Annotated in this window: 49 protein-coding genes (2 of these 49 only partly in view); 26 read left to right on the top strand and 23 right to left on the bottom strand. The window is 73.0% G+C overall.

The features are described 5' to 3' along the window. A protein-coding gene (locus tag ACFZB3_RS17895) for an IS701 family transposase (RefSeq protein ID WP_391376556.1) crosses the window boundary here: on the top strand, positions 1-635 show its 3' portion. The gene continues 586 nt to the left of window position 1, outside the view; the window shows 635 of its 1221 coding nt (coding positions 587-1221); the start codon falls outside the window, past its left edge; the stop codon is at positions 633-635. A gap of 82 nt (positions 636-717) precedes the next feature. Here the strand turns inward: ACFZB3_RS17895 and ACFZB3_RS17900 are convergent, their stop codons facing one another. Continuing rightward, positions 718-2412: an ABC transporter substrate-binding protein gene (locus tag ACFZB3_RS17900; RefSeq protein WP_391376558.1), complete on the bottom strand. Its 1695-nt coding sequence runs from the start codon at positions 2410-2412 to the stop codon at positions 718-720. A 134-nt stretch (positions 2413-2546) separates the two neighbouring features. Here ACFZB3_RS17900 and ACFZB3_RS17905 point away from each other — a divergent pair, with 134 nt between their 5' ends. The 4 genes from ACFZB3_RS17905 (at position 2547) to ACFZB3_RS17920 (ending at position 8387) form a co-directional block, all read left to right on the top strand. Next, a complete protein-coding gene (locus ACFZB3_RS17905) occupies positions 2547-3530 on the top strand; it encodes an ABC transporter permease subunit (protein ID WP_391376560.1) in 984 nt (327 codons plus the stop codon). Continuing rightward, positions 3527-4417, top strand: a complete 891-nt coding sequence (locus ACFZB3_RS17910; protein WP_391376562.1) for an ABC transporter permease subunit — start codon at positions 3527-3529, stop codon at positions 4415-4417. Before ACFZB3_RS17905 ends, ACFZB3_RS17910 begins: the two co-directional genes overlap by 4 nt. Continuing rightward, positions 4417-6552, top strand: a complete 2136-nt coding sequence (locus ACFZB3_RS17915) for a dipeptide ABC transporter ATP-binding protein (RefSeq protein WP_391376564.1) — start codon at positions 4417-4419, stop codon at positions 6550-6552. Before ACFZB3_RS17910 ends, ACFZB3_RS17915 begins: the two co-directional genes overlap by 1 nt. Before the next feature lie 476 nt (positions 6553-7028). Next, positions 7029-8387, top strand: a complete 1359-nt coding sequence (locus ACFZB3_RS17920; protein WP_391376566.1) for a helix-turn-helix domain-containing protein — start codon at positions 7029-7031, stop codon at positions 8385-8387. Between the two features lie 266 nt (positions 8388-8653). On the opposite strand, the gene ACFZB3_RS17925 is transcribed toward ACFZB3_RS17920, so the two are convergent. The 5 genes from ACFZB3_RS17925 to ACFZB3_RS17945 are packed head-to-tail and all read right to left on the bottom strand — an operon-like array spanning position 8654 to position 15406. Beyond that, a complete protein-coding gene (locus ACFZB3_RS17925) occupies positions 8654-10162 on the bottom strand; it encodes a hypothetical protein (protein ID WP_391376568.1) in 1509 nt (502 codons plus the stop codon). Then, complete coding sequence (locus tag ACFZB3_RS17930; protein ID WP_391376570.1) at positions 10159-12156, bottom strand: maltotransferase domain-containing protein; 1998 nt, start codon at positions 12154-12156, stop codon at positions 10159-10161. Before ACFZB3_RS17930 ends, ACFZB3_RS17925 begins: the two co-directional genes overlap by 4 nt. Positions 12157-12187: 31 nt before the next feature. Next, positions 12188-12844 carry a DJ-1/PfpI family protein gene (locus ACFZB3_RS17935; protein ID WP_391376572.1) on the bottom strand — a complete coding sequence of 219 codons (657 nt, stop codon included), beginning with the start codon at positions 12842-12844 and terminating at the stop codon, positions 12188-12190. A 5-nt stretch (positions 12845-12849) separates the two neighbouring features. Beyond that, positions 12850-14526, bottom strand: a complete 1677-nt coding sequence (locus ACFZB3_RS17940; protein WP_391376574.1) for a thiamine pyrophosphate-dependent enzyme — start codon at positions 14524-14526, stop codon at positions 12850-12852. A gap of 43 nt (positions 14527-14569) precedes the next feature. Continuing rightward, entirely contained in the window at positions 14570-15406 is an 837-nt protein-coding gene (locus ACFZB3_RS17945) for a type 1 glutamine amidotransferase domain-containing protein (protein WP_391376576.1), read from the bottom strand. 331 nt (positions 15407-15737) lie between these two features. Between ACFZB3_RS17945 and ACFZB3_RS17950 the strand changes: the two genes are divergently transcribed. From ACFZB3_RS17950 to ACFZB3_RS17975, 6 genes are read left to right on the top strand one after another with little or no spacing between them, the layout of a single operon-like run. Beyond that, positions 15738-16151 (top strand): hypothetical protein, encoded by a 414-nt coding sequence (locus tag ACFZB3_RS17950; protein ID WP_391376578.1) that lies wholly within the window; start codon positions 15738-15740, stop codon positions 16149-16151. A gap of 24 nt (positions 16152-16175) precedes the next feature. After that, on the top strand, positions 16176-17813 hold the full coding sequence (locus ACFZB3_RS17955) for a GMC family oxidoreductase N-terminal domain-containing protein (RefSeq protein ID WP_391376580.1): 1638 nt from the start codon (positions 16176-16178) through the stop codon (positions 17811-17813). Then, positions 17800-18612 carry an ester cyclase gene (locus ACFZB3_RS17960; protein WP_391376582.1) on the top strand — a complete coding sequence of 271 codons (813 nt, stop codon included), beginning with the start codon at positions 17800-17802 and terminating at the stop codon, positions 18610-18612. Before ACFZB3_RS17955 ends, ACFZB3_RS17960 begins: the two co-directional genes overlap by 14 nt. Positions 18613-18653: 41 nt before the next feature. Next, a complete protein-coding gene (locus tag ACFZB3_RS17965; protein ID WP_351484728.1) occupies positions 18654-19025 on the top strand; it encodes a nuclear transport factor 2 family protein in 372 nt (123 codons plus the stop codon). 5 nt (positions 19026-19030) lie between these two features. Then, positions 19031-19492 carry a VOC family protein gene (locus tag ACFZB3_RS17970; protein WP_391376584.1) on the top strand — a complete coding sequence of 154 codons (462 nt, stop codon included), beginning with the start codon at positions 19031-19033 and terminating at the stop codon, positions 19490-19492. 16 nt (positions 19493-19508) lie between these two features. Next, positions 19509-20342, top strand: a complete 834-nt coding sequence (locus ACFZB3_RS17975) for an SDR family NAD(P)-dependent oxidoreductase (protein WP_391376586.1) — start codon at positions 19509-19511, stop codon at positions 20340-20342. Between the two features lie 106 nt (positions 20343-20448). Here the strand turns inward: ACFZB3_RS17975 and ACFZB3_RS17980 are convergent, their stop codons facing one another. Further along, positions 20449-21216, bottom strand: a complete 768-nt coding sequence (locus ACFZB3_RS17980) for a helix-turn-helix domain-containing protein (protein ID WP_391376588.1) — start codon at positions 21214-21216, stop codon at positions 20449-20451. Between the two features lie 270 nt (positions 21217-21486). Between ACFZB3_RS17980 and ACFZB3_RS17985 the strand changes: the two genes are divergently transcribed. The 3 genes from ACFZB3_RS17985 (at position 21487) to ACFZB3_RS17995 (ending at position 23034) form a co-directional block, all read left to right on the top strand. Then, a complete protein-coding gene (locus ACFZB3_RS17985) occupies positions 21487-21726 on the top strand; it encodes a hypothetical protein (protein ID WP_391376590.1) in 240 nt (79 codons plus the stop codon). Between the two features lie 87 nt (positions 21727-21813). Beyond that, positions 21814-22287 (top strand): glycine-rich domain-containing protein, encoded by a 474-nt coding sequence (locus ACFZB3_RS17990; RefSeq protein WP_391376592.1) that lies wholly within the window; start codon positions 21814-21816, stop codon positions 22285-22287. Between the two features lie 78 nt (positions 22288-22365). Beyond that, positions 22366-23034, top strand: coding sequence for a methyltransferase domain-containing protein (locus ACFZB3_RS17995; RefSeq protein ID WP_391376594.1), 669 nt, complete (start codon positions 22366-22368; stop codon positions 23032-23034). Positions 23035-23062: 28 nt separating this feature from the next. Here the strand turns inward: ACFZB3_RS17995 and ACFZB3_RS18000 are convergent, their stop codons facing one another. The 5 genes from ACFZB3_RS18000 to ACFZB3_RS18020 form a co-directional block, all read right to left on the bottom strand. Next, positions 23063-24688, bottom strand: a complete 1626-nt coding sequence (locus ACFZB3_RS18000; RefSeq protein WP_391376596.1) for an FAD-binding protein — start codon at positions 24686-24688, stop codon at positions 23063-23065. A 100-nt stretch (positions 24689-24788) separates the two neighbouring features. Continuing rightward, positions 24789-25163, bottom strand: a complete 375-nt coding sequence (locus ACFZB3_RS18005) for a nuclear transport factor 2 family protein (RefSeq protein WP_383713110.1) — start codon at positions 25161-25163, stop codon at positions 24789-24791. Between the two features lie 131 nt (positions 25164-25294). After that, on the bottom strand, positions 25295-26500 hold the full coding sequence (locus ACFZB3_RS18010; protein WP_391376598.1) for an MFS transporter: 1206 nt from the start codon (positions 26498-26500) through the stop codon (positions 25295-25297). A gap of 214 nt (positions 26501-26714) precedes the next feature. After that, a complete protein-coding gene (locus tag ACFZB3_RS18015) occupies positions 26715-27887 on the bottom strand; it encodes a low temperature requirement protein A (protein ID WP_391376600.1) in 1173 nt (390 codons plus the stop codon). 126 nt (positions 27888-28013) lie between these two features. After that, positions 28014-28853, bottom strand: a complete 840-nt coding sequence (locus ACFZB3_RS18020; protein WP_391376602.1) for a hypothetical protein — start codon at positions 28851-28853, stop codon at positions 28014-28016. A 74-nt stretch (positions 28854-28927) separates the two neighbouring features. Here ACFZB3_RS18020 and ACFZB3_RS18025 point away from each other — a divergent pair, with 74 nt between their 5' ends. Together ACFZB3_RS18025 and ACFZB3_RS18030 are read left to right on the top strand one after the other, a co-directional pair. Then, entirely contained in the window at positions 28928-29716 is a 789-nt protein-coding gene (locus tag ACFZB3_RS18025; protein ID WP_391376604.1) for an SDR family oxidoreductase, read from the top strand. 217 nt (positions 29717-29933) lie between these two features. Then, positions 29934-31508, top strand: a complete 1575-nt coding sequence (locus tag ACFZB3_RS18030) for a sodium:solute symporter family protein (RefSeq protein WP_391376605.1) — start codon at positions 29934-29936, stop codon at positions 31506-31508. Between the two features lie 127 nt (positions 31509-31635). Here ACFZB3_RS18030 and ACFZB3_RS18035 read toward each other — a convergent pair whose 3' ends face one another. Continuing rightward, the gene (locus ACFZB3_RS18035) at positions 31636-33942 is read right to left on the bottom strand and encodes an FtsX-like permease family protein (RefSeq protein ID WP_391376606.1); all 2307 of its coding nucleotides are present in this window, start codon (positions 33940-33942) and stop codon (positions 31636-31638) included. Continuing rightward, positions 33939-34646, bottom strand: a complete 708-nt coding sequence (locus ACFZB3_RS18040) for an ATP-binding cassette domain-containing protein (RefSeq protein ID WP_391376607.1) — start codon at positions 34644-34646, stop codon at positions 33939-33941. The genes ACFZB3_RS18035 and ACFZB3_RS18040 overlap by 4 nt, the downstream gene beginning before the upstream one ends. A gap of 139 nt (positions 34647-34785) precedes the next feature. Here ACFZB3_RS18040 and ACFZB3_RS18045 point away from each other — a divergent pair, with 139 nt between their 5' ends. Both ACFZB3_RS18045 and ACFZB3_RS18050 read left to right on the top strand, forming a co-directional pair. Beyond that, a complete protein-coding gene (locus ACFZB3_RS18045; RefSeq protein ID WP_391376608.1) occupies positions 34786-35688 on the top strand; it encodes a histidine kinase in 903 nt (300 codons plus the stop codon). Continuing rightward, positions 35685-36407 carry a response regulator gene (locus ACFZB3_RS18050; RefSeq protein WP_391376609.1) on the top strand — a complete coding sequence of 241 codons (723 nt, stop codon included), beginning with the start codon at positions 35685-35687 and terminating at the stop codon, positions 36405-36407. Before ACFZB3_RS18045 ends, ACFZB3_RS18050 begins: the two co-directional genes overlap by 4 nt. Here ACFZB3_RS18050 and ACFZB3_RS18055 read toward each other — a convergent pair. Together ACFZB3_RS18055 and ACFZB3_RS18060 are read right to left on the bottom strand one after the other, a co-directional pair. Next, positions 36404-37516, bottom strand: a complete 1113-nt coding sequence (locus tag ACFZB3_RS18055) for an ADP-ribosylglycohydrolase family protein (protein WP_391376610.1) — start codon at positions 37514-37516, stop codon at positions 36404-36406. The genes ACFZB3_RS18050 and ACFZB3_RS18055 overlap by 4 nt on opposite strands. A gap of 144 nt (positions 37517-37660) precedes the next feature. Continuing rightward, positions 37661-38014, bottom strand: coding sequence for a winged helix-turn-helix transcriptional regulator (locus ACFZB3_RS18060; protein ID WP_391376611.1), 354 nt, complete (start codon positions 38012-38014; stop codon positions 37661-37663). 162 nt (positions 38015-38176) lie between these two features. Here ACFZB3_RS18060 and ACFZB3_RS18065 point away from each other — a divergent pair, with 162 nt between their 5' ends. Then, a complete protein-coding gene (locus ACFZB3_RS18065) occupies positions 38177-39028 on the top strand; it encodes an alpha/beta fold hydrolase (RefSeq protein WP_391376612.1) in 852 nt (283 codons plus the stop codon). Here the strand turns inward: ACFZB3_RS18065 and ACFZB3_RS18070 are convergent. Then, positions 38979-39467, bottom strand: a complete 489-nt coding sequence (locus ACFZB3_RS18070; RefSeq protein WP_391376613.1) for an ATP-binding protein — start codon at positions 39465-39467, stop codon at positions 38979-38981. The genes ACFZB3_RS18065 and ACFZB3_RS18070 overlap by 50 nt on opposite strands. A gap of 113 nt (positions 39468-39580) precedes the next feature. Here ACFZB3_RS18070 and ACFZB3_RS18075 point away from each other — a divergent pair, with 113 nt between their 5' ends. From ACFZB3_RS18075 to ACFZB3_RS18085, 3 genes are read left to right on the top strand one after another with little or no spacing between them, the layout of a single operon-like run. Beyond that, on the top strand, positions 39581-40393 hold the full coding sequence (locus ACFZB3_RS18075; RefSeq protein ID WP_391376614.1) for a Scr1 family TA system antitoxin-like transcriptional regulator: 813 nt from the start codon (positions 39581-39583) through the stop codon (positions 40391-40393). Continuing rightward, positions 40390-40569, top strand: coding sequence for a DUF397 domain-containing protein (locus ACFZB3_RS18080; protein ID WP_391376615.1), 180 nt, complete (start codon positions 40390-40392; stop codon positions 40567-40569). Before ACFZB3_RS18075 ends, ACFZB3_RS18080 begins: the two co-directional genes overlap by 4 nt. A 39-nt stretch (positions 40570-40608) precedes the next feature. Next, complete coding sequence (locus tag ACFZB3_RS18085; protein ID WP_391376616.1) at positions 40609-40983, top strand: nuclear transport factor 2 family protein; 375 nt, start codon at positions 40609-40611, stop codon at positions 40981-40983. Positions 40984-41035: 52 nt separating this feature from the next. Here ACFZB3_RS18085 and ACFZB3_RS18090 read toward each other — a convergent pair whose 3' ends face one another. The 3 genes from ACFZB3_RS18090 to ACFZB3_RS18100 all read right to left on the bottom strand — a co-directional run bounded on the left by ACFZB3_RS18090 (position 41036) and on the right by ACFZB3_RS18100 (position 46107). Further along, positions 41036-42004: a GDSL-type esterase/lipase family protein gene (locus ACFZB3_RS18090; protein ID WP_391376617.1), complete on the bottom strand. Its 969-nt coding sequence runs from the start codon at positions 42002-42004 to the stop codon at positions 41036-41038. A gap of 295 nt (positions 42005-42299) precedes the next feature. Further along, a complete protein-coding gene (locus ACFZB3_RS18095) occupies positions 42300-44687 on the bottom strand; it encodes a tetratricopeptide repeat protein (protein ID WP_391376618.1) in 2388 nt (795 codons plus the stop codon). 109 nt (positions 44688-44796) lie between these two features. Continuing rightward, positions 44797-46107: a helix-turn-helix domain-containing protein gene (locus ACFZB3_RS18100; protein ID WP_391376619.1), complete on the bottom strand. Its 1311-nt coding sequence runs from the start codon at positions 46105-46107 to the stop codon at positions 44797-44799. A gap of 167 nt (positions 46108-46274) precedes the next feature. On the opposite strand from ACFZB3_RS18100, the gene ACFZB3_RS18105 reads away from it, so the two are divergent. The 3 genes from ACFZB3_RS18105 to ACFZB3_RS18115 all read left to right on the top strand — a co-directional run bounded on the left by ACFZB3_RS18105 (position 46275) and on the right by ACFZB3_RS18115 (position 52788). Further along, entirely contained in the window at positions 46275-48716 is a 2442-nt protein-coding gene (locus ACFZB3_RS18105) for a SpoIIE family protein phosphatase (protein WP_391376940.1), read from the top strand. A 118-nt stretch (positions 48717-48834) separates the two neighbouring features. Further along, complete coding sequence (locus ACFZB3_RS18110; protein WP_391376620.1) at positions 48835-50802, top strand: SpoIIE family protein phosphatase; 1968 nt, start codon at positions 48835-48837, stop codon at positions 50800-50802. A 276-nt stretch (positions 50803-51078) separates the two neighbouring features. Beyond that, positions 51079-52788, top strand: coding sequence for an ATP-binding cassette domain-containing protein (locus tag ACFZB3_RS18115; protein ID WP_391376621.1), 1710 nt, complete (start codon positions 51079-51081; stop codon positions 52786-52788). Between the two features lie 22 nt (positions 52789-52810). On the opposite strand, the gene ACFZB3_RS18120 is transcribed toward ACFZB3_RS18115, so the two are convergent. Beyond that, entirely contained in the window at positions 52811-54217 is a 1407-nt protein-coding gene (locus ACFZB3_RS18120; RefSeq protein ID WP_391376622.1) for an aminotransferase class V-fold PLP-dependent enzyme, read from the bottom strand. 140 nt (positions 54218-54357) lie between these two features. On the opposite strand from ACFZB3_RS18120, the gene ACFZB3_RS18125 reads away from it, so the two are divergent. Beyond that, entirely contained in the window at positions 54358-54858 is a 501-nt protein-coding gene (locus ACFZB3_RS18125; protein ID WP_391376623.1) for a DUF2165 family protein, read from the top strand. 17 nt (positions 54859-54875) lie between these two features. Here the strand turns inward: ACFZB3_RS18125 and ACFZB3_RS18130 are convergent, their stop codons facing one another. Then, the gene (locus ACFZB3_RS18130) at positions 54876-55448 is read right to left on the bottom strand and encodes a hypothetical protein (RefSeq protein ID WP_391376624.1); all 573 of its coding nucleotides are present in this window, start codon (positions 55446-55448) and stop codon (positions 54876-54878) included. Positions 55449-55537: 89 nt separating this feature from the next. Then, on the bottom strand, positions 55538-57040 hold the 3' portion of the coding sequence (locus ACFZB3_RS18135; protein WP_391376625.1) for a bifunctional FO biosynthesis protein CofGH. The gene runs 1083 nt beyond the window's last position; only the last 1503 of its 2586 coding nucleotides appear in the window; its start codon lies beyond the right edge, outside the window; the stop codon is at positions 55538-55540.

A 57040-nucleotide genomic window follows, 5' to 3' on the forward strand; every position in this document is an offset into this window, starting at 1 on the left:
TCGACGAGATGCTCGACGAGTGGTCCCTGGAGCCGCTGCCGGTGCTGGCCGACTGGCGCGGCGACGGCGACCCCGACCCCCTGCTGCGGGGCCTTGAGGCCCGTGGTCTCGGCTATGTGGTCCAGGCATCGCCGCACACCCCGGTACTGCTGCCCCGCGGCCGGGCCGGCGGCACCGGCGGCGCCCTGGCCGACCTCGCCGCGCACGCCGTCCGGCACACCGAGCGGACGTCGGTGACCTGGCACGACCCGGTGACCGAGCGCATGTGGCACTCGGAGTTCCTGACCGTGCCGGTGCTGCTGCGGGCCGAGCGCTCCCCCGAGGGCTGCCCGGCCACGGCGCCGCGGGCCCGGATGCTCCTCGCGGACTGGCCCTACGGCCGGCCGCGGCCGCGGGCGTACTGGCTGACCAACCTGCCGGTCCGGCGGCTCGCGGAGATCGTGCTGCTGGCGCGGCTGCGCAGGTTCGCCGGGGAGGCGCTGGGCCGGATGCACGACGAGTTCGGCCTCGGCGACTTCGAGGGCCGCTCCTTCCGCGGCTGGCACCACCACGTGACGCTGGCCTCGGCCGCGCTCGGCTTCGACATGGTGCGCCAGCAGGCCGACGAGAGAGCCCTGAGCACGCCGCATGCCTGAACAGCGCCACCACAACGACCGGAACGACCGGAACGACCGGAACGGCCCCGTGCGGACACGTCCGCACGGGGCCGCGCCGCGTTCACTTCTCCCAGCCGACCTTCGCGAAGTCGATGTCGCCGAGGCCCGGGACCCCGTAGTTGGCGAGGCCCTTGCGGACGGCGAGGATCTGGGGGCGCTGGTAGAGCTCGATGTCGTGGCCGAGCCGCCAGATCTCGGTGTCCGCCTCGTTGTAGAGGCGCTGTGCGGCCCGGTCGTCGAGGGTGCCGGCGGCCTTGTCGAGGAGCTGGTCCACCTTTGCCGAGCCGACCCGGCCGTAGTTCTCGAAGACCTGGCCGCCGGCCGGGCGCCGGTAGACGGCGTAGGCGGAGCTGGGGTACGTCAGCCCGGTGAACCGGAAGATGGCGAGGTCGAAGTTGCCCTTGTCCAGGTACTGCGGGCCGTAGGCGGTGGCGGGGACCTTCTCGATGTCGACGCGGACCCCGGCCCGGGCCAGCATCTGCTGGACGAGCTGGGCCAGGTCCTCGCCGAGCCGGTTGGTGCCCTCGCTCAGCACCAGGCGCAGGGTGAGGCTGCGGCCGTCCCTGACCCTCGGCTGCCCGTCGCCCCGGCTGCGCCAGCCCGCGCGGTCGAGGGCGCGCTCGGCGGCCCGGAGGTCGAAGCGGCCGTAGGGGCCGGAGTCGTCGGCGTAGCCGGGCTGGTTGGTCATGAAGAAGTGGTTGCCGAGCAGCGGCACCTTCACCGGCAGGCCGGAGGCCGCGACCTCGGCCAGCGCCGGGCGGTCGACGGCCTGCTGGAGGGCGTTGCGCACCGCCCGGTCGGCCAGCGGACCGCTCGCGCCGTTCAGCGTGATGTGCACCTCGTCCCAGGCGGAGCCGACCCGGATGGCGGTGTCCTTGGCCTCGGCCAGCTGGGCGTAGGCGTCGCTGGTGGCGGCGTTGACGACGTCGACCTCGCCGTTGAGGAAGGCCTGCAGGGCGGCGTCGGGGTCGAGGACGCGGAAGACGATCCGGTCGAGCCGGGGCCGGGTGCCCCACCACGCGGGGTCCGGGACGAGGGTGAGGGTCTGTGCCGTGCGGTCGACGGAGGCGAGCCGGAAGGGGCCCGCGGTGACCGGGAGGCGCCCCTGCCAGTCGGAGTCGAAGCGCTGCGGGCTGTCGTAGGCGGCGGCCGGGAAGAGCGGCGTGAAGAGCCGGCGCCAGTCGGCGTACGGCTTCCTGAAGGTGACCCGGACCTCGTGCGCGCCGGCGCCCTGGCGGACGTCGGCGATCCGGTCGTAGCCGCTCGGGTCGGCGACCGGGTAGCGGTCGTCGCCGCCGCCGACCGCGTGCCACTGGGCGGCGAAGTCCCGCCAGCTCAGGGCCCTGCCGTCGGACCAGCGGGCCTTCGGGTTGAGGCGGTAGGTGACGGTCTGGTGCCCGCCGGCGGTGGAGACGGCGGCGGAGGCCAGGTAGTCCGGAACGATCCGGGGGACGCCCTGGGCGTCGCGGGTGAAGAGCCGCGGCTCCGTCATCGTGTCGACGGTCCACACGTCGTCCAGGGCGCCGTCGACGTGGTTGAAGTTGAACTGCGTGATCATCTGGGTGATCGGCACGGTCAGGGTCCCGCCGGAGCGCAGGTCCCCGGACGGCAGGGCGTTGATGTCGTAGGTGCCGTAGGTCGGCAGCGCCCGGTGCCGGGAGTCGTCGTGCCCGCCGGACGCGGTGCATCCGGTCGCCGCGAGGACGATGAGCGCCCAGGCGGCCACCCACGCGGGCCATCCCCGTAATCGCTCCACCTGTCAGCCTCCCCGGCGCCACAGGTCCGTCAACTGCCCCCATTGCTCTGGGAATTGCGGCGTCGGAGCTTAACATCACGATGTTTCCCTCAAATGAAGAGAAGGCAGACTCACTCCCCTCCGTCAGGAGTGCCATGTTCTTCCTGATCGCCAGGCGTCTGGTCCGCTGCGTCGCCCTGTTCCTCGTCTCCCTGGTCCTCTCCTACGCCCTCGCCTCGACCGCCCTCGATCCCCGCGCGTACTTCGAGGACCGCACGCCCGCGCCGCCGGCCCGGGTCGTCGACCGCGAGCTGTCCCGGCTCGGCATGGACGACCGCGCCCCGCTGCCGCAGCGCTTCGCGCACTGGGCGGACCGCGCCGCCCACGGCGACCTGGGCCGCACCATCGACGACCAGTCCGTGAGCGCCGAGTTCGGCCGCCGGATCGGCGTGTCGGTACGGCTGCTGCTGGTGGGCACGGTGGCCGGTACGGCCGTCGGCACCCTGGCCGGGATGTGGGCGGCGGTCCGGCGCGGCGGGCTCGGCGACCGGGCGCTGGCCGGGTTCTCCTTCGCGGTGCTGTGCGTGCCCACCTTCGTGCTGGCGCTGCTGCTGAAGACCGGGGCCCTCGCGGTCAACCGGGCCGCGGGCGGCAACGTCGTCAAGTACACCGGCGAGCACACCCCCGGGCTCCGGGGCGACTGGACCGTCCACCTGCGGGACACCGCGGCCCACCTGGTCCTCCCCGCGCTCTGCGTGGCGCTCGCCGCGATCGCCCTGTACAGCCGCTACCAGCGCGCCGCCACCCTGGACGTGCTCGGCTCGGACCACCTGCGCACCGCCCGCGCCAAGGGACTCACCCCGGGCCGCGCGCTGCTGCGGCACGGGCTGCGGATCTCGCTGGTGCCGATGACGGTCTTCTTCTCCTTCGGCGTCCTCACCCTGGTCACCGGGGCCGTGTTCACCGAGCGGGTCTTCGGCTGGCCCGGCATGGGCAGCTGGCTGATCGACTCGGTGGAGAAGGGCGACGTGAACTCGGTGGTGGCGGTCGACGGCTTCGCCGCGGCCGTCGTGCTGCTGGCGGGGCTGGTCGCGGACGTCCTGCACGCGCTGCTCGACCCCCGGGTGCGGCAGCCGTGAGCGGGGGGCGGCGCGGGCGCGCGGTGCTCGGCCGGCTGGCCCGGCACCCGGGGGCGCTGTGCGGGCTCGCGCTGCTGCTGGCCCTGGTGGTGTTCGCCGTCGCGGGTCCGTACGTGTGCCGGTGGTCCTACTCGGACGTCGACTACACGGCGCTGCGGCAGCCGCCGGACGCGCGGCACTGGATGGGCACGAACCGGATCGGGCAGGACGTGTTCGCCCAGGCCGCGCACGGGCTGCGCAAGTCGCTGCTGATCGGGGCGCTGGTGGCCACCGTCGCCACCGGTCTCGCGGCGGTGGTGGGCGCCTCGGCGGGCTACTTCGGCGGCTGGACGGACCGGTTGCTGATGTTCGCAGCGGACCTGCTGCTCGTGCTCCCCGGCTTCCTCGTCCTCGTGGTGCTCGGGCCGCGGCTGCGTCGGTGGGGCTGGCTCGCGCTGGCCGGGCTGCTCGCCCTGCTGGGCTGGATGGTCACCGCGCGGGCGGTGCGCGGCATGACGCGTTCCCTGAAGGAGCGGCAGTTCGTGGTGGTGGCGGGGCTGATGGGGGTCGGGCCGGTGCGGGTCGTCTGGCGGCACGTGCTGCCGCACCTGGCCTCGTTCCTGATCACCGACGCGACGGTCACGGTGGCCGGGGCGGTGGTCAGCGAGGCCGGGCTGTCCTACTTCGGCTTCGGCGTCCAGCCGCCCGACGTCTCCCTGGGCACGCTGATCGCGGACGCGTCCGACGTGGCCCTGGTGTATCCGTGGATGTTCTTCTTCCCGGCGGGCCTGCTCGTCGCGTTCGTGCTGGCCGTCAGCCTCCTCGGCAACGCCCTGCGCGACGCCCTGGACCCGACGACGGTGCGGTCCGCCGGGCCGCCCCGCGGTGCCGTGTCGGGGCTGGCCTGATGGGGGCGGGCCCGGCGGCGCGCGGGACGGCGGGCGCGGTCCTGGAGGTGCGCGGCCTGACGGTCGCCCTCGGCGGCGGGCGGCGCCGCCCTCCCGTGCCCGTGGTGCGCGGTGTGGACCTCGCGCTGGGTCCCGGCGAGGTGCTGGGCCTGGTCGGCGAGTCCGGGGCGGGCAAGTCGCTCACCGCGCTGTCCCTGCTCGGCCTGGCACCGCCCGGCGCCCAGGTGGGCGGTTCGGTACGGCTGCTGGGCGAGGAGCTGCTGGGGCGGCCGGAGCGGGAGCTGGCCGGCCTGCGCGGGCGCCGGATCGCCATGGTCTTCCAGGACCCGCTGCACGCCTTCACCCCGGTGCTGCGGGTCGGCGACCAGATCGCGGAGGCCCTGCGCATCCACGAACGCCCGCGCCCGCGCCGCGCGTCGGCCCTGCGGCGGGCCGTGGAACTCCTGGAGTTCACCGGGGTGCCGCAGCCGTCCCGCGCGGCCCGCGCCCTGCCCCACCAGCTCTCCGGCGGGATGCTCCAGCGGGCCATGATCGCGATGGCGGTGGCGAACCGGCCCGCGGTCCTCGTCGCGGACGAGCCGACCAGCGCGCTGGACGTGACCGTGCAGGCCCAGGTCCTCGATGCGCTCGCGGCCGCCCGGCGGGAGACGGGGGCGGCGCTGCTCCTCGTCACCCACGACCTCGGCGTGGTCGCGGGCGCCGCGGACCGGGTCGCGGTCCTGTACGCGGGGCGGGTGGTGGAGACGGGCCCGGTGCAGGCGGTGCTCTGCCGCCCCCGGATGCCGTACACCGTCGGCCTCGTCGGCTCCGTGCCCCGCCTGGACGCCCGGGTCCCGCCCACCCCGGTGCCGGGCACCGCGCCTGCCCCGGGCACCGTCGGCCCGGGCTGCCCCTTCGCCCCGCGCTGCCCCCTGGCGGAACCGGAGTGCCACGCGGCCGAGCCCCCGCTCACGGGGGTCGACAGCCCGTCCCGCGCCGACGGCACCGCGCCCGGCGCCCACACGGCGGCCTGCCGGCGGATCCCGGAGGTACGGCACCGGAGCGCGGCGGAGCTGTTCGGACGGCCGCCTGCGCAGGCGTGGGAACGGGCCGGCCCAGCGGACGGCCCCACCGCGGACGTCGTGCTGGCGGTCTCCGGGCTCGGCCGGTCGTACCCGGCGCCGGGGTTCCGGCACCGCCGGGCCCCGGCCGTGCGGGCCGTGGAGTGGGTCGATCTGGAGGTGCGGCGCGGGCAGACGCTGGCGCTGGTCGGGGAGTCGGGGGCCGGGAAGAGCACGACGCTGCGGGAGATCGCCGCGCTGGCGGCTCCGCAGGCCGGGCGGGTGGAGGTGCTCGGGCAGGACACCGCGCTGCTCTCCCGGCGGGCGGCGCGCGAGCTGCGGACGGCGGTGCAACTGGTGCCGCAGGACCCGATGTCGAGCCTCGATCCGCGGATGCCGCTGGGTGACATCGTCGCCGAACCGCTGCACGCCGCACGGGTGCCGCCGGCCGTGGTCGCGGCGCGGGTGCCGCGGCTGCTGGCCCAGGTGGGGCTGCGCCCGGCGGACGCGGACGGCTACCCGCACCAGTTCTCCGGCGGGCAGCGGCAGCGCGTCGCCATCGCGCGGGCGCTGGCGGTCGGCCCCGCGCTGCTGCTGCTCGACGAACCGGTGTCCGCGCTGGACGTGTCGGTGCAGGCCGCGATCCTGGACCTGCTGCTGCGGCTGAAGCGGGAGCTGGGCCCGGCGTACCTGCTGGTCTCGCACGACCTCGCGGTGGTCCGGCAGCTCGCCGACCGGGTGTCGGTCATGTACGCGGGCCGCACGGTGGAGACCGGCGGCGTGGCCGAGGTGTTCGGCCGGCCGCGCCATCCCTACACCCGGGCGCTGCTCTCGGCCGTCCCGCTGCCGGACCCGGTCGCCGAGCGCTCCCGGCGCCGGATCGTGCTGCCCGCCGACCCCGGGCCGGGTCCGCGCGCCGCCTCCGGGTGCGGTTTCCGGGCCCGCTGTCCCGTCCAGAGCGTGCTCTCCGCCGCCGAGCGGCGGCGCTGCGCGGAGGAGACACCGCGCGGCCGGCCGGCCGGGCCGGCCGCCGGCCACACCGTCTCCTGCCATTTCCCGCACGACGAAGGACCGGGTCCGGTACGGCGGCCGTAGTGCGACCGCCGGACCGGACCCGGTCCGGTGCGAAGCGCGTGTGCGATCAGCAGCAGCCACCACTCCCACCGCTGGACTCGGCCATGCCTTCGTGTGCCGGACGGTAGCCCGGCCCGGAATCGTTCAGCCACAGGCCGCCTGCCACGAGACCACTGACCAGGACGACGATTGCGAAGAGCGCGATTATTTTATTGCTCACGAAAATCCCCTCCCCTGAACAATAGAAGGTTGCGCCTTGACAATTACAGTCAACATTGAATGACTTCTACAGTCAAGCAGTTTCCTGCAAAATTAATAATAACCAAACGGAATATCCCGCACCGCATAAGGGACTCCCTAATTCGATCAGAGAACCGTGCTGCAAAATGCGGTCGAGAGCCGCTAAAAGATCACCGGAAGCCCATTGGGTAGATATCAACTTACTGGTAACATCGATCTGTCATCCCGACAGTCAAGTACTGCACCGAGGAGTTGGCATGGATCCACTCGGCAACGCGACGGCCGCAGGACTGGGCGAGCGCATCAGGGTGTTGCGCGGCAAACGTGGACTCAAGCAGCAGGACCTCGCGTCCGGTGAGATTTCGGCGAGCTACATCTCCCTGATCGAGTCGGGGAAGCGCGGCGCGCCGTCGGACTCGGTGCTCGCCGCGCTCGCCGAGCGCCTGGGGTGCTCCGTGGAGTACCTGCGCAGCGGACGCGACGACCACGAGCTGGAGGAGACCCGGCTGCGGCTGGCCTTCGGCGAGATGGCCCTGCGCAACGGCAGCAACGGCGAGGCCCTCCAGACCCTGAGCGACCTGCTGGCCAAGCCGTCCCTGCTGGACCCGTCGATGACCCGGCGCGCCCGCATCGCGCAGGCCTCCGCCCTGGAGAAGCTCGACCGGATCGAGGCCGCCATCACGATCCTCGAAGACCTCCAGCGCGACCCCGAGCTGCCGCCCGGCTCCGCCGACTGGTGCACGGTGTCGGTCGCCCTGTGCCGCTGCTACCGCAACGCCGGCGACATCACGACGAGCATCGAGATCGGCGAGCGGGCCATGTCCCGGCTCGACGCCCTCGGCCTGGACGTCACGGTCGACCACGTCCAGCTCGGCGCCACGCTGATGGCGTCGTTCCACATGCGGGGCGACCTCACCCGGGCCCAGCTGCTCGGCGTCCGGCTCCTGGACGCCGCCGAGAAGCAGGGGGCACGGGCCGCGCGGGGTGCCGTCTTCTGGAACGCGGGGCTCGTGGCCCGCTCCCGCGGCCAGCTGAACGAGGCGCTGGCCCTGGTGGAGCGGGCGCTGGCGCTGATGTCCGAGGACGACAACATCCGCCATGTCGCCATGCTCAAGATGAACTGTGGCTCGCTGCTCCTCCAGGTCGACCAGCCCGAACCGGCACGCGCCAAGCAACTCCTTGAGGAGGCCCAGCAGTTGCTGGCGGAGGTCGGCAACGCGCCCGAACTGGCCCAGTGCGAGATCGGCCTGGCCGACGCGGACGCGATGCTCGGCAACTGGGACGAGGCCGCGGCCCACGCGGAGCGGGCCCTCGGCCTCACCGGCCCGGAGTCCCGCATCCAGGCGGTCGGTGCGCGGGCCACGCTCGCCGAGATCCATCTGCTGCGCGGCGACCACGAGCAGGCGGCCCAGTGCCTCCAGGCCGCGACCCGGCAGCTGCGCCAGTTCCCGCCGTCCCACCAGACCGCGCTCAACTGGCGCTACGTGGGCGACCTGTGGCGCCGCCAGGGCAACAGCACGGCGGCCCTGCAGGCGTACGACCAGGCGCTGTCGTCGGCCGGCCTGGCCCCGAACCGCGACCCGAGCACGTCCTTCACCGAGCAGGGCCGTTCCTGACCCGCGCACCACCTGAATTCCCCTTCCGGAACCGCCGTGAAATACCCGCACGACAAAGAGAATTGAAAGCCCGCCGGGCACCCATTTCCTTGTGCCGGCTCCGGTCCTTTCACCGCCGGATTCGATGCCGGTGCGACGCCGGTGCGACGCCGATGCGACGCGACTGCGACGCCGGTGCGACGCGAGCCGGGCGCCGGGTTCCGCACCGGTCCGGGCACCGGGCCCGGTGCCGGTGCCGGTGCGGGGGCTCCCGGCGCGGGCCGACGTCAGTGCGGGGCCGCGGCCAGCCGGTGTACCGCGGCGAGCGGGACCGGCAGCCGGTCGGGGCGCAGCCGGGACTCGTACACGGCCTCGTAGACGGCCTTGTCCGCCTCGAACGCCCGGAGCAGCACGGGGTGGCAGTCCGGGTCCTCGTGCCCGGCGGCCGCGTACCCGGCGACGAACGCCCGCCGGTTGCGCACCGCCCAGGCGGAGGCGCGCCGGCGCCGCCGCAGCCGGGCCGCCGGCGAGGACTCCGCCGGGTCACCGTCCTCGACGGCGGCGAGCCCGGTGCGGGCCGCGTAGTCGAAGGAGCGCAGCATGCCGGCGACGTCCTTCAGCACCGGCTGCGGGCGGGCGCGTTCGGCGGCGGGCTGGGCCGGCTCGCCCTCGAAGTCCACGATCCGCCAGCCGTCGTGGGCCCGCAGCGCCTGCCCCAGGTGCAGGTCGCCGTGGGTGCGCTGGACGTAGAGCGGGCAGCCGCGCCCGGCCACCCGGGCGCAGTCGTCGAAGAGGGCGGCGAGCCGGGCGGTGTACCGGGCGAGGGCCGGGACCTCCTCGGCGGCCTCCTTGAGGCGCATGGTCATCCGTGCCGTCTCCTCGGCCACGTCCGCCACGGTCAGCCGGGTCCGCCCGAACGCCTCGCCGAGCGCGCCGTGCACGTCGGCGACGGCCCGGCCCAGGCTGAACGCGTCCCCGGTGAAGCCCCGGGCCGAGCCGCGGCCGGTGCCGGCCACCGAGTCGGTCGCCTGCCGCAGCGCCTCCGCCCAGCCGTCCCGGGCGTCCGGCAGGAACTCCTCGACGAGGCCGAGCACCAGGCCCTCCGCGCCGGGGGCGTCGCTGTGCACCGCCCCGTAGAGGTGGGGGGTGCGGGTGCAGTCCTGGCCGGTGAGCGCCCGCAGCGCCTCGACCTCGGTGTGCGGTCCCGGCTCCGGGCGGCGGAAGATCTTCAGCAGGACCCGGTCGCCGTAGGCCACGGAGGTGTTGCTCTGCTCCACCTGGAGCGGCCGGGGCACCAGGCCGACGGGCAGCGGATAGCGCGAGCTGCGCTCCAGGCGCGGCCCGTGCTCCGCGCCGCCGCCCGCCAGGGTGCGCAGCAGCAGGGCGAGCAGGGTGCCGTCGGCCAGCGCGTCGTAGACCCGCCAGCCCTGCCAGCGGCCGGCCGGCACGGTGGCGATGGCGGCGGGGGCCAGCCGGTCCGGCAGCTCCGGGCGCAGGCCCAGCAGGAGTTGCACGCGCAGCGGTCCGGCGGCGCCGTCGGCGGAGACCACGGCGTGCAGCAGCAGCGGGGCTTCGTCGCCGACCACCGAGGCCGCCTCGGCGGTCAGCGGGGCTCCGGCGTAGCGCGTGTCGAACCAGCGGCGGCCCGCCATCCAGGGCCCGAGCGCGGGCAGCAGCGGCCGCAGGATCTCCGCCCTCGCCGCCGTACCCGCCGCCGTACCCGCCGCCGTACTCGTGTCCGTCCTCGTGTCCGTCCTCGTGTCCGTCCTGGTTTCCGTGCTCGTGTCCGTCCTCATGACGCCTCCTCGGTCGTCAGTACGTGCGCGACCTGGTGGGCCGGTTCGAGGCGCACGTAGGTGGACTCGCCCCAGGCGTAGGCGGCTCCGGTGAGTTCGTCGCGGAGCTTGAGCGTGCCGTCGACGGGCAGGCCGAGGGCCGCCAGGTCGCAGGTCACGGTGGCCTCCTGGGCCCGGTGCGGATCCAGGTTGACGACGACCAGCACCACGTCGGTGCCGCCCTCGGGCAGGTCCACGTGTTTGGAGTAGGCGAGGATCCGGTCGTTGTCGGTGTGCTGGAGCCGCAGGTTGCGCAGTTCCTGGAGGGCCGGACGGGTCCGGCGGAGCCGGTTGAGCAGGGTGATCAGCGGGGCGATGGTCCGCCCCTCGGCCTCGGCGCGGGCCCAGTCGCGGGGCCGCAGCTGGTACTTCTCCGAGGCGAGGTAGTCCTCGGTGCCCTCGGCGAGCGGGGTGTTCTCGCACAGTTCGAACCCGGCGTACACGCCCCAGCTGGGCGCGGCGGTCGCCGCCAGCACGGCCCGTACCTCGAAGGCGGCCCGGCCGCCGTGCTGGAGGTAGGCGTGCAGGATGTCGGGGGTGTTCACGAACAGGTTGGGCCGCAGGAAGTCGGCGCTGTCCCGGGTGAGTTCGGGCAGGTACTCGGTCAGTTCCCGCTTGGTGTTCTTCCAGGTGAAGTAGGTGTACGACTGCTGGAAGCCGGCCTGGGCCAGGGCGTGCACCATGGCCCGCCGGGTGAACGCCTCGGCCAGGAACAGCACGTCCGGGTCGGTGCCGTTGACCTCGGCGATCAGCCGCTCCCAGAAGTGGACCGGCTTGGTGTGCGGGTTGTCGACGCGGAAGATCCGTACGCCCTGGTCCATCCAGTGCCGCAGGACGCGCAGCGCCTCCGCGTACAGGCCCTCGAAGTCGGTGTCGAAGTCGAGGGGGTGGATGTCCTCGTAGGTCTTGGGCGGGTTCTCGGCGTAGGCGACCGAGCCGTCCACCCGGTGGTGGAACCACTCGGGGTGGCCGGTCACCCAGGGGTGGTCCGGGGAGCACTGGAGGGCGAAGTCGATGGCCACCTCCAGGCCCAGGTCCCGGGCGGTGGCGACGAAGTACCGGAAGTCGTCCGGGGTGCCGAGGTCGGGGTGGACGGCGTCGTGGCCGCCCTGCCAGGAGCCGATGGCCCAGGGCGAGCCGACGTCGTCCGGGCCGGCGACGAGCGTGTTGTCCGGGCCCTTGCGGTGGGTGGCGCCGATGGGGTGGACGGGCGGCAGGTACACCACGTCGAAGCCCATCGCCGCGACGGCGGGCAGCCGTCCGGCGGCGGTCCGCAGCGTGCCGCTCACCATCCGCCCGTCCGCCGTCGCGACCGCGCCCTCCGAACGCGGGAACAGCTCGTACCAGGACCCCACCAGGGCCCGCCGCCGCTCCACGCGCAGCGGCAACGGGCGGGAGGCGGTGACCAGTTCGCGCACCGCGTAGCGGCCCAGGGCGGCCGTCACCCGGGGGTCGGTGACGGCCGCCAGCCGGGCCGAGGCCGGGCCGAGGGTGTCCCGGAGCGCGGCGACCGCGGCCCGGACCTCCTCGCGCCTGCCCCAGTCGGTGATGTCGTTGTCGCCGTGCGCGGCCCGTTCGTGCAGCAGGACGCCCTCGCGCAGGGTGAGTTCGGTGTCGACGCCGGCCGCGACCTTCAGCGCGGCGTCCCGGCGCCAGGTGGCCAGCGGGTCGGCCCAGGCCTCGACCCGGAAGATCCACAGGCCCTCGGCGTCGGGGACCACGGTGGCGCTCCAGCGGTCGGCGTCCGGGTCGACGAGGGTCATCGGCACCCGCCGGGCGGGGGCTCCCCCGGGACCGCGCAGGACCACGTCCGCGGCGATCACGCCGTGGCCCTCGCGGAAGACGGTGGCCGTGATGTCGAGGTGCTCGCCGGTCACGGCCTTGGCGGGCAGTTCCCCGTCCCGCACCCGGGGGCGGACGTCGAGGACGGGGATGCGCCCGGTCACCGGTGTCATGAGATCGCTCCTCTCCCCGCTCGCCGTCCCGTCAGCCCTGCCCGGCCGCGGCGGGCTGGGCGGACTGGGTGGCCTCGGCGGACTGACCGGACTGGGCGGACTGACCCGACTGGGCGGCCTCGCGGTCGGCGAGCAGGTCGATGATGGTGCGGGCGAAGACGTGGCAGTGGTTGCCGGTGCGGCCGGTGACCAGGTCGTCGTGGATCACGACGTCCTGGTCGACGTACTCGCCGCCCATGTTCCGCAGGTCGCCCAGCAGGTTGTTGTGGACGACCGCGCGCCGGCCGCGCATCAGGTTCGGGATCGGCGCGGCGAGCCACATGCCGTGGCAGATGATGCCCTTGACGATCGCCGGGTCGGCGAACGCGCGGCGCAGGAACTGCGAGGCGGGCGGCAGCTGTTGGGGGTCCTCGGTGTAGCGGAGGCGGTCGGAGACCATCCCGGAGGGGACGATCACCGCCGAGTACTCCTTGAGCGCGAACTCGTCGAGGTCCTCGAAGGACTCGGTGACCTCGAAGGGCATGCGGTGCTCGTGCCCCTGGAAGGTCATGCCCTCGTTGCCCCAGAGCCGGGTCAGGAAGTGGACCTCGGCGCCCTCCTCGGGGAAGCGGTAGCGGTAGTAGAGGATCTCGGGCTCGTAGAAGTCGCTCTCCATCAGGACGGCGATCTTGTGTCCGTTCAGTCGCACGGCGGTCACCCCTTTCCCTTGGCCGTCACCAGGTCGACGAGGAACGGCCCGTGGTGGGCGAGGGCCTGGGCCACCGCGCCCTCGGCCTGCCCGGGCTTCTCCACCCGCACGGCGGCCACCCCGAGGGAGCGGGCGAGGCCGGTGAAGTCGATGGGCGGGTGGGAGAGGTCGAACATGCCGGGCTGTGCGTGGGCCGGTATGCCGGTCTCCCGCCAGTACTCCTCGATGTTGTCCTCCAGCAGCCGGTAGCTGCCGTTGTTGCAGATCACGAACTTGGTGGGCAGGCCGTGGCGGGCGGCCGTCCACAGGGCCTGGAAGGTGTACATGGAGCCGCCGTCCCCGGTGAAGCCGACCACGGTGCGGTCGGGGTGGGCGAGCTGGGCGCCGAGCGCGCCGGGCAGGCCGACGCCGAGGGAGCCGCCGCGGGTCTGCATCCACTGGCCGGGCACGGTGGGCGGCAGGTGCCGGAAGAGTGTCGGGGACGCGGTCAGCGCCTCGTCGAACAGCAGGGCGTCCGGCGGCAGTTGGCGGGCGAGCTCGCGGGCGAACGCGGCGGTGGGCACGGACTGCGCCTCGCCGTCGGCCAGGTCCCGTTCCCGCGCCCCGGCCAGGGCGTCGGCCCGCTCGGCGGCCCGTACCCGCAGCCGTTCGGCCGCCTCCGTCCGCCGCGTCTCCCCCATCTCCCCGTGCAGCGCGTCGGCGAGCAGCCCGAGGGTGGCCTTCGGGTCGGCGACGATGCCGAGGTCGACCGGGAAGTTCTTGGCGATGGCGTCGGTGTCGAGGTCCACGTGGACCACCGGGGTGCCCTCGGCGAAGACGTCGTACAGGGCCGGGAACACCTCGGGCAGCGCGTAGGTGCCGACGATCAGGACGCCGTCGGCGGCGCCGGTGACCCGCCGGCTCTGCTCGCCGAACATGTGGCCCAACTGACCGGCGTACGCGGGGTGTTGCGCGGAGAGGTTGACCTCGGCCCAGTCGGCGCCGTACACGTCGGCGCCCCACACCTCGGCGAGGCGTGCCAGTTCGGGCTGGGCGCCCGCGAAGTGCACGCCGTCGCCGGCCACGATCAGCGGGCGGCGGGCCCCGGCGAGCAGTGCGGCGGCTTGGGCGACGGTGTCCGGGGCGGGCCGGCTGCGGGTGTCCGGGTAGCTGACCGGAACGACCGCCTCCCGGGTGCCGGCGTCCATCACGTCGGCCGGCAGCACCACCAGGACCGGCCCGTAGGGCGGGGTTCCGGCCACCTTGAAGGCGCGGCGCAGCACCCGCAGCGTGGAGTCGGGGTCGAGCACCCGGGTCGCCCACTTGGTGACGGGTTCCGCCATGCCGACCAGGTCGGCGGCCATCTGGGCGTCCAGTCCCGCGTACCGCAGCCCGGCCTCGCCGACCAGGGTGACGATCGGGGCGTGGCCGCGCATGGCCTGGTAGAGCATGCCGATGCCGTTGCCGAGGCCGACCCCGGAGTGCAGTTGCAGGACCGCCGGGGTGCGGGTGGCGCGGGCGTGGCCGTCCGCCATGCCGACGGCCGTGGCCTCCTGTAGGGCCAGGATGTACTGGATCGAGGGGAAGGAGCGCAGTTCGTCGAGGAACCCCTGCTCGACCGTGCCGGGGTTGCCGAACATGTACCGGACGCCTTCGGCCTCCAGTTGCTCCAGGAGCGCGACGCGCGCGGGCCTGCTGTCCATGCTGGTCACCTCTCGGACCTCTCGCGGGACGGGTGTCAGGACGTCAGGAGGTCCTGAACCCCCACTGGCGCAGGCCCTGTTCGAGGACCTCGACGGTCTTCTGGCCGGTCAGGTAGGAGTCGGGGGTCGAACGGCCCGTGATGAACGGGTAGTCGACGACGACCGAGGTCTCCTTGCCGAAGTTGCCGTGGTAGGCGCCGCCGGGGGCGGTGGCGTCGCGCAGGATGTACTCCAGCGGGTACGGCGGCGGGCCCATCACGAAGTCGGTGCCGAGGAAGCCGGTGCCGTCCTTGTAGTCGTACTCGATGCAGTGCCCGGTGACGTGCTTGCCGCGGATGATGGAGGTCCGGGTCTCCTGGTCGCGGGCGAAGGCCAGGCAGGCGACGCCGTAGCACTCGGCGGCGATCGGCCGGTCCAGCTCGCGGAAGGCGAGGATCAGGTCGTGCACCCGCCAGTTGTTGGCGAGGTCGACGATGGGTCCGCTGCCGCCGACGATCAGCAGCGCGTCGTAGCGGTCGGCGATCTGGCGGCGGATCTGCTCCAGGCGGCTGTGGTAGGCCTCCCAGTCACGCAGGAAGTACGGCCGGGAGCGGTAGGGCCGGTCGGGCAGCCAGGACGCGAGGTCGAGGGGGTTGTCGAGCCGGTCCGACTCCTCGACGGCCCGTACCTTCGCCGCCATCTCGGGCGTGGTGACGGACCGGCCGAGCGGCGGGTCGACGTACTCGGGGTCCATGCTCGGCGGCAGCGCGTTGGGCCGCTTGCCGGTGGGGGTGGCGAAGGTGACGTGGTAGCCGGCCTGGTCGAAGGTCTCCAGGGGGCCGATCAACTCCTCGCCCCAGTAGCCGTGTTCGGACAGGACGACGAGGATGCGCCTGCTCATGGGATTCCTCCCGGATCGGCGGGACGGTGCCAAGTGGCGGATTCCTGTCTACGGCGGGGCACTTCGTCCGGACCATCGCCGTCGCCCGTGCTCACGGCACATGCCCAAGTGGCCGAATGCACTACGGCATGTTGTGGCCAACGCCTGCCGGGGCGTCGCTACCGGGGGGTACGGCCGCCTGGCCGGGCGAGTTGCCCGAGCCGGAGCTGCGACTTCGCACAGTGCGGGCGGAGTTCCGGCGCGCGGCCCGCGGGGCGTCCCGGCTGTGGGGTCATCGGACGCGTACCGCTCCCGGTTCCCGGGGGCGGGACCCCGATGAGCGGAGACATCCATGTCCACCGAACAGACCGGCTCCGACCGGGAGATCGAGGAGTTCGTGCAGCGCTGGTTCGGCCTGCTCAACGTGCACGCCCCGGTCGCGGAGCTGCTGCCGTTCGTCGCCGACGAGGGCCTGGAGATGGCCTTCCCGGAGCGGACCCTGCACAGCCACGCGGACTTCGTCGACTGGTACGCGGCCGTCGGTGAGGCCTACAGCGAGCAGGACCACACCGTGGAGAAGCTCGTCCACCAGGAGACCGGAGCCCGGATCGGCATCGACCTGACCGTCGTGTGGACGGCCAAGTCGACCACCGACGCCTCCGTGTCCTCGTTCCGGATCAACCAGCAGTGGCAGCTCGAACGCCCCGCGCCCGGCGCCGCCCCGGTGATCGTCGACTACCAGGTCGGCGAACCGGCCGCCCTCTGACCCCGTCACCGTTTGGAGGCTGACATGCCGTCGAATCCGACGTCCCCGGTGCCCCAGGGCGCCGACTACGTGGTGGTCGGCGCGGGTTCCGCCGGCTGCGCCGTCGCCGCCCGGCTCAGCGCCGACCCGTCCGTGACCGTGATCCTGCTGGAGGCCGGCGGCCCGGACGTACGCCCCGAGATCCACCACGCCGACGCCGCCTCGGTCCTCTCCCTGCTGACCGCCGACTGGCGGGGCGAGATCGACTGGGGCTACGAGACCGAGCCCGAGGCCGGCATGGACGGCCGCCGCATCCCGGTGGCCCGCGGCAAGGTCCTCGGCGGATGCAGTTCCGTCAACGCCCTGATGTGGGTGCGCGGCAGCCGCCACGACTACGACCGCTGGGTCGCCGAGGGCGCGAGCGGCTGGTCGTACGACGAGGTCCTGCCCTACTTCCGGGCCGCCGAGAGCTACTCCGGCGGCGGCTCCGCGCTGCGCGGCGCCGACGGCCCGGTCCGGGTACGGCAGCTGGACCACCCGTCCCCGCTGGCGTCCGCCTTCGTGGCGGCGGCCGGTGAACTCGGCCACGACGCCGCGAGCGACGGCGACTACAACGGCGCCCGGCAGGACGGCTTCGGCTTCCTGTACCAGACCAACCGCGACGACGCGGGCGGCCGGTGCAGCGCCGCCGACGCCTACCTCCGCCCGGCCCTCGCCCGCCCCAACCTGACCGTGCTGACCGGCGCCCGCACCACCCGCCTGCTGCTCGACGGCAACCGCGTCACCGGCGTCGAGTACGTCCGCGACGGCGCCCCGGCCCGCATCCGCGCCGACCGCGAAGTCATCGTCTCCGCCGGCGCGTTCGAGTCACCGAAGCTCCTGATGCTGTCCGGGATCGGACCGGCCGACCACCTCAGGGCGCACGGCATCCACTGCGTGCGCGACCTGCCGGGCGTGGGCGCCGGACTCCAGGACCACCTCTTCACCCCGGTCTGCTACCAGTCCCTCCAGGAACACCCACCCGGCGCGCTGCTCTCCGAGGCCGGGCTGTTCACCCACACCCCGGCCGCCGACCCGGCCGGACCGCCCGACCTCCAGTTCACCTTCGGCCCGGTCAAGTTCCTGCCCGCCGGCGCCCCCGCCGACCAGTGGGAGGGCCCCGGCCTCACCTTCGCCCCGATCGCCGTGCTCCCGCACAGCCGGGGCCGGGTCCGGCTGCGCGACGCCGACCCCGGGTCCAACGCGGTGATCAGCGCCGGCTACCTCACCTCGGCCGCCGACCTGGACGTCCTGGTGTACGGGGTGGAGCTGGCCCGCGAACTGGCCGCCACCCGGGCCTTCGACGCCTTCCGCGGCGACGAACTCGGCCCCGGCAAGGACGTCACGACCCCGGCCGAGCTGCGCGCCTACGTCGCCGCCAACGCCACCACCCTGTGGCACCCGGCCGGCACCTGCCGCATGGGCACCGGACCGGAGGCCGTCACCGACCCCGAACTGCGCGTCCACGGCATCGAGGGCCTCAGGGTCGCCGACGCCTCCGTGATGCCGTCCATCGTGGCCGGCAACACCCACGCACCCAGCGTGATGATCGGCGAGCGCGCGGCGGCGTTCGCCCTCGGCACCTCCCGGCCGCTGTCCTCCGCCGCCCGACCGACCCAGGGGATGAACAATGTCCACCCGTGACCAGCAGGAGATCCAGAAGCTCTACTCCCGCTTCCTCGACGCGCTGAACGCCGGCGACCTCCAGGGGGTCCGCGCCGTCCTCAGCCCGGACTTCACCGACCACCACCCAGGCTTCGACATCACCGGCATCGAGACCTACCTGGACGCGGTGCGCGGCGCGCACGAGTCGCTCGACCTCAAGGGCGAGCTGGAGGAGGGCGCGCCGCTCGGGGACGACCGGCTCGTCACCCGGGTGAAGCTCACCGGCACCCACCTCAGCGACGTACTGGGCTTCCCGGCCACCGGCCGCAAGGTCGAGTGGTCCACCACCGAGATCTGGCGGGCCGAGAACGGCCTGTTCGCCGAGCGCTGGGCCCAGGACGACCTGCTCGGCCTGCGCACCCAGCTGTCCTCCGACGACCTGAACTACACCGTGGTCCGCCAGGTCAGCGACGCGGTCAACGAGCGCCGCTACGACGACCTCGACGACCTGTTCGGGCCCACGTTCAAGGACAACAACCCGGCCTGGAGCGTCGAGAGCCTCGACGAGCTCAAGGTGATCATCAAGGGCGCGCACGACGCGCTGGACATGCGCGTGCACCTCGACGCCCTGTACCCGGCCGCCCCGGACCGGGTGATCATGCACATCACCTTCCACGGCCGGCACATCGCGCCGTTCTTCGGCAAGGAGCCGACCGGCAAGGAGGTCTCCTGGACCAGCCTGGAGGTCTACCGCCTGGCGGACGGCAAGGTCGTCGAGCGCTGGGTGCAGGCCGACACCACGGGCCTGATGCGCCAGCTCGGCGTGGACCTGCCCTGATCCCGCACCACCGACTCTCCGCAGCAGGAAAGGACGGCCGCATGAGCACCCGAGAAGTGGTCGACACGTACTACCGGCTGGCCAACGAGGGCGACTGGGACGCCTGGTGCGACCTGTTCGCGATCGACCAGACCATGGACGAGCAGCTGGCCGGGCACGTCGAGGGACGCGAGACGCTCCGGGAGATGATGAAGGGCTTCCCGCAGATGTACGCCTCCTTCGCCAACGTCCCGCGTCTGGTGGTCGTGGACGGCGAGCAGGCCGCGGTGGTCTCCGACATCACCGCCCGCACCCCGGACGGCATCGCGGTCGAGGCCGTGGTGTGCAACTACTTCCGGGTCCGCGGCGGTCTGATCACCTACATGACGAACGTCCACGACACCGTGCCGTTCGCCCCGGTCACCGGGAAGTGACGGCGATGACGAACGCCGCCCCGAACGCCGCCCCGAACGGCCTGCGCTGGGCGCACGTGGGCCTCAACTGCCGTGACCAGAAGGCCACCGAGGACTTCTACACCCGGCACTTCGGCTTCCGCCGCGCCCGCGTGGTGGAGGCCGACGGCGCCCGCGTGGTCTTCCTGCGCAACGGCCCGGCCTGCCTGGAGCTGTTCGCGACCGACGCGGCCCCGCTCGTGACGGCCGAGAAGGACGGCCCGGCCGCCCCCGGCACGGCCCGCCACCTCGCCTTCCAGGTCGACGACGTGGACGTGTTCCTCGCCGCCGCCGGGGGCGAGCTGGAGCCGACGCTCGGACCGCTGACGTTCGACGAGTTCATCCCCGGCTGGAAGACGGTCTGGGTCTTGGACCCGGACGGCGTCGTGGTGGAGGTCAGCCAGGGATACACCGACCAGTCCACCGAAGAACTGGCAACGTACGCCTGACAGGAGAGTTCTACACATGAAGGCCGTTCCCGAGCAGACCATTCTCATCACCGGCGCGACCGACGGTCTCGGCCGCGCGGTCGCCCGTGAACTCGCCGCGCAGGGCGCGTCGCTGATCCTGCACGGCCGCAGCGCGGCCAAGGGCGCGGACCTGCTGGCCGAGCTGCGCGCGGCCGGCGCCACCGGCCGGCTCAGCTACGAACTGGCCGACTTCTCCTCCCTGGAGGACATCGGCAAGCTCGCCGAGCGGATCCTCACCACGTACGACCGGCTGGACGTGCTGGTGAACAACGCGGGCATCGGGGTCGAGCTGGCCCGCCAGGAGAGCCAGGACGGCTTGGAGCTCACCTTCCAGGTCGACTACCTGGCCGCCTACATCCTCAGCTGCCGGCTCGCCCCGCTGCTGGTGTCCTCGGCCCCGGCCCGCATCATCAACGTCAGCTCGGCGGGGCAGGCCCCGATCAACTTCCGGGACGTGATGCTGGAGCGCAACTGGGACGGCGTACAGGCCTACTGCCAGGCCAAGCTCGCCCAGATCTCGCTCACCTTCGACCTGGCCGAACGGCTGCGCGGCACCGGGGTGACGGCCAACGCGCTGCACCCGGCGTCGTACATGCCGACCAAGATGGTGGTGAACCTGTTCACCCCGCAGAGCACGGTCGCGGACGGCATGCGCAACACCCTGCGGCTGATCACCGACCCGGCCCTGGACGACGTCTCGGGCGTCTACTTCAACCGCTCCACGCGGGCCCGGGCGGGCGCCCAGGCGTACGACGAGCCGTCCCGCGCCCAGCTGCGCAGGCTGAGCGAATCGCTGACGGGCGTGGCGTTCCCGGCGAACTTCGGCTGATCCCCGCCCGCACGGCACGAGCCCCCGCCTCACCGCAGCGAGGCGGGGGCTCGTCCATGCCCCCTCTCCGTTTCGGGAGAGCAGGGCCGCTTTCGTACATCCGGGGTCAGGCCTCCGGCGGCCGGTCGTATGCGGCGAGCGTCGCCTTTGTCGTCGACGCGTCCTGGAACACCAGCTCCCACGGTCCGGTGTTCACGTCGAACTCCTTGCCGAAGCCCACCCACTTGCCCGTCATACGGCGGCCGGTCGGCTCGACGAGCAACTGGATCGCACCGTGGTAGTGGGCACCACGGTAGTAGCCATCGGTCGCGGTCTGCTCGGTCCACGTTCCGGTGGCAATGTGGCCGTCGATCTCCAGGTCCATCGTCAGCGGAGAGTTCGGGTTCGACGAGCCGTTCGGCAGTGACCGCGCGGTCAGCCGGTTGCCGTGCTGGAGGAGGACGACATAGTGCAGTCCGGTGAACGCGGCATCCCGGCCGGAGCTGAAGTACTCGTACCGCGACAGCCAGACCCCGGAGTAGTTCCGGTGGGCCGCGTGGGGCTCGCTCTGCGGGGCCGCGGCCGAATGAGTGACCGTGGGGGCCTCTGGCTCCATGTCGTGTCCGCCCTGCCCGTCCTCGGAGACACGGGCCTGGGGTACGACGGTGAAGCCGAGCGACTCGATGGGCAGGCCGGTGACGACCTCAAGGGCTCGGGCGTAGACGGGGCGAGGGGCGATGGTGACGCCGGATTCCCAGCGCTGCACGAGGCGCTTGTTGGCGTCGTTGGGCTGCCCGGCACGGGTGCCTGCATCGCGGATGGCGCGGGCGAAGTCGTCCTGTGACATGAGCAGCCCCATACGAGCCGCTCGCAGTGCGCTGTTCGGTGTGGCCATACGGATCACGGTAGACCTCACACGCAAGGAATGACACCGAAATGACACCCCCGATGTCGCCGTTATGACGCCCGCACTGACGCCGCGCAACTCCTCGTGACCGGAGCATCTTGAATCCGTGACGGATACAGGCGGCAACGCGGCGCACCCCGGACCGACGATCACCGTCTATCGGGTCAACTGCAGGACCATGGAGCGCACCTCCCTGGGATCACGCACGCTCCCCGCAGCGGACGAGCCCGTGATCAACCTGGCCTTTCCGCCCTGCGAGTGCCCGCGCTGCAAGGCAGGGACGGCATCCCGGTGAGCCCGATGTGGGACAACGAACCCGAGCAGGCCGAGGGCATATGTGTGGCCTGCGGCGCCTACACCGACAAAGCCATAGTCCGCTGGCTGCCGCGCAGGTCCGGGGCCGACGTCCGTCTGGTCGTCCACGCGGGGGCCGACGACTGCGCGCCGCCCGAGCCCGCCCAGCTCGTCCGGCTGGCCTATCACAGCACCAACCCCTGAAGCCCTTTTCGCCGCCGCACCACTCCCGGCGGCGGAAAGCTCGGCACCCTCTGACCTGAGGATGCCCGTCCACAACAGGAGGACCATGTGACCATCGCGTTAGAACGTCCCGTGGGCACCGACCCGACGCTCCTCGTCACCCCTGAGGTAGCCGACCGGCTCACCCGTAGGATCGTCGCCGACCACCCCGAGATCAGCCCGGAGACCGCCCTCCGCATCGTCGGCCAAGCCGCGGGGTTCATCGCCGCGTCCGGCCGACAGCCCGGCCAGTCACTGGCACCCAGCAACCTGGTCGACTACGGCTGGCACGCCTTCATCCTTCACACCGTCGACTACGCCCAGTTCTGCGAGCAGGTCGTCGGCCGGTTCGTCCACCACGTCCCGACCGCCGCCGACGACGACCAGGTACCCGGCGGACCGCAGGCCGCCGGGCAGCGGACGGTCGCCGCCATCACAGCGGCCGGATACACCGTCGACCCGGACCTGTGGCCGGACGTGGCTGACTGCAACCAGTGCTACGACGGTTGCACCGACAGCCCCAACAGCGGTGGCAAGTGCTGAAGTAGCACCACCGATCGTGCAAGACTCCGGCCGCCCGGTGTCGCAGCCGGGCGGCTGGCCCTATGAGCGGAGCGCCACGTGACAGATACAGCGATCGCCTGGGACACCTACTCGCGGCAGCGGCCCGAGCGACGGCCGGTGAACGGGCGCGGCGAGACCACCTGGTTCAACTGGACCCAGTACGAGGACCACGGCCCTGGCGCCGAACTGCTGGAGCTTCCGGCCGGCGGCCGCGTGCTGGATCTCGGCTGCGGCAAGGGCGGCAACGCGGCACACCTGGCCGGCCTCGGGATGACAGCCGTAGGGGTGGACGTCTCGCCCCGGCAACTGGCCGCCGCACGGGAACGCTGGGGGGCGACGCCGGGGCTGGAGCTGCACCAGGCGGAAGCCGCGGGCTTCCTGGCCCTGGGCCAGGAAGGCTTCGACGCCGTCTACTCGGTGTACGGCGCCCTGTGGTTCACCGATCCGGCGCGGCTGCTGCCCGCGATCCGTGAGCGGCTGCGACCGGGCGGCCGGCTGGTGTTCTCCCAGCGGCCCCCGGTCGACGGCTGCTACGGCTGTCAGGCGTCGTACATTCCGCGCGGCGACGACGAGGACCCGCTCGTCGTGAAGCGCTGGGACTTCGAACCCGACGCGTGGACGCGCCTGCTGCACGAGCACGGCTACGCGGACGTCGACGCCCGCGTGCTCGCCGCTCCCCCCGGCAACCGGACCATCGGGACCCTCGTCGTCCGGGCCCGCGCCTGAGAGACCATCCCTGGAATCTGCCTTTCGACTAGGGGGTTGTGACAGACAGCCGGTGGTGGAAGACGTTGTGCGGGTCCCAGGTGGCCTTCACCGCCTGCAGTCGCGGGAGGTTGTCCTTGAAGTAGAGGCTCTGCCAGGGCACCCCCGAGGTGTTCCAGGCCGGGTCGGTGAGGTCGGTGTCCGGGTAGTTGATGTAGGAGCCGTCGTTGGTGTCGTCGGGGGCGGGCACCCCGCCGGTGGCCGCGTACAGGTCGCGGTAGAGGGCGCGCATCCATGCCACGTGCCGGTCGTCGTCGGCGGCGTTCGGCCAGTACGTCGTGAAGTTGGCCTTGAGGACCGAGTCCCGCTGGGCCAGCGCGGTGGCCGAGGACGCGACGGTGTTGACCTTGCCGCCGTAGGAGTAGAGCAGGATCCCGGCGTGACCGTCGTAGCCGGCGTCGGAGAGGTAGCCGTAGAGGGTGGAGGCCTGGGCGGCGGACCAGCCCTTGCGCAGGTAGGCGCCCTTGGACTTGGTCCGGTTGTAGAGCCCGGTGTCGTAGGGGTCCTTGAGCGTCGTCTTCATCCACGGCCAGGACGAGCGGACCTCGGTGTACGGCGCCCCGATACCGCCGGCCACCGCCGTGACGTACGCGTCGAGCAGCGCGGCGGCGTCCGGACGGGTGCCGTCGATCTGGGAGTTGAGGACGAGCGCGCCCTGGACCCGGTTGTAGAGGATGAGCACGCTGTGCAGGCTGTCGTAGGCGGAGCCGGCCACGCTGTTGCGGGCGTGCCAGGCGCCGTGGTCGGCGATCAGCGCGGTGAAGGCGGCCTCCGTCAGGTCGCTCCACTTGATGCTGACCGTGGACTTCAGGAGCGTCTTCGGGGGCCTGGGCAGCAGGCCGGCGGGGTCGGTGCCGGTGGCGTCCGGGGAGCGGAACCAGTAGCGGGTGACGATGCCGTAGGTGCCGCCGCCCCCGCCGGTGTGCGCCCACCACAGCTCGCGGTGCGGGTCGTCCGGCTCCCGGGTGGCGACCACCGCGCGGGCGGTGCCGGAGGCGTCCACGGTCACCACCTCCACGGCGTACAGGTGGTCCACGACGGCACCGTGCTGCCGGCACATGGCGCCGTAGCCGCCGCCGGTGACGTGTCCGCCGACGCCGACGGTCGGGCAGGTGCCGCCCGGCAGCGCCACGCCCCACTCCAGGTACAGGGTCCGGTAGACGTGGCCGAGCGTGGCGCCGCCCTCGACGAGGAAGGCCCGGCGGGCGGGGTCGTGGCGGACGGCGTCCATCTCGGACATGTCGACGAGTATCCGTACGTCCGGGTCGTCGACCAGCCCGTCCAGGCAGTGCCCGCCGCCGCGCACCCCGATCCGTCTGCCGTCCCGCACGGCCTCCTGGACGACGGCCACCACCTGCTCGGTGCTGTGCACGAGCCGCACGGAGTCGGGGGCGGCGGTGAATCTCGCGTTGTAGCCGCGGGAGGTGAGGTCGAGGTAGCGGGCGTCGGCGGCGCCGACGGTGACCGCGGCGGGGGCACCGGCGGCTCTCTCCGCGGCACTGGCGGGGGCCGGGAGGAGGGTCGCGCCGGCCCCGGCGGCGGCCGCGGTGCCGAGGAGTCCGCGGCGGGTGAGCCGGGCGGCGGGCCGCCGGTCCGGCTGCTGCTGTCGTGTCACAGGTGTCTCCTGATTCGTGAGGAGGTGCTGGTGGGAAACGGCTGCCGCCCGGGAGGCGCGAGCCTCCCGGGCGGCAGGGGGGAGCCGGCGGACGCGGCGGTCAGACGACCTCGTGTCCGCTGACGGTGGTCTCGGGGATCTCGTCGCGGACGTCCCAGTGCTCGACGATCAGTCCCTCGTCGATCCGGAAGACCTCCACGACGACCATGCCGCGGTCGTCCGGGTCGCCGCGGAAGCGGGTGTGCAGGAAGACCAGGTCTCCCGAGCCGGCCGCGCGGCGGATCTCGAACCGGGCCCGCGGGTACTGCTTGTGGAAGCCGTCGACGAACTCGACCAGCGGGGCCCGCCCGTCGGGCAGGTTCGGGTTGTGCTGGATGAGGTCCTCGGCCAGGTACTTGTCGGCCAGCTCGGTCCGCCCCTGGTTCCAGACGGTCTCGACGTACTCCCGAACGAAGTTCACCTGGTGGCTGCTCATGGGTTCTCCTTCACTGAATGGACTGGCTTTGGTGCAGCGCCCCTTCAGGGGCGCGGGGCTGTATCGATTTGCGGCTGCCGCCGCGTGGGCGCGACCAGCCCCCACGGCGCCGCAGACGACCGACCGGCCGCCTAACTGCTGTGCACGGGCGAGGTCGCAGACCGATCCGTACCGGCCACCGCCGCAGCGGCGACCTGTCGAACCGAGGACAGATGGGCGAGCCCCGCCAGCACGAGGACACCGAGGGCCGCCCACGGAATCGGCCCGGAGCCAAGGTCCGGCAGCAGGCTGCTGCCGATGAAGCTGCCGAGGCTCATCCCCAGGTACAGCGCCGCGGCGTTCATCGCGAGGATCAGCCCCGGCTGCAGCGGCACCAGCTCCACCAGCCGGGCCTGCTGCGGCGCCTGGTACATCTGGCTGAAGAACGCCCAGAACGCGAAGAACACGACCCCGGGCGCGGAGTGCGGAGCCACCAGCAGCAGCGCGAAGCCGAGCGCGAGCCCGAGTACCGCGACGCTCACCGTGCGCCCGCCGCCCAGCCGCTCGGCGATCCGCGGCGCGAAGGCGTTGCCCGCGACGCCGATGACGCCGAAGGCGAGCAGCGTCAGCGAGATCAGCCCGGAGGACGCGCCGAAGCGGTCCTTCAGGTAGGCGCCCGCGATGCCGTAGACGGTGAACTGGGCGGCCATGAAGAGCAGGGTCGTGGTGACCGTGGCGGCGGTGGCCGGGGTGCGCAGCGCCTCGCGGTAGGCGGCGACCGTCGGCGGTTCGCCGGCCGGGATCTCGGGGACGAACACCAGCACGGTCACGAAGGCGACCGCGGACAGCGCGGCCACGCCGAGCAGGGCCGGCCGCCAGCCCAGGGTGCCGCCGAGGAACGAGGCGAGCGGCACGCCGAGCACCGCGGCGGCCGTCATGCCGCCGAACACCGTGGCCAGCGCCCGCTGCCGGCGCTCGGGCGGCACGATCAGCGCACCGGCCGCCGAGGCACCGGGACCGAAGACGGCGGCGCCCATCGCGCCGAGCACCCGGGTGACGGCGAGGAAGCCGTAGTTCGGCGCGACGGCGCCGAGGGCCGCGCCGACGGTGAGCAGGCCGATGCCCACGAGCAGCACCCGCTTGCGGTTCCACCGGCGCAGCAGGATGGGGGCGGTGGGCGCGCAGACCGCGAAGGTCAGCGCGAAGACGGTGACCAGGATGCCCACCGTGGCCGGCTGCACGTGCAGGTCGTCGCCGATCGGGCCGTTCAGGCCGACGACCGCCAGCGAGATCGTCCCGAGGCTGAAGTAGCCAAGTGACAGGGAGAGCAGGGCGGGTAAGGCGCTGCGGGACGGCATCAAGCCACCTCCTCTTCCTCTTCGTCATCGGTGCCGGAAAGGCGGGAGCCGGAAAGTTCCATACGGCGAACCTAGAAACGCTCCGCGTCCGGCCGGGACCGCTCCGGAGGGCCGTCCGGCACTCCCCCAGGTCCGCCGGCCTACTACGTCAGGTCGTCGTCGGGCGGTTGTCGGGCGGTTGTCGGGCCGCCGCCGGACCGCCGCCGGACCGCCGTCAGGCCGTCCCGAACGCCCGGTTCCGCAGCACCAGCGGCACCTGTCGCCCGGAGCTGATCAGCCAGTGCTCGACCGCGTTGACCAGCAGGAGCAGCACGGTGGTGACGGCGAGGGTGGCCATGCCCGGGAGCCGCCAGACCGGCAGGGCGAGGGCGAGCAGCACCAGGCCGCCGTAGAACCGGGTGGCGGACGCGGCGCCGAACATGCGGCGCCGGGTGTAGCAGAACGCCAGCATGAAGAGGGCGGCGCCGGACGGCAGCAGGGCGGCGCTCAGCCCGTCCGGGGTGTGCAGGGGGTGGCGGACGGTGCGGGTGGCGCCGACGGAGACCAGCAACAGGCCGACGACCAGGACCAGATGGCCGTAGCTGAGCACGTCGCGGACGACGACGGACGGGGTCGGGTGGGTGCGCAGGGCGTGGGCGACGGCCGAGGCCACCAGGTGGAAGTAGAGCCACCACAGGGCGCAGCCGACCAGGAAGGCGAGGGCGAGGGCGATCAGTTCGACCGGGGCGAACGGGCCGGTGGCGGCCCCGGCGCCGACGGCGAAGACGTTCTCCCCGAGGGCGATCATGACGAACAGGCCGAACCGCTCGGGCAGATGGTTGACGCCGAACGCCAACTGGCGCAGATGGCCGCTGAGTACGACGGGCGCGGCGATCTCGGCGACGACGGCGCAGGCCCAGCAGACCTCGCGCCAGGGCGCCGGGACGGTTGCGCAGGCGAACAGGACCAGGGCGAAGGCGAGTCCGGCCCGGTAGGGGTGGATGGTGTAGAGGGCGCACTCCTTGCGGATCGCCTCCCCGATCAGCAGGCGCAGGGCGAGGTAGCTTCCGGAGTACAGCAGGGCCGCCTCCCGGTCGGCCAGGGCGAGCGGGGCGGCCACCGCCATGCCGTAGACGGCGAGCGCGGTCAGCAGCAGGAAGACCCTTTGCAGGTTGGTTTCGAGCACGGCGTTCATCGCCATGACGACGTCGACCCAGGCCCACCAGAGGGGGACCAGTACGAGCAGGCATTCGCCCAGCACCGGCCAGCTGGGGTGCACGGCCACCGGGTGGGCGACCTGGCCCACGCCGAACGCGAGGACCAGGTCGAAGAAGAGTTCCGCCCAGGTGGTGCGGTCACGCGCCGGAACGGCAGGAACGGCCGTCGTCGCTGCGGTTGCGTCGGTCATTTCTGTATGGGGACACGGCCTCCGCCCACCGCCGGCACGGGGTGGAAATCCGGCGCGCACTGCGGGAAGTCACGGCCCCGGCTGTCCGAACTCGGCTGCCCGGCGGGCCGGGACACGTCACTCGGCTCAGCGCAGCTCCGCGACGTACCGGTCGGTGCCCGGCACGGTCGGCACGAACGGCGCCACCAGCTCCACCCGCCCCAGCCCCGACCCGGCGACCTCCTCGTCCAGGCCGGTGAAGCGGCCTTCCCAGCACTCCCTCGGGTCGGCCTCCAGGAACCAGAGCAGGGTCAGCCGGGTGTCCACCCCCTCCACCTGCTTCACGTACGTCATCCGGTCGCCGGGGAGCGGGGTCGGCCGGAAGACGGTCACCATGGCGGCCGGTGAACCCGCCAGCTTCTTCGGCAGGTGCCGTCCGCGCAACCACTCCACCAGTTCGGCCCGCTGCCCGGCCGACTCGCTGTCGACGACCTCCACCACCAGGCCCGCGTAGGGGTGGTCGAGGGCGTGGAAGTCGCGCGGACCGGCGGCCCCGTCCCGGTACACGGTGGCCTCGTGGTCCTGGAACGCCGTGAAGACGTGGGTCCGGTCCTGGTAGACCCGGGCGTCCCGGTTCAGCCGCTTGTTGATGGCGACCGTCCACTTCATGTGGTCGGCGTAGCGGCCGTCGGTGATCCAGTACGTGGAGATGTAGCAGCCCGCGGTCACCGGCTGGGCGACGGCCGACTTCTCGGGGTAGCGCAGGAGTTGCAGGTCGCGGGTGGCGACCCAGCGGCGCCCGGCGTACATCCAGGGCATGGCCATGGCGCCCGCGTAGTAGTGGTCGTCCTCGTACCAGCGGTTGTACGCGTACTCGTGCCCGGGGTGCGGTTCGACCATGGTGATGAGGGCGTGGCCCGGGCGGACGCCGTACGGGCCCACGGCGGCGAGTTCGGCGTAGACGTCACTGCGGGTGTCGTCGCTCATGCGGTTCCCCTTTCCGGTGGTCGCCCATACTCTGACGCTCCGTCAGATAAAGCGCCAGGGTTCAGGAGGCTTCCATGTCGCTGCTCGCGGGCAAGACCGTCGTCGTCTCGGGAGTCGGCGCCGGGCTCGGGCACCAGGTCGCGGCGGCCGTCGTACGGGACGGCGGGAACGCCGTGCTCGGCGCGCGGACCGAGGCGAACCTCGCGAAGAGCGCGGCCGACATCGACCCGGGGGGCACCCGGACCGCGTACCTGCCCACCGACATCACCGACGAGGGCCGGTGCGGGGCGCTGGCCGCGCTGGCCCGGGAGCGGTTCGGCGGGATCGACGCGGTGGTCCATGTCGCCGCCTGGGACTCCTACTTCGGCGGGGTCGAGGACGCCGACTTCGCGACCTGGGCCTCGGTGATCGACGTGAACCTGCTGGGGACGCTGCGGATGACCCGGGCGTGCCTGCCGGGACTGAAGGCCGCGGGCGGCGGCTCGGTCGTCCTCATCGGCACCCAGTCCGCCGTCGCCGCGCCCTCGCAGGTGAAGCAGGCCGCGTACGCCGCCTCCAAGGGGGCGCTGACCAGCGCGATGTACTCGCTGGCGCGGGAGCTGGGGCCGTACCGGATCCGGGTCAACACGGTGCTGCCGGGCTGGATGTGGGGGCCGCCGGTGCAGGCGTACGTCCAGTTCACCGCGCACACGGAAGGGGTGCCGGAGGACGAGGTGCTGGGCCGGCTGACCGAACGGATGGCGCTGCCGGAGCTGGCGACCGACGGGGACGTGGCGGACGCGGCGGTGTTCCTGGCGTCGGACCGGGCACGGGCCATCACGGGGCAGTCCCTGCTGGTCAACGCGGGGGAGCTGATGCGCTAGGGGCTATTCCCGGCCCACCCGATCATTCACACTCATGAACCAAGGTCAGGAAGACGAACGATTTTACTTTCCCTTGACCCTACGCCCGCTTGTCGTGCCCGCGTAACGGAACCCACGATGAGCGGGCACTTCGCGGCCTTCCCCGTCCCCGCTCCGCTTATGCGAAGTGCCAGCCAGCTGAGCGGAGTTCAGTAGGCGGACCCTGGAAGGGGGGCGCATGAACGGGCTCGACTGGGCCGTGCTCATCGGCTACTTCGGTGTGATGGTCGCGATCGGCGTCTGGTCGCACAAACGCGTGGACAACGTCAGTGACTTCTTCACCGCGGGCGGCAAGATGCCCTGGTGGCTGTCCGGCATCTCGCACCACATGTCGGGCTACAGCGCGGTGATGTTCACCGGGTACGCGGGCATCGCCTACACCTACGGCGTGACGTCCTTCGTCACCTGGTCCTTCCCGATCGCGCTGGGCATCGCGATCGGCTCGAAACTCTTCGCCCCGCGCATCAACCGCCTGCGCTCCCGCCTGCACGTGGCGTCCCCGCTCGAATACCTGAAGAACCGCTACAACCTCACCACCCAGCAGGCGCTGGCCTGGTCCGGCATGCTGCTGAAGATCGTGGACGTGGCCGCGAAGTGGGCGGCGATCGCCACCCTGCTGTCGGTGTTCACCGGCGTCTCCCTCAACCAGGGCATCTTCATCACCGGCGCGATCACGGCGGTCTACTGCACGATCGGCGGCCTGTGGGCGGACGCGCTCACCGAACTCGGCCAGTTCGTCATCCAGCTCCTGGCCGGCATCTCGATGTTCGTGGCCGTCGTCCTGAAGCTGAACGACAAGGGCATCGGCTTCTTCGACGCCTGGGACCAGCCGGCCCTGCACGGCCACGGCAAGCCGCTCGTCGGCCCCTACGGCACGGTGTTCCTGCTCGCCTTCCTCTTCATCAAGCTCTTCGAGTACAACGGCGGCATGCTCAACCAGGCCCAGCGCTACATGGCGACGGGCAGCCCCAAGGAGGCCGAGCGCAGCGCCCGCCTGTCCGCCGCCCTCTGGCTGGTCTGGCCGGTCGTCCTGTTCTTCCCCATGTGGATGTCCCCGCTCCTGGTGCACGCCCAGAAGCCGGACGGCTCCGACTCCTACGGCCTGATGACCGAACAGCTCCTCCCGCACGGCCTGCTGGGCCTGGTGATCGTCGGCTTCTTCTCCCACACGATGGCGATGTGCTCCTCCGACGCCAACGCGATCGCGGCCGTCTTCACCCGTGACGTGGCCCCGGTCGTCTCGCAGCGGGCGCGGGCGTGGAACGAACGCTCGGGCCTGATCGCGGCCCGCGTCACCACGGTCGTCTTCCTGGGCCTGTCCATGACGGTGGCCACCCAGATCAACTCCCCCACCTTCAAGGACATCATCACCGTCGTCATCAAGTGGGTGGCCGGCCTGATGGGCCCGATCGCCATCCCGATGATGCTGGGCCTGCTCCGCCCGTTCCGCCGCTCCGGCCCGACGGCCGCGCTCACCAGCTGGGCGGCCGGCCTGCTGGCCTTCTGGCTGGTCAACTACCCGATCAACTGGAACGTCGACGGCGGCGTCCCCCTCCAGTACCAGGTCTCGGTCCCCCTCGCCGTCTCCCTGGTCCTCTACATCCTCATCGGCTACCTGAAGCCGGAGGACACCCCGGAACGCCTGGCGGTCATCGAGACCGTCAACACGGACGGCGACAGCACGGCGGCGGCGGTCCCGGTCCCGGCACAGGCGGGCAGCGGCGACACCGTGGGGTCGCCGGCCAAGGACTGACCGACGGCAACCGGCGTACGGAGCACGTGACTCGGCCCGCCACGGGGGCGGGCCGAGTCAGCGCCCGGCAGGGGCGCAGAGCGCCGTGCGCACGGCCCACCGTGCACCACCGCCTCACTCGGTCGCCTCACTCGTTGTGCAGCGCCTCCGCGACCGTGAGCCGTGCCGCGCCCCGGGCCGGCAGGTACGCCCCCAGCAGCGCGATCGCGAGGCCCGACAGGGCCGGCAGGGCCAGGCCCCCGGCCCGCCAGACGTCCGTCATGGCGGCGGGCAGGACGATGTCCACCGCGTCCGCCATGCGCGGCACCACCAGGTCGTAGCCCGCGATGCCCAGCGGGACCCCGGCCAGCGAACCGATCACCCCCAGCACCCCCATCGAGGTCACCGTCATCACCGTGACCTGGCGTGGCGTCATGCCGATGGACTTGAGCATGCCCAGGACGCGGCGGCGGTCGCGGGTGTCGAGGAGGACCGTGTTGAACACGCCCAGCGCGGCGACCACGGCGAGCATGGCGGTGAGGAGCGTCGCGGAGCCGATGATGGTCTCGGCGCCGCCGTTGGCGCCGTTCACCTCCGGATCGAGGCCGGGGTCGAGGGCGCGTGCCGCCCGTGCGTAGGCGGCCGGGTCGGCGCCGTCGCGGAGCTTCACGTGGTACGCGATGGGCCTCTCCCCCGCGGCGAGTGCCGTGAACGTGGACCAGTCGCCGACGAGCAGCCGGCCGTCGGTCTCCATGGTCTCGCCGACGACGGTCACCCGCTCCCGGCGCTCCCCCTTCTCCACCACGAACCGGTCGCCGACGCGCAGGCCGTGCCGGCGCAGGAACGCCGAGGAGGCCGTCACCTCGCCGCGGCCGTGGTTCCACCGGCCCCCGGTGAGCACGTCGCCGAGCCGCGGCAGGTCGCCGCGACGGCCCTCGAACATCACCGGCTGCACGGATCCGGCGATGTGCGCCTCCACGTCCCCCCGCGCCGTGACCCCGCCCGCGCCCGGCAACGCGCGGAGCATCGCGTCGAGTCGGCGGTCCCCGTGCTCGGCCTCGACGACGGTGCCGTGGCTGACCCGGCCCACGTACACCGTCACGTCGTAGTCGCGGCCGCTCTCCCCGAACCTGGTCATCGTGGTGGCCAGGCCGGTCGCGAAGGTCACCGTGGCCACGCCCAGCACCACGGCCGCCAGGGTCAGACCGCTGCGCCCCGGCCGGGCGAACGGCAGGCCCACCCCCAGACTCACCGACCGGGGCAGCCGGGTGCCGGCCAGCGCCCGCTGGAGTCCCAGCGCCCGCCCGGCGCGCGGCGCGGTGCCCGCGCTGATCGCCCGCGCCGCGGACAGCCGGTGCGCGCGGGACGCCGGGACGAGCGCGGCGGCCAGGCAGACGGCGGGCATCCCGAGCAGGGCGACGGCGTTCACCCAGGGCGCGATGCCGACGCTGCGGTGCAGCAGCCCCGCGTCGGGTCCCGTGAACACGAACCGCAGGAAGGGCCGCGCGAGGAGGTTCCCGACCAGGGTGCCGAGGGCGCAGCCCACGACCGCGGGCACCGAGACCATCGTGAGGTAGACGGCGACCACCTGGCCGGGGGTGAACCCGAGGGCCTTGAGGATCCCGATGTGCCGGAAGCCGGAGATCACCGCGCCGCTCACCACGTTGGCCACGATGAGCACGGCCACGACGACGCCGAGGACGCCGAAGGCCATGAGGTACTGGGCGTAGGCCCGGGCCGTGGCGCCGATCTGCTCCTTGAGGGTGAGGTACGTCTGGGAGGCGGTCAGCGCATCCTCGGGGAGTCCCGAGGTGACCGTCGACAGCGTGGCGCGGAGCCGGTTCTGCGAGGACGCGTCCGTGAAGCGGAACAGCATCTGGGTGGCCGTCGGCCGCAGCGCCGCCGCCTGCGCCGGTGCGACCCAGGCGTCCGCGGTCCGGCTCATCTCGGAGCCGTAGCCGACGATGGTGAGGACGGTGCCCGAGGGCAGCCGGATCCGCTCGCCGAGCGCGCCGGCCGACCAGTCCGGCTGCCGGTTCAGGACGACCTCGCCCGGCCGGGTGGCCCACCGGCCCGCCCACAGGTCCACCCGGTCCACCGGACCCCCGGGACCGGGTCGGCCCACGATCGTGACCGCGCCCGTGAGTTCCCGGTTGCCCTCCGCCGGCAGGTCGACGGCGACCTGGGCGAAGGGCCCCGCGACGGCCTCGACCCCGGGCCCGCGGGCGGCCTGCCGCAACCGCGCGTCCGACACCTTCGCCGGGTCGAACGCGGCGACGACATGCGGGCCCCGCTCCTTGGCGAAGGCCCGGTCGAACGGCGCGGACGCCGAGTCGACCAGACCCAGCGCGACCACGATCGCCCCGGTCGAGGTCAGCGTCACCAGCCAGATGACGAAGGTCTGCAGCCGGCGCCGCCGCACGGCCGCGCGGGCGGCGCTCCACACCGCCCTCATGCGGACGGCTCCAGGGTGTGCTCGCCGGCCACCCTGCCGTCGGCGAGCAGGACCAGCCGGCTCGCGCAGCGCCGTGCGAGGTGCTCGTCGTGTGTCACCAGGATCAGCGTCTGGCCGATCTGGTTGAGGTCGAGCAGCAGGTCCATCACCTGCTCGCCGGCCCGGCTGTCCAGGGCGCCGGTCGGCTCGTCGGCCAGAAGCAGGGCGGGGCGGTTCATCAACGCCCGTGCCACGGCGACGCGTTGCCGCTCCCCGCCGCTCAGTACGGCGGGGTAGGCGTTGCGGCGGTCGGCGATGCCCAGTTCCTCGAAGAGTTCCAGTGCGCGGCGGCGGGCCTGCCGGGCCGGGGAGCCGGTCAGCTGCGCGGCCAGCGCCACGTTGTCCAGGGCGGTCAGGTCGTCGACGAGATTGAAGAACTGGAAGATCATGCCGATGCGCCGCCGCCGGTACAGGGCGAGCCCCTTCTCCCCGAGCTTCCCCACGTCCTCGCCGTGCACGACGACCGTGCCGCCGGTCGGCCGGTCGAGCCCGGAAATCATGTTGAGCAGCGTGGACTTGCCGCACCCGGAGGGCCCCATCACGGCGACCGCCTCGCCCGCCCGGATCCGCAGCGACACCCCGTCCAGGGCCGTCGTCCCGCCGTACTCCTTGCGCACGCCGTCGAGTCGTACGACGGCCTCGTCCCCGCTGTCCTCAGTGACCATGCACCGGACGCTAGGCCGGAAGGGGGCGTCCGGGCATCCGCCCCCGGGTTGCACCTGGCCGGCGTCTCATCCTGGAGGTGCAGGACCCCCGTCCCACGGGCCGATGCGGCCGCGGCGGCGGTCTGCGAGAGTGAACCCCGTGTCGGAGCAGGGGACTTACGCGCTGGTGACCGCGCTGGCGGTGGCGCTGGGAGCGGCGTGCGCGGCCACCGGCTGGCTGGCCGCGGCACTGCTGCGCACCCGCCGCCGGTGGCAGGCCGCCGTGGGAGAGCGCGGCTGGCTGCTGGAACGGGAGCGCAAGAGCGCCGCGGACACCGCCGTGGCGGCCGAACGCGACCGGATCGCCCGGGAGCTGCACGACATCGTCAGCCACAACGTGAGCCTCATGGTGGTCCAGGCGGGCGCCGCCCGCGAGGTGCTCGGCACGATGCCGGACGAGGCCGCGGCGGCGCTGCGGGCCGTGGAGGAGGCGGGGCGCGGGGCGATGACCGACCTACGGCACCTGCTGGGCCTGCTGGCACCGTCCCAGCACGGCACCGACCCGGACTACGACAGCCTGGTCGGACTCGCGGAGGGCGACGGCACCGGCCCGCGGGCGACCGGACCGGCACCGCAGCCCGGCCTCGACCGGCTCGGCCCGCTGGTGGACCGGATCTCGTTCGCCGGACTGCCCGTGGAGGTGCGGATCTCCGGCGAGCCGCGCCCGCTGCCCCAGGGCATCGACGTGACCGCCTACCGCATCGTCCAGGAGGCGCTGACCAACGCGCTCCGGCACGGCGAGGACGGCGGCACGGCCCAGGTGACCGTGCGCTACGCGGACCACGCGCTGCGCGTGGAGGTCCTGAACACCGGCCCGAGCGTGCTGACCGGCGGGGATCCGGCGGGACCCGCGCGGGTCGTACCGCGGCGCGGTCCCGGCACCGGCCGCGGGCTGCTCGGCCTGCGGGAGCGGGTGGCGGTGTACGGCGGGGACCTGGACGCCCGGCGCCGTCTCGGCGGCGGCTACCGGGTCCGGGCCCGCATCCCCCTGGACCGCCCGTGACGGCGGTCGCCCCCGGGGCGTCCCCCCGGGTCCTCATCGCCGACGACCAGACCCTGATCCGCACCGGTTTCCGGCTGATCCTCACCGCCCGCGGCATCGAGGTCGTGGGCGAGGCGGCGGACGGCGCGCAGGCGGTGGCGGCGGCCGGCAGGCTCCGGCCGGACGTCGTCCTCATGGACATCCGGATGCCGAACCTGGACGGCCTGGAGGCCACCCGCCTCATCCTGGACCGGCTCCCGGAGTGCCGGATCCTGATCCTGACCACCTTCGACCTGGACCGCTACGTGTACACGGCCCTCTCGGCCGGGGCCAGCGGCTTCCTCCTCAAGGACGTCACACCGGAGCACCTGGCGGCGGCCGTACGGCTGGTCGGCACGGGCGACGCCCTGCTCGCCCCGTCGATCACCCGACGCCTGGTGGAACGCTTCGCCGCCGAGCCCGGCCGGCCCCCCGCCGTGCACACCGACCTGACCGCGCTGACCCCCCGCGAGCGGGAGGTCCTCACCCTGCTGGGCCGCGGCCTGTCCAACACGCAACTGGCCGCCGAACTGACCCTGAGCGAGGCCACGGTGAAGTCCCACGTGGCCCGCATCTTCGCCAAGCTGGGGCTGCGGGACCGCGCCCAGGCCGTGGTGGTCGCCTACGAGACCGGGCTGGTGCGGGCCGGTGACGGCGGCTCGGGCACCGGACGGACCGGACCCGCCGGGCCGCCCGCCTAACGCGGATACCGCGCCAGCCACCCCGGTGACGCGCCCACCGGACTGTGCAGGGCCGGTCCCTGGGTCATCTCCATGGCGAAGTCGTCGGCGAGTTCGAGGACGGTCTGGCGGCCCTCCAGTTCGGCGACCCAGGCCGGCGGGAGGGCCGTCTCGCCGTGCAGGGCGCCGAGAAGGCCGCCGGTGAGGGCGCCGGCCACGGCTGAAGGTCCGGCCTGGTTGACGGCGAGGCACAGCCCGTGCCGTACGTCCTCGCCGACGAGGGCGCAGTACACGGCCGCGGCCAGCATCCCGTCGGCCGCGCCGTCCCCGGTCAGCTCCTCGACCCGGGCCGGGGAGGGCATCCCCTGCCGTACGGCACCGAGCGCGTGCTGGAGCGCGTCGGAGACGGGCTGGTGGCCCGGCCGGGCGGCGAGCAGGGCCAGCGCCCGCTGCACGGCGCCGTCCAGCGAGTCCCCGCGGGCCAGCGCGTGCACGATCACCGCGTACGCGCCCGCCGACAGGCAGGAGGTCGGATGCCCGTGCGTCTGCGCCGCGCACTCCACGGCCAGCTGGACGACGAGTTGCGGCTCCCACCCGACGAGCAGCCCGAACGGAGCGGACCGCGCGACGGCCTCCGGCCCCATGTCGTCCGGGTTCTTCGGGAACTCCAGCGTCCCCATCTTCTCGTCCCCGAGCCCGAGCAGCAGCGCCCGCGTCGGCTCCCGGCGCGCGTACAGCCACTCCTCCCTGGCGAGCCAGCCGTCCTCCGGCCGCCGCTCGTCCGGCCCCCAGTCCCGCTGGGTGGCCGCCCACCGCAGATAGGCCCGGTGCAGGTCGGTCGGCGGATGCCAGGCTCCCGTGTCCCTCCGCACCTGGGCTCTTATCAGCCCGTCCACGGTGAAGAGGGTGAGCTGCGTGTGATGGGTCACGGTCCCGCGCCGCCCGTACCCGAACCCGAGATCGACCAGCCCCTCGGGCCCGTAGGCCGCCCGGATCTCCTCCAGCGTCAGCCCGTCCACGGGCCCGCCGAGCGCGTCCCCCACGGCGGTACCCAGCAGTGTCCCCCGCACCCTGCTCCGGAAGTCCTGCTGCTCGACCCGCCCCCAGACGGCACCCAACGTCGCACTCACCACCATGACCTCCTCACGGGCACCGTCCGTACATACGAGCGCTCAGCACTGTAATCGACCGGGAACGGTCCGTTCAGGGGACAGTTAGGTATGCGAAGTGTGGGTTGTGTGGTCCCGGGTGACCGGGTTTCGGCCAGGTAAGGGCTAGTGGGGGACCTCGTCGGCGAGCCGGTTGTTGCGGTCGATCTCCGGCATGTGCGTCTCGGCCCAGACCCGCAGCGCGGAGAGCGGGCCTTCGAGGGACAGGCCCAGCTCCGTGAGCCGGTAGTGGACCGCGGGCGGCACGGTGGGCTCCACGCGGCGTGCGACCAGGCCGTCACGGGCCAGGCTCTGCAGGGTGACGGACAGCATCTTCTGCGAGATGCCCGGGATCCGGCGCCGCAGTTCCGCGAAGCGGACCTCGTCCGGAGCCTCCTCGGCCAGCACCTTGACCGTCATCGACATCCACTTGGTGCCGATGCGGTCCAGCAACTGGCGCGTCGGACAGTGCGGATCCATCAAGTCACCGCGCTCACCGGGCCGTCGGTCCCGGCCGCGGGGCCTCGACGTGGTCACCTGGGGCTCACCACCTGAAGGGAAAGTGCCGTCTTGGGCGGATCAGGCTAGTTCCCTAGCGTGACCCTGTCACCATTCCTCACCACCCCTGCGGAGAGTCCCGCCATGCCCGAGCTGCGACGCGTCCCGGTCAACGGTGTCGAACTGAACGTCGCCCTCGCCGGATCCGGCCCGGCCGTCCTGTTGCTGCACGGCTTCCCGCACACCTGGGAGCTGTGGACGGACGTCATGGCCGGCCTGGCCGGCCGTCACCGCGTCATCGCACCGGACCTGCGCGGGTTCGGCGCCAGCGGCCGGGCCGCCGCCGGGTACGACGCGGGCGCCCTGGCCGAGGACGCCGCGGCGCTGCTCGCCGCGCTCGGCGTCTCCTCGGCCGCGGTGGCGGGGATCGACGCGGGTACCGCGCCGGCCTTCCTCCTCGCCCTGCGCCGCCCCGGCCTCGTCCGGCGCCTGGTCGTCATGGAGGGCCTGCTGGGCAGGCTGCCCGGCGCCGAGGACTTCCTCGCCGGCGGGCCGCCGTGGTGGTTCGGCTTCCACTCCGCCGGACCCGGCCTCGCCGAGACCGTGCTTGAGGGACACGAGGCCGCCTACGTCGACTGGTTCCTGCGCGCCGGCACGCTCGGCGACGGGGTGCGCCCCGCCGTCCGCGACGCCTTCGTCCGCGCGTACACCGGCCGCCGGGCGCTGCGCTGCGCGTTCTCGTACTACCGCGCGCTGCCCGAGAGCGCGGCGCAGATCGAGCAGGCGGTCGCCACCGCCCGCCTCACGGTGCCGACGATGGCAGTGGGCGCCCGGCCCGTCGGTACGGCGCTGGAACGCCAGCTCCGTCCGGTCACCGACGACCTCACCGGGCACGTCATCGAGGACTGCGGCCACATCATCCCGCTGCACCGGCCGCACGCCCTGCTCACACTGCTGCGCCCGTTCCTGGCCGGTGACGACACGCGCACGCCGTGACGGGCTCCCGCGGCCCCGGCGCCCCCAGCTCCGCCCATACGGTCTTGCAGCCCGCCGGTGCCTCGTCCACGCCCCAACGATCCGCATACGCCGTCACGATCAGCAGCCCGCGCCCCGATTCCGCATCGCCGGACACCGGATCGCGGCGGCGCGGGACGCGGTCGCCCCGGGCGTCGGTCACCTCGATACGGAGCGTGCGGTCGGCGTACAGCCGTAGCCCCAGCCGGAAGTCCCGCCCCGCCACGCGTCCGTGCAGCACCGCGTTCGACGCCAGCTCGGCCACGACCTGCGTCGCCTCCTGCCCGAACGGCATCCCCCAGTCGTCGAGTTGGCGTTCCGTGAGCAGCCGCGCCAGTCGAGCACCTCTTCGAGTGGCGGACAGCTGAACCGTGAAGTGGTGCGTCGGAACGGTGACCTGCGGGAGGGATTTCTGCGTCATGTCACCCAGCGTGGTCGCCCGTTCCTACCCTGAACAGCAATGCCCCCGGCACAGAGCGTCACTGTCCGGGTGCCGAACGGGGTCGTACGGGTCGTACGTCGGAAGGGGCGGGTGTGGAGGACGAGGAGGCCGAGGCCGTACTCAGGGCGGTCGGACGGCAGATCAAGGTGTGGCGGGAGGCCGCCGGGCTGCGGCAGGCCGAACTCGGCGCCGCCATCGGCTACAGCGAGGAGATGGTGTCGGCCGTGGAGCGGGGGCGGCGGATCCCCAAGCCGGACTTCCTGGAGAAGGCCGACGAGGTGCTGACGGCGGGCGGAAAACTCGCGTTCATGAAGGAGGACGTGGAGCGGGCGCGGTATCCGAAGAAGGTTCGGGATCTGGCCAAGTTGGAGGGCGAGGCGGTCGAACTGGGGGCCTACGCCAACCACAACATGCACGGCCTGCTCCAGACAGCTGAGTACGCGAGGGCCTTGTTCGCCATGCGGCGGCCCGCGTACCCCGAGGACGAGATCGAGCGCCAGGTCGCCGCACGCGTGGCGCGGCACAGCGTCTTCGAACGGGTACCCCTGCCGGAGCTCACCTTCGTCCTGGAAGAGGTGACACTGCGGCGGCCCATCGGAGGCAGAATGGTGCTGCGACAGCAACTCGAACGCCTGCTGGAGATCGGAAAGTTGAGGCACGTCGCGATCCAGGTGATGCCCACAGACCGTGAGGACCACGCGGGAATGGGCGGCTCGCTCCAGCTGCTGAAACTCCGGGACGGCAAGACACTCGGGCACTCGGAGGCCCAGCTGCACAGTCGCCTGATCAGTGACCCCCGGGAGGTACAGATCCTGGAGATGCGCTATGGAATGATCCGGGCGCAGGCTCTCACGCCTCGGGAGTCGCTGGCCTTCATCGACAAAGTGCTGGGAGAAAAGGCATGACCGCCCTTGAGTGGTTCAAGAGCAGCTACAGCAGCAACGACGGCCCCGAGTGCGTCGAGGTCGCCATATCCCCCGCCACCACCGTCCACGTCCGCGACTCCAAGGACAAGGACCGGGCCGGGCTCACCTTCGCCGACGCCTCGTGGGCCGACTTCGTTGCGTTCGCCGGGCGTTGAGCGCGGTTCGCGAAGCGGCGCTGCTGGTATGACTGGGGCATGCAGGAAGAGACCGCACAGTCCGCGATCGACACGTTCATCTCCGCCTTCAACGCCTCGGACGACGGTTACGTGACCGCGCTGCTCTCCCAGGCCCTGACGTCGGACGTGGTCTTCTGGGGGCCGCTCGGCCGCAGCGAGGGGATCGAGGCGGTCGAGCGGTTCGTGCTGGACATCCGGCGCCATCCGGCGGGGACCGGCACGATGGTGCGCTGCTCGGCGGTGGACATGCCCGACGAGTGGGCCCGGTACCAGTGGGTCTTCACCACGCCGGACGGCGGACCCTGCCTGGCGGGAACGGACGTCGTCCACCTCCGGCGGAGCCTCATCGACCAGGTCATCGTCTTCGCGGGGGAGATCGGGTCCGCCTCCTGAGCCGGCTTTCTCCGGCTCAGGAACTCGGCGGGATCCCGGGTGCGGGGCGGTCCTAAGGGGCGATGGCGTTCAGGATCGCCGCTGTGACGTGGTCGGCGGCGTTGCGGTGGCCCTTGGCGTTGGGGTGTACGAGGGCCGGCCGGTTGTCGTGGTCGAGGACGCCCTCGACCCACTTGCCGGAGTCGCAGACGCTGTGGTTCCGGGAGGAGTCGTAGAGGTTGACGAAGCTGGTGGCGCTGTGTGCGTCGGCCGACTTCTCGATGGCCTTGTTGAGGGGTTCCAGGACGTCCTGGCGCAGCCAGTCCAGGTCACCGTGGGTGATCGAGAGGAACTGGTGCGCGTCGTTGTACCGGCACTTGGAGGTGTCCGCGGGGATGACTGCGGGGTAGCCGACGGCGAGGATCTTGGCGTGCGGGGCCTTCTCGTGGAGCTTGGCGAGCATCTCGGTGTACTCCTTGCCCACCTTGGTCAGCTTGCCGGGGACGGAGGCGGCCAGATCGTCCTTGCACGGTGTGCCCACGCCGCCGCTGCCGGAGCCCAGTTGCAGGCACTTCATCAGGATGTCGGCGAACCCGAGGGTGTTGCCGCCCACGCCGACGGTGATCACGTCGGTGCCGGCCTTGACCGCCTCGGACTGGGGCGGCACCGGGGGGAAGGGGTAGTCCGGGTCCTCGGAGAGGGGCGGCAGGTGCCGGCCGATCGGCTCCTGCGCTCTGAAGGTGACGTCCTCGATCGTGGCGGCGCCGCAGCTGACGTTGGTCAGGTCGAGGAGCCCGCCGAGGTCGCGGTCGATGATCTGCGGGTAGGACTGGTCGGTGCGCTCGCAGCCGTCGCGGGGGATTTCGAAGACGTCGCCGGCGGCCGGGATGACCCCGGCGGTGTAGGAGTCGCCCAGGGCGACCCAGTCGTAATCCGCCGCGGCGGCGGGCTGCGCCCCGGCGAGTTGGGCGGGAGCGAGGGCGCCGGCGGTAAGAGCCGCGGCCGAGCCGAGCAGGGCCAGATGAGTGCGGAACCTTGCCACGAATCCTCCAGGGATACGGTTTTGGCGTCACTTTGACCCTAGGAGGCTCGTTACTGAATGCACTAGATCCAATGCGGACAGTCACCTTCCGTGGAGTCCGAGGGGTGCGCCCGGCCTGGGCGGGGGCATTCCGGAACAACTGGTTCCGTATCCGGACCGTCTGCTTCCGCGGTTTGATCAGCCCTGCGCGATATGCGCGGTCCAGGTGGCGACCTCGACCGTCCTGGCCCGCCTCGCGGCCGTCACGGCATGTCTGATTCGTGATCACCGGCGTCCCGCGGCTCGGCAGGCCGCATCAGGAGCCGGTGATACGGCGCAGCACCGCGGCCCGCTGTTCCCGGGCCCACGGGTAGTCGGGGGTGAGCGCGAGGGCGCGGTCCAGGTCGGCCAGGCCCTCCTCGTGGCGGCCCAGGCGGGACAGCGACACGCCTCGGCTCGCGTACGCGTAGGCGTAGCCGGGGTCGAGTTCGAGGGCGCGGTCGTAGTCGGCCAGGGCCTCCTCGGCGCGGCCGGCGACGCGCAGCGCCTCGCCGCGTTCGCAGCGGCCCCAGGCCCAGTCGGGCTGCAGGGCGAGCGCGCGGTCCAGGTCGGCGAGGCGGCGGGCCTCGTCGCCGAGGCCGCGCCAGGCGCGGGAACGGCGGGCCAGGGCCCAGGCGTAGTCCGGCTTGAGTCCGAGCGCGCGCTCGAAGTCGGCGAGGGCCGCGTCGAGGTCGCCGTGGCGCTCGTGGGCGGCGGCGCGGGAGGCCCAGGCGAACTCGCTGGTGGGGTCGCGCCTGATGCCCTCGCTCAGGTCGGCCACCGCTGCGTCGTGGTGGCGGGCCAGCCGGTGGTGCTCGCCGCGGAGGATGACGTTCCACGGGTTGTCCGGCTCCAGTTCGAGCACCCGGTCGAGGTCGGCGAGCGCGCCCTCGTAGTCGCCCGTCCCGCCCCGGGTGACGGCCCGGCCGCGGTGGGCCCGGACCAGGACCGGATCCAGCGCGAGGGCGCGGTCGTACTCCTCCAGGGCCCGCTCCGGCGCACCGTCCCGGGCGAGCGCGTCGGCCCGCAGCGCCCAGGCCGTCGCCCGCCACGGCTCGTCGCCCCGGGCGCGGCCGAGCAGCAGCCGGAGCAGTCCGGCCAGCCCGTCCCCGGCGAGCGCCGCGGAGAGGTCGCCGCCCCAGGTCCGTACGGCCTCGGCGTCCGCGTCCTCGCCCGCCTCGGCCAGCAGCCGCGCCCAGGGGCGTACGGCGTCGTCCCCGTAGGCGCAGGCGGTGACGACGTCGGCCAGGGCCCCGGGGAGCGCGGCGCGGGGTCGCGCGCAGAGCAGGTGGTAGGACTCGCCGAGGCGCAGCTCCCGCCACCCCTCGTCGGCCCACAACTCCTCGGGCGGCAGGCCGGCTTCGGCCTCCGTGCGCCGCCTGCCGTACGCCTCGGCGAGCCGGGTGTGCCGCTCGGTCCAGCCCTGGGGTGAGCGCAGTCGCTGGAGCCGGAGCATCGGCGCCCGTACGACGTCGTGGTACTGGAGCCGCCCGCCGCGCTCGCCGACGAACGGCATGCCCCGCAGCCAGGCGAAGAGCGTGTCCGCCTGGTCCCCGGGGGCGTCCACGGCGCAGCGGAACATGTCCTCGTCGAGGCGCCGGGGCAGCGCGCCGGCCAGCGCGGCCGCCCGGCGCACCGGGTCCCGCTCCCATTTCAGGAACCGGTCGACCGCCGTGGCGCTCGGGTCCCCCACCTCCCCGGGGCCGACGGGCCCGGACTCGGCCAGGGTGGAGACGAGTACCGGCAGCCCGCCCGTCAGCCGCAGCACCTCGGCGACCACCGGTTCGTCCCGCACCCCCTTGTCCGCGAGCAGCCCCCGGGCCTCCTCCTCGGTGAACGGGCCGAGCGGCAGGTCCGTCCTGAAGTCCGCGAAGCTGCCCCAGCGGGCCGTGTCGAACGGGTGCTGGCCGGAGGTGACCACGACGACGTTGGCGGGGAGGGCGCCGTGGCGGTCGGTGGTCATCACGTCGTGCAGCCAGGGGTCGAGGAACGGGCCGGTGCGCTCGTAGGTGTCGAGGAGGAGGACGATCCAGGGGGCCGCGTCGGCCGCCCCCGCCAGCTCCGTCAGCAGCACGGGGGTGAGCACCCGCTCGGGGGACAGCACCAGCTGGGCGTCCTCCTGGCTGCGGAAGCGGGCCCGGAGCCGGTCGGCGCCCTGGGCGAGCCGGTCCGTGTCCAGGGCGGCGGCGAAGGCGCCGGCCACCGGGACCATCCCTAGCCCCGCCTGCGCCGCCCGCGCCACCGCGAGGCTCCCCGCCGACGGCCCTTCCCGCTCCTCCGGTCCGGCCATCGCCAGGGCGGCCTCCGCCTCGTGCCGCCGCTCCCGGTGCGCGGCCAGCATCCGCTCCAGCTCCCTGAACCGCCGCCCCTGGGCCGCGAACTGACGTGCCATCACCGTCAGCGCGTCGGGTACGCCGGCCACGCCCTCGTCGACGTACGCGGTCAGCGCCCCGGCCTCCCGGGCGATCTGCTCCAGCTCCCGCACCAGCCGGGTCTTCCCGACGCCCGCGTCACCGTGCACGTGGAAGAGGAAACGGTGCCGCTCGTCCTCCGGCGGCAGGCCGAGGTTGCGCCGGAACGCGGCCCGCTCCTCGGCCCGCCCGACGAACCCGGCCCTCCGGCGCCGTCCGATCAGCTCCTGCATCGACGGCCGCGTCGACCCCATCCCTGCCTCCCCCGCAGTCGGCCGACGCCAAGTCTGGCAGAGGCGCCCGCGTCCGGCCGGTCCGCGGCGACGGCCCGGGGCGGTGGCCGCCGCCCCCACGGCACCACCCTCAGCCGTGGCTCCGGGGAGTCCCACGCCTGCGCCGGCCCGGCTCCGTAGCCGGGCGGGCCTCCTGCATGACCGTGGTGCCGAGGTACCGGACGGCGAGCAGGGCGACCTCCAGATCGGTACGCCTCTCCTGGACCGAGTGCCCCATGATCTTCTCCGCCTTGCGGACGCGGTAGTGCACGGTGTTCTTGTGCACGATCTCGTTGCTCGCCGTCGCGGTGTAGTTGCAGCCGGTCGTCAGGAAGTCGTCCAGGGTCCCGCGCAGCTGCGCGCACTGCTCGTCGTCGACGGCCAGCGGCCCGAGGACGCTGCCCACCCAGGCGCGCAGGTCCGGGATGTTCCTGCACATCAACGCGACCGGAGCGACCTGGGAGTACGCGGTGAACCGCGGCCCGGGAGCCGCCGCCGTGGCGAGCTCCTGCGCGCGCAGCGCCTCCCGGTTCGTGCTGCGGAACCCCTCGATCCCGCGGTGCAGGCTCCCGGCGCACACCCGCGCGGCGGGTTCGCCCTTCTCCACCGCACCGGACAGCCCCTCCCAGGAGACGTCGCCGGGTACGGCGAACGGCAGCCACGCCCAGGCCAGCCCCTCGTCCCGGGGCACGAACAGCGGCCTGCCGGGACAGCCGAGCCCGCGCGCGATCCCGTGGGTGAGCCGGTCGAGGCGGGCCAGTGCCTCGCCGCCGCGCGTCGTCGCCGGCAGCCAGACCACCAGCCCGAGGTGGCTCTGCCGCAGGCGGTAGCCGAGGGCGGTCTCCGCCGCGTCGAGGTCCACCTCCTGCCCGGCGAGGACGTCCCGCACCCGGGCGGCGCGCGTGGCGGTCCGGCCGAGCAGCCAGCGTTCCTGCTCCAGGCGGTACACGTCGATGACACGCTCGGTGACGCTGTCGATGTAACCGAAGCTCACCTCCAGCATGCGCCGGCCGGCGGCGGCGGAGACGGCGGCGTCCGCGCCCCGGCGGGCCAGCTCGTCGAGGCACCACTGCAGGAAACGCCAGTGCCCGATCCGGTAGGCCCGGATCAACGCGCTGACGGGGACATCCCGCTGAGCCAGTCTCCTCGCGTATTCGTCGGCCGCGACCGGCCCCGCGAGATTCGCCAGGGAGATGTCGTTCTCGAAGATGTGCAGCAGAGCGGCGATGTTCTCCTGCACGCTCGCCAGCAGGATTCTCTCGACGACGGCGTCCCCGCTGATCTGCGGGATTTCGGCGAGCAGGTGCTCCCACACGTCGCGGGAGACCTCCGTGAGGTGCGATTCCACGTTCTCCGCGCTCACGGACAGTTCCCGTGCGGGCTCCGGACTCTCCACGCCCATGCTCCAAAAGCTACGCCCTGTCTCGGCGCCGCCGGGCGGCGGGCGAGTTGTTCCCGTGTCACAAACCGCGGCCGGAAGGTGGTGCGCCGTGCCCGACGTCCGTCCCGCCTTCCGCTCCTACCGTCGTTTCCCTGTCCGCCACGTGAGGGGAGAATCCGGTGACCGAGATGCTTCAAGGCAGCCTCTGCGCACGACTGGCACCCCGCGAGACACCCGACGCCGCCATCGCGATGACCGACGCCGAGGGGACGGTGGTGGCCTGGACGAGCACGGCGCAGCGGCTGGTCGGTTACCCGGCCACCGAAGTGGTCGGCCAGGCCGTCTCCACGCTCCTGCCCCTCACCCGCCGGACGCTGCTGGAGTGGGCGTCGGCCGAGGAGTGCCTGGCCCGGGGCGGCTGGTCCGGCACCGCGACCGTCCGCCACCGCGACGGCCACACCCTCCGGGCGAGCCTGCGGTTCTCCCTGCTGTGGGGCCGGGACCGGGAGATCCACTGGCTCATCTCCGGCACCGACATCGCCTCGCTCTCCCCGGTGGCGACCACCGGATGGATGCGGGACTCGCTCCTCACCCGCACCCCGATCGGCGTCGTCGTCCACGACCAGGACCTGCGCTGCGCCTGGACCAACGACGCGATGGAGCGGCAGGACGGCGTTCCGCCCGACCGGCGGCTGGGGCGGCGGCCGTCGGACGCGCTGCCCGGCACCGAGGCCGAACAGCTCGAAAGGGTGCTGCGCGGGGTCCTGGACAGCGGGGTCAGCACGGTCCACGAGTACCGCGCGTGGCCGCCGGCGGATCCGCGCCGCGAGCACGCGATCGCGGCCTCGTACTTCTGCCTGCAGGGCGCCGACGGCCGGGCCGTGGGGGTGTGCTGCACGAGTGTGGACGTCACCCTCGGCCAGCGGGCCCGGGAACGCCTCGCCATCCTCAGCGAGGCCAGCACGCGCATGGGCAACAGCCTGGACGTGATGCGGATCGGCCAGGAGCTGGCCGACCTCGCGGTGCCCCTGCTGGCCGACTACGTCAACGTCGACCTGGCCGAGTCGATCCACTTCGGCGAGGCGCCCTTCGCCCGCATCGGCCCGCTGGACGACCGCCGGCCCGCCCTGCGCCGTGCGGGCCTGGCCTCGATCCGCCCCGGGGTCCCCGAGTCCCCGTGGGCGCGCGGCGAGCTGGTCGCCGTGCCGCGGAACTCGCCCTTCACCAAGGTCCTGTCCTCCGGCCGCTCCCATCTGGAACCGGTCCTGGACGCCTCACCCGGAACCTGGTTCGACCGGGACCCCGACCGGGCCCGGACGACGCGCGAGAGCGGCATGCACTCCCTGATGGTCGTCCCCATCCGGGCCCGGCACACCTTCCTGGGCACGGCGGTGTTCATCCGGACCGAGGAACCCGCGCCGTTCCAGGAGGACGACCTGCTGCTGGCCGAGGGACTCGTCAGCCGGACGGCGCTCTCGCTGGACAACGCCCGCCGGTACGCACGGGAGCGCAGCGCGGCCCTGACGCTCCAGCGCAGCCTGCTCCCGCAGCGCCTGGTGCAGGGCACGGCCATCGAGACCGCCTCGCGGTATCTGCCGGCCGACGTGGACAACGGTGTCGGGGGCGACTGGTTCGACGCCATCCCGCTGCCCGGCGCCCGGACGGCCCTGGTGGTGGGCGACGTGGTGGGCCACGGCATCAACGCCGCGGCGACCATGGGCCGGCTCCGCACGGCGGTGCAGACGCTCGCGGACCTCGACCTGCCCCCCGACGAGCTGCTGACCCACCTGGACGACACGGTCCGGCGGATGGCCGAGGAGGACGCCGACTCCCAGGACCCGACCCGCGTCACCGGCGCGACCTGCCTGTACGCCGTCTACGACCCGGTCGCCCAGACGTGCACGATGGCACGGGCGGGGCACCCGCCGCCCGCGGTCATCGACCCGCACGGCAAGGTCACCTTCCCCGACCTGCCCACCGGAACGCCGCTCGGCGTGGGGGTGGGGATCCCCTTCGAGGCCGTCGAGCTGGAGCTGCCCGAGGGAAGCCGGCTCGCCCTGTACACGGACGGCCTGATCGAGAGCCGCGACCACGACATCGAGGCGGGCATGCGGCGCCTCGGCGACGCCCTGGCACGGGCCGGCCGGTCCCTGGAACACCTCTGTTCCTCGGTGATCGAGGCGGTGCCGACCCAGCCGCCGTGCGACGACGTGGCCCTGCTCGTCGCGCGGACCCACGCGCTGAGCCCGGGCCGGACCACGTGCTGGGAGCTGCCCGCCGACCCGGCGGTGGTCCGCTGCGCCCGCGCCCTGGCCGCCCGGCAGCTGGCCGAGTGGGGACTGGAGCGCCTGGCGGCATCCACCCAGCTGATCATCAGCGAACTGGTCACCAACGCCGTCCGCCACGCCACCGGCCCGATCCTGCTGCGCCTGATCCGGCACCAGGTCCTGACCTGCGAGGTGTCCGACACCAGCGACACCCTCCCCCGGCTGCGGCACGCGTGCACCAGCGACGAAGGGGGCCGCGGCCTCTACATCGTCGCCCAGCTCTGCCGGCGCCACGGAGCGAGGTGTCTGGCGGACGGCGGCAAGACCGTGTGGGCCGAACAGGAACTCGACCCCGGCATCTGAGACGTCGCGCGACGCGGCTGACGAGCGCCCCCCTCCCCGCCGTCCGCACGTCCCGACCCGGCAAAATGCGGGACCATGTCCTGAAGGGGATGTTTTGGCGCATGCGCGGGAGTCGCAGATGGACGTCTCGGACGGACTCCTCCACAGTGCCGACCCGTCGGCTCTGCTGACGCCGGACGGTGTCGTCGAGGATCTCAACACCGCGATGGCCACGGCGCTGGGCAGGACGGAGGCACAGTGCCTGGGGCATCGCTTCCGTGATCTGTGGCCCACGGGCCAGCGCATCTCCGTCGAGAGCCTCCTGGACCACGCCTCCCGGGCCGGGGCGGTCGCGATGCGGGTGCTGGAGTTCCCCGGGCGGGGCGGAGCCCCCATCGCCTGTCTGATCGAGGCACGGCCGGTGCCGGATCCCACCGGTGACGAGCAGCTGGTCTGGGTGCACGCGCTGGACGCGCGCAACGACCTGACGAGCCTGCTCATCCCGTTCCGGCTGGTCACCACGGCCTCCGACCTCGGCCTGTGGATGTACGCGCCGCACCGGCAGCAACTGGAGTGGCTCGGTGGCGCACCCGCCCTGGCCGTGGCCTTCCCGGACCCCAGCACCTGCCTGTCCACCGTGGTGGCGGGCGTCCACCCCGACGACCGGGCGGCCCTGCGGCAGCTGCTGCGCTCGTCCGCCGTCCACACCCCGTGGATGATCCTGCGGTACCTCACCCAGCACGACGGCTGGCACCGGCTGGCCGTGCAGACCTGCCGGATCCAGCTGGGCTACGGCGGCCCCGAGCGGATCTTCGGGGTGGTCCGCGACGACACCAAGCTGGAGAAGCGCAAGCGGAAGGCCCGGGCCGCGCTGGCTGCCGAGCGGCAGCGCGCCAAGGACACCGCCGACTTCTCCGCCGCGCTGATCACCGCGTCCACGGAGCAGGAACTCCAGCAGGTCGTCCTGACCCGGCTCGCCGCGACCTTCGGCGCCAGCGGCGCCCTGCTCGCCCTCGTCGACGAGGGCCGCCTGCGCATCTCCACCGACGGCGGGATAGCCATGTCCGAGGTGGAGGTCCTGCAGGGCATGCCGCTGGAGGATCCCGGCCCGGTGCCGGAGGCGATCCGCACCGGAAAGACGCAGTGCGTTCCGGACCGGAAGGACTACACCCACCGCTGGCCGCAAGCGGTGGACTACCCGTGGATCGGCCGCCTCGGATCCGACTACGCCCTCGCGATCACCCCCCTCAGCGAGACCGGCGACCAGCCGCTAGGGGCGTGGGCGGTGTTCTACCACCGCGAGTACCGGGCATCGCTGGACGAGCAGACCCTCATGGGGACCCTGGCCGACCTGGCGGGCCAGGCGCTGCGGCGCATCAGGCTGCAGCAGGCACGGGTCGAGCTGGCCACGGCGCTGCAGCAGACCATGCTGCCCACGCTGCCCGAGCAGCTCGCGGGCCTGGAGGTCGCCGCCCGCTACCGGCCGAGCCGCGACGGGCTGGACATCGGCGGGGACTGGTACGACGCGTTCGTGATGTCCGACGGCACCGTCGCCATCGAGATCGGCGACGCCCAGGGGCACGACGTGGACGCCGCCGCCTTCATGGGACAGGTGCGCTCGTTCATGCGCGGGATCGCCACCCACGAAGCGCATCCGGGAGCCGTGCTGACGACCACCAACGAACTGCTCGTCACGATGGGCGCGGCACGCTTCGCCAGCTGCACCATGCTGCATCTCGACCCGCGCGACGGACGGGTCACCGGCGCCAGCGCCGGCCACGTCCCGGTGCTGCACGCGCGCCGGGACGGCAGCCACAGCGTGCGCGAGCTGCCGGGCGGGCCGGTGCTCGGAGTCGTGCCCGACACCGACTACCAGGAGGAGACCTTCACCCTCGACAGGGGCAGTGCGCTGGTCATGGTCACCGACGGTGTGGTCGAGGGCCCCGGCCTCACGCTGGATGCCGGGCTGGAGCGGGCCGGATCCCTGGCCGGAGCGGCCCTCCACGACGGGCTGGACGCCGAGGGGACCGCCGACCGCATCCTCGACGCCGCGGTCGCGGTGGACCACCTCGACGACGTGGCCGTCCTGGTCATCCGCCGTTCCTGACGCCGCCGCCCCCGCACCGGGCGGAGCCGGGCACCGCCGGTCCGGCACGCTCCGAACCGGCCGGGAACAGGTCGCGTGAAAGCCACAGCCGGGGTCCGGCAGACGGGCGTCCCCCTCGGCCGAAGCCGGGGTCCGGCAGACGGGCGCCCCCCCGGCCGAAGCCGGGGTCCGGCAGACGGGCGTCCCCCTCGGCCGTACCCGGAGGAGGCGTCGAAGTCGGCGCGTGTCCGGTGGAGTTGGGGCGCCGTCCGCGGGCCCGCCTGGCATGCTGCCCCCATGCCGACACCGCCCCCGCACCCGGCCGCGCCCGCCGAGGCCCCCGTCCCCTCCGTCGACGGCCTGCGCCTGCGGGCGCGTCGGGTGAGCCGGGAGGTCCGTGGCGGAGGGCGAATACTGACCGACGTCTCGGTCGACGTCGGTCCCGGACAGCTCACGGTGATCGCCGGGAGCAGCGGTGCGGGCAAGACCGTGCTGTTGCAGACGCTGGCGGGGCTGACCGCGCCGAGCGGCGGCGCCGTGCTGCACGACGGGGCGCCTCCCGGGCCGCCCGGGCCGGACTTCGGGTTCGTCCCGCAGGAGGACATCATCCACCGCGAACTGCCGCTGCGCCGCACGCTGGTGTACGCGGCGGGGCTGCGGATGGCGCCGGGAACACCGGCCGGGACCGTGCTGGAGACCGTCGACCGGGTGCTGGACACGCTCGGTCTGGCGGAGCGGGCGCAGACCCCCGTGCGCGCGCTCAGCGGCGGCGAGCGCAAACGGGCGAGCATCGCCGTCGAGTTGCTCACCCGCCCCCGGGTGCTCTTCCTCGACGAGCCGACGTCCGGGCTCGACCCGGTCACGGGCGCGGCCCTGCTGCGCACCCTGCGGACACTCGCCGAGGACGGCACCACGGTCGTGCTGACCACGCACGTCCTCGCCGATCTGCTCCGCGCCGACCAGGTCGTCTTCCTCTCGGCCGGCGGCGAGGTCGCGTACGCGGGCGAACCGTCCGCCCTGTTCGACGCGTTCGGGGCCACCAGTGTGGAGGAGGTGTACGAGGCGGTGGCGGGCGGCGCACGCGTCGAACGGGCCGTGGCCGGGGACGTCGTGGAGCGCCCTGATGCCGTGTCACCGGCCGTACGGCCGCCGCGGGTCGGCGTCCTGCGCCAGTGGGCGCTGCTGACCCGGCGCGGTACCGCGCTGCTGCTGCACAACCGGCTCTCGGTCGCCGTCCTGACGGGCTCGCCGGTGATGATCGTCGCGATGTTCGCGGTGCTGTTCCGGGCCGGCGCGTTCGATCCGGCGGCACCGGACCCGGGCTCCTCGGCGATGATCATGTTCTGGATCGCGTTCGGCGCGTTCTTCTTCGGGCTGACGTACGGCCTGCTCCAGATCTGCACCGAGCTGCCGGTCCTGCGCCGCGAGTGGCTGGCGGGGCTGCGGATCGGCCCGTACGTCGCCTCGAAGCTGACGGCCGTACTGCCGGTGCTCGCGGTCGCGGACGCGCTGCTGCTGGCCGTGCTGCGCGCCCTGGACCGGCTGCCCGCGGCGGGCTGGCACACCTACGGCTCGCTGTTCGTGTCGAGCGTGCTGGCCTCGGCCGCCGCCCTCGCGCTCGGGCTGCTCGCGTCGGCGGCCGTGTCGGAGCCGGGGCAGGCGACGCTGATGCTGCCGCTGCTCTGCTTCCCCCAGGTGCTGTTCTCGGGCGCCTTCGTGCCGGTGCCCCGGATGACGGTGGCCGGGAAGGCGATCAGCTGGGCGATGACCAATCGCTGGGCGTTCGAGGCGCTGGGCAGCGGGGTGGGTCTTGAGTCGCTGTGGCGGACGGGCCGCTCGCCGCTCGGTCCGCCGCTGCTGGCGTCGTACGGGGATTCGTTCGGGCATCCGGCGGGCCGCGGGTGGGCGGTCCTGGCGGGCTTCGCGCTGGTGTTCCTGGCCTGGACGTGGGTGGTGCTGCTGCGCAAGTGCCGCGACGGCGCGGAGCGGAGCCGGGCCGGACGGTGATCCCCGGCGGGCCGGCACCGGCTCAGCAGCTCTCCCGCGCGGCCAGCCCGGCCGCCGTCGGCACCCGGTCCCGGTAGGTCTCCGTCACGAACGCCAGGAACGTCTCGATGTCCCTGGGCTGGGACGACACGCCCAGGGAGACCCGGACGGCGCCCGCCGACGGCAGCCGCAGCAGCTCCAGGTACTCGTCCAGCGAACCGACCTGGGTGTCGGCCGCCGAGCGCAGCCGGGTCAGCGGCAGGCCGAACGCCTCTTCTCCGGCCCCCGGGTTGCAGAAGCAGCCCGTGCGCAGCGATATGCCCTGGGCGGCGCTGTCGCGCGTGACGACGCGTTCGTCGACGATCCGGCCGTCCGCCCCGAGCACGTTCAGCGCGACGGTGCCGCCGCGCTCCACGTCGGCGCGGTCCGCTCCGGCCCGGTCCGCTCCGGCCCGCCCGGTGCCGTACACGCGCACCAGCGGTGAGCCGTCGCTGTGCCGCAACGCCCGCAGGCCGCCGAGCAGTCGGCCGGTGAGGGCGGTGACGTGGGCGTGTATGCGGTCCATGCCGATGCCGTCGATCCAGGCGAGTCCCGCGGTCACGTCCGGCAGGGACAGGAAGTTGACCGTGCCGTCCTCGAAGGCGGCCTCGTCGGCGGCGAGGACGTGCCACTGGGCCTGGGCGCTGACGGCGTAGATGGTGCCGCCCGAGAACCAGGGGCGGCGCAGCCTGGCGAGGGCCGACCGGCGGGCGATCAGGCTGCCGATGCCGGTGGGGTGTCCGAAGACCTTGTACCAGCTGACGGCGGTGAAGTCCGGGTGGTGTCGGCTCAGGTCCAGGACGTTGGCCGGTGCGAAGGCCGCCGCGTCCAGCAGGACGTCGTAGCCGTTCGCCTGGGCGGCGGCGATCCAGTCCAGCGAGTGCTGGACACCGGTGAAGTTGCTCTGCGCCGGATAGGCGAACAGGCCGCCGCCGTCCCCGTGCGGGCCGGGTGCGGACAGGGCGGCGAACAGCCGTCCCTCGTCGATGTGCAGGCCCGGTACGTACACGGTCGCGGCTCCCCGCGCCCGCGCGTACTCCCGCAGCCCGTTGACCGAGTTGTGGTTGTCGAGCGACATCACGAGCCTGCCGCCGCGGCTGAAGGGGTATGCCTCGCCGACCAGGCGCAGGGCGCCGGTCGCGTTGGGGGTGAAGACCACGGCGTATTCGTCGGGGTCGGCGTTGAAGTGGCGGAGCACGGCCTGCCGGGCCTCGGCCAGCAGGAGTCCGGAGGCGCGGGAGGCCGGACTCTCGGAGTGCGGGTTGCCGAACAGGCCGCCGGTGATCCGCCGGGCGCTGCCCATGACGAGGGAGCGCGGGGGAAGTCCGGCGCCGGTGTGGTCCAGGTAGGTGTGTCCGCCCTCGTCGAGGTAGCCGAACTCGCGCGTCCGCAACTCCGCGAAGCCCTCCACGAGACCCCCTACGCACGTCGCACGGAACTTCGACCAAGGTACCCGCGTGCGAGCGGTTCGCCGCGGCGGCACGACGGGAAGGCCGCCGGGCAACCGCTGAACAGGGGGTGCAGGCGGCCGAGTTGGGGAAGGACGGTGGCATGTCCACCTCCCACGCGCCTCGTGCGCTTCCGCTTGCCGCTGCCGTTCTGACCGGAACGGCAGCTCTCTACATCGCCCTCGTCGCCTTCGGGAACATCACCGACTTCGGCACCAACCAGGCCTTCGTCCAGCACGTGCTGGCCATGGACACCACGTTCAAGGACGACGACCTGATGTGGCGGGCCGTCACGGACAAGGGACTGGAGAACACCGCCTACGTCCTCATCATCGTGTGGGAGACGCTGGCCGCGCTCGTGCTGATCGCCGGCACCTGGCTCTGGGCCCGCCGTGACAACGTTCGCGCGCGGCGCGTCTCCACCTACGGCCTGCTGATGCTGGTGCTGCTCTTCGGCGCCGGGTTCATCGGGATCGGCGGCGAGTGGTTCTCCATGTGGCAGTCCAAGACCTGGAACGGGCTGGACGCCGCGACCCGGGTCCTGGTGCTGACCGGGCTCGCGCTGATCGTCGTACAGCTGAGCCCCCCGGACCGGGAGGGCTGATCAGGATCGCCTGACGGCTACCTGACCACCGTCACCTTGGTGTCCGGTTCCGTCCCGAACGTCCACAGGGCGGCACCGTCCGCCTTGGGCATCCGGATGCCGCTGGTCTGCTTGCCCGCGGCGGGCGCCGGGGAGGAGCCGTCGACCGCGTTGGAGAAGGCGATCGAGAGCCCCGACTTGGACGCGAAGTACAGAATGTGCTCGATCTGGACGCCGTCCGAGCCCGTCGTTGCCGACAGGGTCTTGGAGACCGTGTAGGTGCCGGGGTCCGGACTGACGGTCCCCGGCCACACCGTGAACGTGCGGGTCGCCTTGCCGCTCGCGTCGACCGTCCACACCCGCCTGGCACCGAGCGAGTAGACGATCCGGCGGCCGGTGCCGGAGGCCGCCGGCACGGCGGGGGCCGTCGCCTTGGCCGTCGGTGACGTGGAGGGGTGGGCGCCCGCCGACGCGCTCGCCGACGGGCGGACCGCCGCGGCCGTGGGGTGCGGCCCCTTGTCGGCCTGGAGGGCGAGGAAGACGACGGCGACCGTCGCCCCGGCCGTCAGGCCGGAGACCCAGACCCAGGAGGGCAGCAGTCGGGCAGCCACGGGTACGCATCTCCTCCGTTATGAGGCCCCCCGCTCGTTCGCACAGGGGTCGGATCATCGTACTGTGCGCTGCCCGCCCGCCCGACGGCTCAGTCCAGCACCGGCAGCAGTTCCGGCAGGTGCCCGTCGGAGGCCTCCGCGGCCCGCTGCCGCTCCGCCGGCACCTCGCCGTACAGCGTCGTACGCGGCCTCGCCGGCCGCCCCGCCGCCTCCGCCACGGCAATCAGGTCCCGCACCGACTTGTACGAGCCGTACGAGGACCCCGCCATCCGCGAGATCGTCTCCTCCATCAGGGTGCCGCCGAGGTCGTTCGCCCCGGAGCGGAGCATCTCCGCCGCACCCTCCGCGCCCAGTTTCACCCAGCTTGTCTGGATGTTCGGGATGTAGGGGTGCAGGAGGAGCCGGGCCATCGCCGTCACCGCCCGGTTGTCCCGCATCGTCGGCCCGGGCCGGGAGATGCCGGCCAGGTAGACGGGCGCGTTGGTGTGGATGAAGGGCAGCGTCACGAACTCCGTGAAGCCGCCGGTGCGCTGCTGGATGCCGGCCAGGGTGCGCAGGTGGCCCAGCCAGTGGCGGGGCTGGTCGACATGGCCGTACATCATGGTGGAGGAGGAGCGGATGCCGACCTCGTGCGCGGTGGTGATCACCTCGATCCAGGTGGCGGCGGGCAGCTTGCCCTTCGTCAGCACCCAGCGGACCTCGTCGTCCAGGATCTCCGCCGCCGTCCCCGGGACGGTGTCCAGGCCCGCCTCCTTCGCCGCCGTCAGCCACTCCCGGATCGACAGGCCGGTGCGCGTCGCGCCGTTGACCACCTCCATCGGCGAGAAGGCGTGCACATGCATGCCCGGGACGCGTTCCTTGACCGCCTTGGCGATGTCGAAGTACGCGGTGCCGGGCAGGTCGGGGTGGATGCCGCCCTGCATGCAGACCTCGACCGCGCCGACGTCCCAGGCCTGCTGGGCGCGGTCGGCGACCTGGTCCAGGGAGAGGGTGTAGGCGTCCGCGTCGGTGCGGCGCTGCGCGAAGGCGCAGAAACGGCAGCCGGTGTAGCAGACGTTGGTGAAGTTGATGTTGCGGGTGACGATGTAGGTGACGTCGTCGCCGACCGCCGACTTCCGCACGTCGTCGGCGATCCCCGTCAGCGCGTCCAGCGCCGGGCCGTCCGCGTGGAAGAGGGCGAGGGCCTCGGCGTCCGTCAGCCTCGTGGGGTCGTCGGCGGCGGCCGCCAGGGCCGCGCGTACGTCGGTGTCGATGCGCTCCGGCACCATCCCGGGGGCGGCCGCCTCGCGCAGCGCGCCCCAGTCGCCGTACACCTCGTCGAAGTCGTCACGCCGGTCGCCCGTCCGGCCCTCGGTGTCGATGGAGCTGTGCAGATCGGTCCGTCCGCTCGCGACGAAGACCTCCTCCGGCTCCTGCCACGGGTGCCCCTCGACCACCGCGTCCGCGACCGCCAGGCCCGTGGCCGGGTCGGCCAGCGCGGCCACGTGCGGGCGCAGCCGCGGGTCCAGCCAGGGCTCGCCCCGGCGGACGAACTCCGGGTACACACACAGCCGTTCGCGCAGCTCGAACCCGGCCGCCGCCGACTTCGCCGC

Origin of the sequence: Streptomyces sp. NPDC008092 (assembly GCF_042957285.1) — a bacterium.
Classification (GTDB): domain Bacteria; phylum Actinomycetota; class Actinomycetes; order Streptomycetales; family Streptomycetaceae; genus Streptomyces.

Coding starts and splice junctions, on each gene's coding strand:
- ACFZB3_RS17905 (WP_391376560.1), top strand. CDS start 2,547: ATGTTCTTCCTGATCGCCAGGCGTCTGGTCCGCTGCGTCGCCCTGTTC.
- ACFZB3_RS17915 (WP_391376564.1), top strand. CDS start 4,417: ATGGGGGCGGGCCCGGCGGCGCGCGGGACGGCGGGCGCGGTCCTGGAG.
- ACFZB3_RS17920 (WP_391376566.1), top strand. CDS start 7,029: ATGGATCCACTCGGCAACGCGACGGCCGCAGGACTGGGCGAGCGCATC.
- ACFZB3_RS17925 (WP_391376568.1), bottom strand. CDS start 10,162: ATGAGGACGGACACGAGCACGGAAACCAGGACGGACACGAGGACGGAC.
- ACFZB3_RS17930 (WP_391376570.1), bottom strand. CDS start 12,156: ATGACACCGGTGACCGGGCGCATCCCCGTCCTCGACGTCCGCCCCCGG.
- ACFZB3_RS17940 (WP_391376574.1), bottom strand. CDS start 14,526: ATGGACAGCAGGCCCGCGCGCGTCGCGCTCCTGGAGCAACTGGAGGCC.
- ACFZB3_RS17945 (WP_391376576.1), bottom strand. CDS start 15,406: ATGAGCAGGCGCATCCTCGTCGTCCTGTCCGAACACGGCTACTGGGGC.
- ACFZB3_RS17950 (WP_391376578.1), top strand. CDS start 15,738: ATGTCCACCGAACAGACCGGCTCCGACCGGGAGATCGAGGAGTTCGTG.
- ACFZB3_RS17955 (WP_391376580.1), top strand. CDS start 16,176: ATGCCGTCGAATCCGACGTCCCCGGTGCCCCAGGGCGCCGACTACGTG.
- ACFZB3_RS17960 (WP_391376582.1), top strand. CDS start 17,800: ATGTCCACCCGTGACCAGCAGGAGATCCAGAAGCTCTACTCCCGCTTC.
- ACFZB3_RS17965 (WP_351484728.1), top strand. CDS start 18,654: ATGAGCACCCGAGAAGTGGTCGACACGTACTACCGGCTGGCCAACGAG.
- ACFZB3_RS17970 (WP_391376584.1), top strand. CDS start 19,031: ATGACGAACGCCGCCCCGAACGCCGCCCCGAACGGCCTGCGCTGGGCG.
- ACFZB3_RS17975 (WP_391376586.1), top strand. CDS start 19,509: ATGAAGGCCGTTCCCGAGCAGACCATTCTCATCACCGGCGCGACCGAC.
- ACFZB3_RS17980 (WP_391376588.1), bottom strand. CDS start 21,216: ATGGCCACACCGAACAGCGCACTGCGAGCGGCTCGTATGGGGCTGCTC.
- ACFZB3_RS18005 (WP_383713110.1), bottom strand. CDS start 25,163: ATGAGCAGCCACCAGGTGAACTTCGTTCGGGAGTACGTCGAGACCGTC.
- ACFZB3_RS18010 (WP_391376598.1), bottom strand. CDS start 26,500: ATGCCGTCCCGCAGCGCCTTACCCGCCCTGCTCTCCCTGTCACTTGGC.
- ACFZB3_RS18015 (WP_391376600.1), bottom strand. CDS start 27,887: ATGACCGACGCAACCGCAGCGACGACGGCCGTTCCTGCCGTTCCGGCG.
- ACFZB3_RS18020 (WP_391376602.1), bottom strand. CDS start 28,853: ATGAGCGACGACACCCGCAGTGACGTCTACGCCGAACTCGCCGCCGTG.
- ACFZB3_RS18025 (WP_391376604.1), top strand. CDS start 28,928: ATGTCGCTGCTCGCGGGCAAGACCGTCGTCGTCTCGGGAGTCGGCGCC.
- ACFZB3_RS18030 (WP_391376605.1), top strand. CDS start 29,934: ATGAACGGGCTCGACTGGGCCGTGCTCATCGGCTACTTCGGTGTGATG.
- ACFZB3_RS18035 (WP_391376606.1), bottom strand. CDS start 33,942: ATGAGGGCGGTGTGGAGCGCCGCCCGCGCGGCCGTGCGGCGGCGCCGG.
- ACFZB3_RS18040 (WP_391376607.1), bottom strand. CDS start 34,646: ATGGTCACTGAGGACAGCGGGGACGAGGCCGTCGTACGACTCGACGGC.
- ACFZB3_RS18060 (WP_391376611.1), bottom strand. CDS start 38,014: ATGGATCCGCACTGTCCGACGCGCCAGTTGCTGGACCGCATCGGCACC.
- ACFZB3_RS18065 (WP_391376612.1), top strand. CDS start 38,177: ATGCCCGAGCTGCGACGCGTCCCGGTCAACGGTGTCGAACTGAACGTC.
- ACFZB3_RS18070 (WP_391376613.1), bottom strand. CDS start 39,467: ATGACGCAGAAATCCCTCCCGCAGGTCACCGTTCCGACGCACCACTTC.
- ACFZB3_RS18080 (WP_391376615.1), top strand. CDS start 40,390: ATGACCGCCCTTGAGTGGTTCAAGAGCAGCTACAGCAGCAACGACGGC.
- ACFZB3_RS18085 (WP_391376616.1), top strand. CDS start 40,609: ATGCAGGAAGAGACCGCACAGTCCGCGATCGACACGTTCATCTCCGCC.
- ACFZB3_RS18095 (WP_391376618.1), bottom strand. CDS start 44,687: ATGGGGTCGACGCGGCCGTCGATGCAGGAGCTGATCGGACGGCGCCGG.
- ACFZB3_RS18100 (WP_391376619.1), bottom strand. CDS start 46,107: ATGGGCGTGGAGAGTCCGGAGCCCGCACGGGAACTGTCCGTGAGCGCG.
- ACFZB3_RS18105 (WP_391376940.1), top strand. CDS start 46,275: ATGCTTCAAGGCAGCCTCTGCGCACGACTGGCACCCCGCGAGACACCC.
- ACFZB3_RS18110 (WP_391376620.1), top strand. CDS start 48,835: ATGGACGTCTCGGACGGACTCCTCCACAGTGCCGACCCGTCGGCTCTG.
- ACFZB3_RS18115 (WP_391376621.1), top strand. CDS start 51,079: ATGCCGACACCGCCCCCGCACCCGGCCGCGCCCGCCGAGGCCCCCGTC.
- ACFZB3_RS18125 (WP_391376623.1), top strand. CDS start 54,358: ATGTCCACCTCCCACGCGCCTCGTGCGCTTCCGCTTGCCGCTGCCGTT.